General features: G+C 60.9%; 39 protein-coding genes and 2 pseudogenes (1 of these 41 only partly in view). 33 read left to right on the plus strand and 8 right to left on the minus strand.

Annotated features, from left to right (window positions below):
* The 7 genes from A3AC_RS0105230 to A3AC_RS0105260 all read left to right on the plus strand — a co-directional run.
* Window positions 1–34, plus strand: the 3' portion of a protein-coding gene (locus A3AC_RS0105230; RefSeq protein WP_025597754.1) for a nuclear transport factor 2 family protein. 539 nt of this gene lie to the left of the window's left edge; the window shows 34 of its 573 coding nt (coding positions 540–573); its start codon lies off the left edge, out of view; it ends in the stop codon at window positions 32–34.
* A 1-nt stretch (window position 35) separates the two neighbouring features.
* Entirely contained in the window at window positions 36–839 is an 804-nt protein-coding gene (locus A3AC_RS0105235; RefSeq protein ID WP_025597755.1) for an SDR family oxidoreductase, read from the plus strand.
* Window positions 840–888: 49 nt separating this feature from the next.
* The gene (locus tag A3AC_RS0105240) at window positions 889–1,827 is read left to right on the plus strand and encodes an alpha/beta hydrolase (RefSeq protein WP_025597756.1); all 939 of its coding nucleotides are present in this window, start codon (window positions 889–891) and stop codon (window positions 1,825–1,827) included.
* Window positions 1,828–1,952: 125 nt separating this feature from the next.
* Entirely contained in the window at window positions 1,953–2,825 is an 873-nt protein-coding gene (locus A3AC_RS0105245) for an IclR family transcriptional regulator (protein ID WP_025597757.1), read from the plus strand.
* A gap of 51 nt (window positions 2,826–2,876) precedes the next feature.
* Window positions 2,877–3,659, plus strand: a complete 783-nt coding sequence (locus tag A3AC_RS0105250; protein ID WP_025597758.1) for an IclR family transcriptional regulator — start codon at window positions 2,877–2,879, stop codon at window positions 3,657–3,659.
* 349 nt (window positions 3,660–4,008) lie between these two features.
* Entirely contained in the window at window positions 4,009–4,932 is a 924-nt protein-coding gene (locus A3AC_RS0105255) for an alpha/beta hydrolase (protein ID WP_025597759.1), read from the plus strand.
* A 55-nt stretch (window positions 4,933–4,987) separates the two neighbouring features.
* Window positions 4,988–5,893: an NAD(P)-dependent oxidoreductase gene (locus tag A3AC_RS0105260; protein WP_025597760.1), complete on the plus strand. Its 906-nt coding sequence runs from the start codon at window positions 4,988–4,990 to the stop codon at window positions 5,891–5,893.
* Window positions 5,894–5,986: 93 nt separating this feature from the next.
* Here the strand turns inward: A3AC_RS0105260 and A3AC_RS0105265 are convergent, their stop codons facing one another.
* Window positions 5,987–6,709, minus strand: coding sequence for a carboxymuconolactone decarboxylase family protein (locus tag A3AC_RS0105265; RefSeq protein ID WP_232231897.1), 723 nt, complete (start codon window positions 6,707–6,709; stop codon window positions 5,987–5,989).
* Window positions 6,710–8,925: 2,216 nt separating this feature from the next.
* On the opposite strand from A3AC_RS0105265, the gene A3AC_RS0105280 reads away from it, so the two are divergent.
* The 6 genes from A3AC_RS0105280 to A3AC_RS0105305 all read left to right on the plus strand — a co-directional run bounded on the left by A3AC_RS0105280 (window position 8,926) and on the right by A3AC_RS0105305 (window position 14,857).
* Window positions 8,926–10,218: an acetyl-CoA hydrolase/transferase family protein gene (locus tag A3AC_RS0105280; protein WP_025597764.1), complete on the plus strand. Its 1,293-nt coding sequence runs from the start codon at window positions 8,926–8,928 to the stop codon at window positions 10,216–10,218.
* A gap of 12 nt (window positions 10,219–10,230) precedes the next feature.
* Window positions 10,231–11,112, plus strand: a complete 882-nt coding sequence (locus tag A3AC_RS0105285) for a branched-chain amino acid ABC transporter permease (RefSeq protein ID WP_025597765.1) — start codon at window positions 10,231–10,233, stop codon at window positions 11,110–11,112.
* Between the two features lie 2 nt (window positions 11,113–11,114).
* Complete coding sequence (locus tag A3AC_RS0105290) at window positions 11,115–12,107, plus strand: branched-chain amino acid ABC transporter permease (protein ID WP_025597766.1); 993 nt, start codon at window positions 11,115–11,117, stop codon at window positions 12,105–12,107.
* A 74-nt stretch (window positions 12,108–12,181) separates the two neighbouring features.
* Window positions 12,182–12,862, plus strand: a complete 681-nt coding sequence (locus A3AC_RS0105295) for an ABC transporter ATP-binding protein (RefSeq protein WP_198017966.1) — start codon at window positions 12,182–12,184, stop codon at window positions 12,860–12,862.
* Window positions 12,816–13,556 (plus strand): ABC transporter ATP-binding protein, encoded by a 741-nt coding sequence (locus A3AC_RS0105300; protein ID WP_198017967.1) that lies wholly within the window; start codon window positions 12,816–12,818, stop codon window positions 13,554–13,556. Before A3AC_RS0105295 ends, A3AC_RS0105300 begins: the two co-directional genes overlap by 47 nt.
* An 89-nt stretch (window positions 13,557–13,645) precedes the next feature.
* Entirely contained in the window at window positions 13,646–14,857 is a 1,212-nt protein-coding gene (locus A3AC_RS0105305; protein ID WP_025597769.1) for an ABC transporter substrate-binding protein, read from the plus strand.
* A gap of 104 nt (window positions 14,858–14,961) precedes the next feature.
* Here the strand turns inward: A3AC_RS0105305 and A3AC_RS0105310 are convergent, their stop codons facing one another.
* A complete protein-coding gene (locus A3AC_RS0105310) occupies window positions 14,962–16,470 on the minus strand; it encodes an aldehyde dehydrogenase (RefSeq protein ID WP_025597770.1) in 1,509 nt (502 codons plus the stop codon).
* A 359-nt stretch (window positions 16,471–16,829) separates the two neighbouring features.
* Between A3AC_RS0105310 and A3AC_RS0105315 the strand changes: the two genes are divergently transcribed.
* From A3AC_RS0105315 to A3AC_RS0105380, 14 genes and pseudogenes are all read left to right on the plus strand, one after another.
* Window positions 16,830–17,984, plus strand: coding sequence for a CaiB/BaiF CoA transferase family protein (locus tag A3AC_RS0105315; RefSeq protein ID WP_025597771.1), 1,155 nt, complete (start codon window positions 16,830–16,832; stop codon window positions 17,982–17,984).
* A 334-nt stretch (window positions 17,985–18,318) separates the two neighbouring features.
* Window positions 18,319–19,461, plus strand: a complete 1,143-nt coding sequence (locus tag A3AC_RS0105320) for an acyl-CoA dehydrogenase family protein (RefSeq protein WP_025597772.1) — start codon at window positions 18,319–18,321, stop codon at window positions 19,459–19,461.
* A gap of 93 nt (window positions 19,462–19,554) precedes the next feature.
* Window positions 19,555–20,052, plus strand: a complete 498-nt coding sequence (locus A3AC_RS0105325) for a MaoC family dehydratase (protein ID WP_025597773.1) — start codon at window positions 19,555–19,557, stop codon at window positions 20,050–20,052.
* Window positions 20,053–20,063: 11 nt separating this feature from the next.
* Window positions 20,064–21,275, plus strand: coding sequence for a thiolase family protein (locus A3AC_RS0105330; protein WP_025597774.1), 1,212 nt, complete (start codon window positions 20,064–20,066; stop codon window positions 21,273–21,275).
* Between the two features lie 21 nt (window positions 21,276–21,296).
* Window positions 21,297–21,716: a Zn-ribbon domain-containing OB-fold protein gene (locus A3AC_RS0105335; RefSeq protein WP_025597775.1), complete on the plus strand. Its 420-nt coding sequence runs from the start codon at window positions 21,297–21,299 to the stop codon at window positions 21,714–21,716.
* Between the two features lie 97 nt (window positions 21,717–21,813).
* Window positions 21,814–23,034: a CaiB/BaiF CoA transferase family protein gene (locus A3AC_RS0105340; RefSeq protein WP_025597776.1), complete on the plus strand. Its 1,221-nt coding sequence runs from the start codon at window positions 21,814–21,816 to the stop codon at window positions 23,032–23,034.
* Window positions 23,035–23,056: 22 nt separating this feature from the next.
* A complete protein-coding gene (locus A3AC_RS0105345) occupies window positions 23,057–24,211 on the plus strand; it encodes a CaiB/BaiF CoA transferase family protein (protein ID WP_025597777.1) in 1,155 nt (384 codons plus the stop codon).
* A gap of 335 nt (window positions 24,212–24,546) precedes the next feature.
* Entirely contained in the window at window positions 24,547–25,968 is a 1,422-nt protein-coding gene (locus tag A3AC_RS0105350; RefSeq protein WP_025597778.1) for an MmgE/PrpD family protein, read from the plus strand.
* A complete protein-coding gene (locus A3AC_RS0105355; RefSeq protein WP_025597779.1) occupies window positions 25,965–26,543 on the plus strand; it encodes a DUF2889 domain-containing protein in 579 nt (192 codons plus the stop codon). Before A3AC_RS0105350 ends, A3AC_RS0105355 begins: the two co-directional genes overlap by 4 nt.
* Window positions 26,544–26,663: 120 nt before the next feature.
* On the plus strand, window positions 26,664–26,891 hold the full coding sequence (locus A3AC_RS0105360) for a cupin domain-containing protein (protein WP_025597780.1): 228 nt from the start codon (window positions 26,664–26,666) through the stop codon (window positions 26,889–26,891).
* Window positions 26,892–27,088: 197 nt separating this feature from the next.
* A complete protein-coding gene (locus tag A3AC_RS0105365; protein ID WP_025597781.1) occupies window positions 27,089–27,544 on the plus strand; it encodes a nuclear transport factor 2 family protein in 456 nt (151 codons plus the stop codon).
* 177 nt (window positions 27,545–27,721) lie between these two features.
* Window positions 27,722–28,315, plus strand: a complete 594-nt coding sequence (locus A3AC_RS29035) for an aromatic ring-hydroxylating oxygenase subunit alpha (RefSeq protein ID WP_051361566.1) — start codon at window positions 27,722–27,724, stop codon at window positions 28,313–28,315.
* A gap of 112 nt (window positions 28,316–28,427) precedes the next feature.
* Window positions 28,428–28,820: pseudogene (locus A3AC_RS29040) on the plus strand (flavin reductase family protein); the annotation flags it as partial.
* Between the two features lie 182 nt (window positions 28,821–29,002).
* Entirely contained in the window at window positions 29,003–29,932 is a 930-nt protein-coding gene (locus A3AC_RS0105380; protein ID WP_025597782.1) for a LysR family transcriptional regulator, read from the plus strand.
* Window positions 29,933–29,948: 16 nt separating this feature from the next.
* Here A3AC_RS0105380 and A3AC_RS0105385 read toward each other — a convergent pair whose 3' ends face one another.
* Both A3AC_RS0105385 and A3AC_RS0105390 read right to left on the minus strand, forming a co-directional pair.
* A complete protein-coding gene (locus A3AC_RS0105385) occupies window positions 29,949–31,175 on the minus strand; it encodes an ABC transporter substrate-binding protein (RefSeq protein ID WP_025597783.1) in 1,227 nt (408 codons plus the stop codon).
* 325 nt (window positions 31,176–31,500) lie between these two features.
* Complete coding sequence (locus A3AC_RS0105390; RefSeq protein ID WP_025597784.1) at window positions 31,501–32,418, minus strand: alpha/beta fold hydrolase; 918 nt, start codon at window positions 32,416–32,418, stop codon at window positions 31,501–31,503.
* A 466-nt stretch (window positions 32,419–32,884) separates the two neighbouring features.
* On the opposite strand from A3AC_RS0105390, the gene A3AC_RS0105395 reads away from it, so the two are divergent.
* Complete coding sequence (locus tag A3AC_RS0105395; protein WP_025597785.1) at window positions 32,885–33,826, plus strand: LysR family transcriptional regulator; 942 nt, start codon at window positions 32,885–32,887, stop codon at window positions 33,824–33,826.
* 95 nt (window positions 33,827–33,921) lie between these two features.
* Complete coding sequence (locus A3AC_RS0105400) at window positions 33,922–34,566, plus strand: TetR/AcrR family transcriptional regulator (RefSeq protein WP_156924575.1); 645 nt, start codon at window positions 33,922–33,924, stop codon at window positions 34,564–34,566.
* A 43-nt stretch (window positions 34,567–34,609) separates the two neighbouring features.
* Here the strand turns inward: A3AC_RS0105400 and A3AC_RS0105405 are convergent, their stop codons facing one another.
* The 4 genes and pseudogenes from A3AC_RS0105405 to A3AC_RS0105420 all read right to left on the minus strand — a co-directional run bounded on the left by A3AC_RS0105405 (window position 34,610) and on the right by A3AC_RS0105420 (window position 37,006).
* On the minus strand, window positions 34,610–34,789 hold the full coding sequence (locus tag A3AC_RS0105405) for a hypothetical protein (RefSeq protein ID WP_025597787.1): 180 nt from the start codon (window positions 34,787–34,789) through the stop codon (window positions 34,610–34,612).
* 133 nt (window positions 34,790–34,922) lie between these two features.
* Window positions 34,923–35,146, minus strand: a pseudogene (locus A3AC_RS30905) (MFS transporter); the annotation flags it as partial.
* Complete coding sequence (locus A3AC_RS29045) at window positions 35,143–35,496, minus strand: SDR family NAD(P)-dependent oxidoreductase (protein WP_051361567.1); 354 nt, start codon at window positions 35,494–35,496, stop codon at window positions 35,143–35,145. The gene A3AC_RS29045 and the pseudogene A3AC_RS30905, both read right to left, overlap by 4 nt.
* A 118-nt stretch (window positions 35,497–35,614) precedes the next feature.
* Complete coding sequence (locus A3AC_RS0105420; RefSeq protein ID WP_025597788.1) at window positions 35,615–37,006, minus strand: spinster family MFS transporter; 1,392 nt, start codon at window positions 37,004–37,006, stop codon at window positions 35,615–35,617.
* 790 nt (window positions 37,007–37,796) lie between these two features.
* Between A3AC_RS0105420 and A3AC_RS0105425 the strand changes: the two genes are divergently transcribed.
* From A3AC_RS0105425 to A3AC_RS0105440, 4 genes are all read left to right on the plus strand, one after another.
* Window positions 37,797–38,666, plus strand: coding sequence for an IclR family transcriptional regulator (locus tag A3AC_RS0105425; RefSeq protein ID WP_025597789.1), 870 nt, complete (start codon window positions 37,797–37,799; stop codon window positions 38,664–38,666).
* 6 nt (window positions 38,667–38,672) lie between these two features.
* Window positions 38,673–39,461: an IclR family transcriptional regulator gene (locus A3AC_RS0105430; RefSeq protein WP_025597790.1), complete on the plus strand. Its 789-nt coding sequence runs from the start codon at window positions 38,673–38,675 to the stop codon at window positions 39,459–39,461.
* A gap of 785 nt (window positions 39,462–40,246) precedes the next feature.
* Complete coding sequence (locus A3AC_RS0105435; protein WP_025597791.1) at window positions 40,247–41,095, plus strand: enoyl-CoA hydratase/isomerase family protein; 849 nt, start codon at window positions 40,247–40,249, stop codon at window positions 41,093–41,095.
* A 301-nt stretch (window positions 41,096–41,396) separates the two neighbouring features.
* Window positions 41,397–41,674, plus strand: a 278-nt coding sequence (locus tag A3AC_RS0105440; RefSeq protein WP_025597792.1) for an NAD(P)/FAD-dependent oxidoreductase, incomplete at its 3' end; no start/stop codon positions are given.

Raw genomic sequence — 41,674 nt, forward strand, 5'->3', positions numbered from 1 at the left:
CTTCCTTGTCCGTGCCGAGGCGGGGCTTCGCTAGCATGGAGCTTCCCACGAATCCACTGAAGAACGTGCTGGTAGTCGGCGGTGCCGGCGGGATCGGCGCAGCCTGCTGTGCGTCGCTCGCATCAGACTGGACGCCCATTGTGGCGGACCGCGACTGGCAAGGCGCCGAGCGCGTGGCGGCGAAAACCGGCGGCCGCGCATATCGCCTTGATCTCGCCGAGGCTGAGCAGATCGACCTCACCATTGACACGATCGAGCGCGAATGTGGCGACATCGACGGGATGCTCTTTGCTGCCGGCGTCATTCCGCCCGTTCAAGGGCCGCAGCAGACCGGGATGCAGATCTGGGACCGGACTTTCGAAGTCAACGCTCGTGGCGCATACGCTGTCAGCCGCGCTGTTGCATTACGCATGGCGTCACGCGGGCGCGGCAGCATCGTGCTCCTTTCGTCGTTAGCGGGCGTTACAGTGACGCCCCACCTGGCGTATGGCCCGTCGAAGGCGGCATTGATCAATCTCGCCGGCGCGTTGGCGGTCTATTTCGGTCGGCAAGGCGTGCGCGTGAACGTAGTGTCGCCGGGGCCTGTTCGCACTCCCGTGATCGAGGAGAGCTACGCACGCGGCCAACGCGACCCGGCCGTGATGGGGCGGCAAACCGCACTGGGCCGTGTCATCACGCCAGCCGAAGTGGCGGGACCGATCGCGTTCCTGCTATCCGACGCGGCATCCGCCGTCACGGGCACCAACATCGTGGTGGATGCAGGTGCGACGGCGTCGCTCGGCTGGAACCTGTTTGGCGGAGTGGAAGCGGTCCTTGACGGACTTTCGTCCGCGCCATAGCGCAGCGGTTCCCGCGCGTCCTGCACATGACCGACAAACCATTCATCTCATGAGTCTCGATCCCGAAACCCGCGCGTTCATGGACAAGCTTGCGGCTGCCGCGTCGAAGCCGCGCCACCTGATGTCGCCAGATGAAGCACGCGCCGCCTTTGCCCGGATTCGACCGATCCTGTCCAAGGGCGCTGACGTACGTGCGTGTGTTCCACTGACGATCCCCGTCAACAATGGCGAACTGCCCGCGCGTATGTATATCCCGTTCGAAAGCCCCCAGGCACTGCTCGTTTATTTCCACGGCGGCGGGTGGGTGGTGGGCGGAGTCGAGGAATTCGATCCGCTGTGCCGAGAGATAACGGCTGGGGCGGGCGTGGCGGTGATACTCGTCGAATATCGCAAAGCGCCCGAGCATCCGTTTCCGGGGCCGGTGCAAGATGCCCAACAAGCTGTACAGTGGCTCGCAGCCCGACAGCTTGAACTGCTTGATGCCGAGTTGCCGCTTTTCGTCGGCGGGGACAGCGCTGGCGCGAATCTCGCCATTGGGGTGACGCTGCTCGCCCGGGAGGAGCCACGCGTGTCGTTCGCCGGCCAATTGCTGATTTATCCCGTGACCGACTGTGCTTTCGAGCGTCCCTCCTACGTCGCACCCGAGAACCAGCTTTTGACCAACCGCGACGCGATGAAGTGGTACTGGTCGCATTACGCACCCGACGACGCAGCGAGGTACTCGAGCTTGGCGTCGCCCTTGCGGGAGCCCGATCTCAGCCGATTACCGGAGGCAATAGTCGTGACGGCGGAGCACGATGTGCTGCGCGACGAGGGCGAAGCGTACGTGCAGCGACTCTCGGAGGCTGGCGTGTCCGTACATCACCTTCGTGCGATGGGACAGATGCACGGTTTCCTGATGATGATCGGGGTCTTGCCAGGAGTTCGCGATGCGCTGGCCTTCGTATGCAGCCAGCTTCGAGCGCTTGCCGCTCGCTCGCGGGTGTGACGCAGTTCCACGTTGTTTGCAGGTAGATCTAACCGGATGCAGGCAGAGTAGAATCCGTAAAACATAGGCGCGATGGCGCGGGGCCGGAAACACGGTCCAGATAAAAGCATCAGACGGAGACGCTCATGCATTCGGACAGGTCCTCGCCCCTGCACGTCAACTCGAGATCACGCAATGGTCCGCACGGTGTCGATACGGCGTGGCCAAAGCCTCCCCAGGGCAAACGGGCGGAAAGCACCGCCATGGTCGAACCCTTGGCGCGTGGTCTGTCGATCCTGTCGGTGTTTGGCCGCGGAAGGCCGTGGCTCGGCAACAAGGAAATCTCGCAGTTGACCGGCATTCCCGAGCCGACGGTATTGCGACTGTTACGATCGTTGGTCGCGATGGCCTATTTGCATCACGACGTGGCAAGCCGGAAGTACGCGCTCGCACCTGCTGCGCTGGCGCTCGGCTACGCGGCGATTGCTGATCCGGACATCTTGCGGGTCGCGAGCGGCGAGATGCGCAAACTGGCCGATGCGACTGACACCTACCTGCTGCTCGGCACGCGGGACCGGCTCGACGTGATCGTTCTGGATACGGAAATCGGCAGTCGCACAGTGCTGGATCTCCAACTGCTGCCCGGCATGCGCATGCAGATTGCCTACTCGCTGATGGGATGGGCGCTGCTTGCAGCCATTCCAGAGGAGGAGCGCCGCTATTTACAGAGTCAGGTGGAGCGCAAGGCAGGCAGCGAGTGGCCAACGTCAATACGTCGTCGCATGAGCGAAAAGATCGCGCAGACTCACGAGTTGGGCTTTTGCATGCTCCATGGCGATTGGGAGCCGGAACTCGCCTGTGTCGCGGCACCGATTGCCCTACCTGATCGTCCGCCACTGGTGCTCGGCTGCGTCGGCCGCACCGTCCGCATGGCGCAAGCCCGGATGGAACTGGAGCTCGGGCCTCGCCTCATCGCCATTGCGAAGGTGCTCCAGCAGCGTGCGGTTCCTCCGGCCTGACCGTGCAATGGCTGCCCCCGTCGATCCTTACTGTCCATATCTGGAGTCGCGATGCCTCGTCCGCCGCAGGTGACCTTGACGCTCGAGCGAGGGCTGCAAATGTTGCGAGCGTTTCATGCCGATCGTGTGCCGCTGACGAATGGCGAGCTGGCGAGCAGGACGGGACTGTCGCGGTCCGCCGTCTCGCGCCTGACATCGACGCTTGTTCACGAAGGCTTCATCCGCCGCATTGCAGGTGGTCCACGATTCGAGCTGGCAACAGGCGTCTTTGGCATCGGGCAGGCGTACCTCGCGACCAATCCGGTTACGCGGCGAGCCGAGCCGCTCATGCAGAAGCTCGCAGACCAGCTCGACGTTGCCGTCGCCCTTGCTGTACCCGACGGTCTCGACATGCTGTATATCGCCCATCGCTGCAGTGTGCGAATCTCGGCGCTGCAATTGGGCGTCGGCTCCCTGTTGCCGATGGATGCGACGGCCGTCGGGTGGGCGTGGCTTTGGGGACTTCCTGACGTTGAACGCAGCCGCCTGGTCGCGCGACTGCTTGATGCGGCGGGTTCGCGTTCCAAGGAAGTCGGGACGGCTATAGAAACGGCTTTCGACGATCTGTATTCGAGCGGTGTCTGCATGGCGGTCGGGCAATATCGACGCAACGCCTATGGGATTGCATTGCCGGTGACGATCGGACGCCCGAAATTAGCGATGGCGCTGAGCTGCGGCGCGATCGATGTGAAGCCGGATATTGCTGCGATCAGAGGGCGCGTCGTACCGGAACTCAAGCGAGCAGCGACCGAATTGCAGTCGCTACTTGCCGATGTGGAGCTAAGGCCGGAGTAACCGGCACAATCATTTCAAGCGCAGCCGGTGCGTTCGGTCGCCGCCGGTATTCTGAGGCGAATACGACGCTATCTTTGACCCCGTCCAGCGCGAGTGGACAGTATTCCATTGCACGGAAAGAGTTGTTTGCCGGATTTGACCGTCCGCGAGCTTGATAGCATCGTACGCACAGCAAGTGTGTTCGGATCCGGGCACGGCGAGATCCCGGAACAATTACTACCGGGGCCATTTTGCACGGCGAGCGACGATAACACCGCAAGGGAGACAAACGGTGCGACTTATTCTTCAGATACGGGTAGAACGCGACGGCCGGATCGACGACCTCATCGGTATGTGGGAGTAAAAGACAATGCCGCTCGATCCCGAAGTTGCGGTTATTCTCAAGACTCTCGAGTCCGCGCCGCCGATGGAGAGCCTTTCCGTCGAGGCCTTGCGCGCAAGTCTCCTTTATCCGCCACTAGAGCGGAGAAGGCCCGTCGGCGAGGTTGCCGACATTTCGATGCCATTGCCGGGAAGGTCACTGCCCGCGCGTCTCTACCGACCCGTGGAGGCGCACAGCGACGGCGTCACTGTGTTTTTTCACGGTGGCGGCTTTGTGATAGGTAACCTCGACACCCACGACCACGTGTGCCGTGATCTGTGTGCCGAAAGCGGAGCAGCCGTGTTGGCGGTGGACTATCGGCTCGCGCCCGAACATCGGTTCCCTGCAGCAGTCGATGACAGCCTCGCAGCCGTGCGATGGACCGCGCAGAATGCGGCGGACTTCTCGCTCGACCCCTCGCGCATCGTCGTTGCCGGCGACAGCGCTGGGGCCAATCTGGCGGCAGTCACTGCGCTCCGTGTCAGAGACGAGGGTGGCCCGCAGCTGCGTGCGCAAGTGCTCGTCTACCCAGTGACGGACTACCACACGCCCGCAACTCGCTCTTATCTCGACAACCAGACCGGCTATTCGCTAACGCGCGCCGCGATGATCCGATTCTGGAGCGACTACCTGGTGGACCACGGCGATGCGACGCATCCTCATGCGTGTCCGTTGCGTGCCCCATCGCTGTCTGGTTTGCCGCCGGCGCTGGTTGTTACAGCGGAGTTCGATCCGTTGCGCGACGAAGGCGAAGCGTACGCGCAGCGTTTGCGCGACGCCGGAGTGCGGGTCACCCTGTGGCGCTACGATGGGTTGATCCACGGGTTCTTTCGCATGGGTCTCGCGTGCGCCAAAGCGCAGGAAGGAGTGCTCCGCACCGCAGCCTGGATCCGCGAAGCGATGAGCGGATGATGCGGCATGAGGATGCCGCGGGAGCGCACAAACAGTGAACGCAATCGAGGTTTGAATGAACTCTGCACAACATATCGGCTTCCTTGGGCTGGGCCAGATGGGTGGGCCTATGGCCGAGCGCTTGCTGGGGCAACAGTTTCAGTTGCACGTTTACGATCCGTCACCGGCCGCGCTGGAGCCGTTCATTGCGGGCGGTGCCGTTGTGCACGATTCGCCGCGCGCCGTAGCCAACGCCGCGAGCATTGTGTTTGCCTGCCTGCCGGGTAGGGAAGTGTCGCTTGCCGTCGCGCTCGGTCCCGATGGCGTTGTACATGGCTCAGCGATTCGCCTCTATGCGGAAATGTCGACGATCGGGCAGGACACGGTGGTGCGAATCGGCAAGGAACTCGCCCAACGGGGTATTGGGATTGTCGACGCGCCCATCTCCGGCGGAGCGCCTGCCGTGCGCGCCGGTACGCTTGCAATGCTCGTGTCCGGTTCACCGCCCCTCGTCGAGCAGGTCTCCCCGTTGCTCGCGCGAATTGGGAAAGAAGTGTTCGTGATGGGCGATCAACCCGGCATGGCGCAAGTCATGAAGATCGTGAATAACATCATCATGGCGACCAACATGGTCGTATGTTCGGAAGGGCTTGCGATGGGCGCCAAGGCAGGTCTCGACGCCGACATGATGATGCGCCTGCTCGATGCGGGAACTGGGCAGAGCTTCGCGTGTTCGAAGATGCTTGCACGGGCTGTTTCAGGGCAGTTCAACTATGGCGCGGCGTTGGCCATCATCGAGAAGGACATGACGCTCGGCCTCGATGAAGCGAGCTTGATGGAAGTCACGATGCCGACGATCGAACGCGCGCGCGATGTTTGGCATGCCGCTTATGAGGCGGGCGGTGGAAGAGAGGACTTCACTTCGATCCTGAAGTTCGTTGAGAAAGCCAACGGCACGCGCGTGCGCAGTCGGGCCGCCTGAGTAAAGGAGCGCAGGTCGCGTCCGGACTATACTCGAGGGATTCAGCGGCTCTCCGCGAGCCGCTTGTTCACGCAAAGCAGCGATGCGTGCCAGTCATGCCGAGCGGCCCTGCAAATGAGTGGCGCCCAGAAGAAAGCTTTGCATACCGAGGCAGCTAACGATTTGCATTACTTGCAGAATTTGTTCCGGCGTGGCGCCGTAGCGCAGTGCATTGCGTGTGTGAATGCGTACGCCTGGCTCGAACAGATGTGTCGTCGAGACATCGATAGCCACGTACAGCAGTTCCTTGACAACCGGCGCGAGTGTGCCTGATCGCCAGGGTGTCGATGAAAATGCAGTATAGCCTTCAAAGAACGCAGGAGAGCTGCGCACCATCGACTGCAATTGCTCGCTCCAGTAGCCCCGCTGTTGGGTGAATTGAGATTTCACGCGATCGAACTTATCGTCGAGCGGAAAGGCCTTATCCGGTGAAATCCCGGCGGCGACTAGTTCCTCCAGCAGCACAGGGACCCCAACCATGTAAGCATGGATTCCGAGCACGGACGAAATCTGGAGCACTTCGGCGATCTCTTCGCGCGTTGCGCCGTGGCTTATCGCCGCCTGGATGTGCAGTGCGACAGCTTCCGGATTCAGGTGGGTCACGCTTGCGTTTGCTGCGAGCATCACGAAGTCGCACAACTTCGGCTCGAGATGGCCGGACCCCAGCGCGACTTTTGCCATCACGAGATAGTCGCTGAAGAAAGTCATGTGTTCTTTTACGGCAAGATCGAGTGCATCGTTCCAGAAACCGTGGAGTCGTTCAAATTCGGTTTTCATGTCTACTGCGCCTGTCATCGGAGGTCTCCTTGGTGCGCCGGTGTCTAGCTGATGTTCACAAGTCGAAAGTTCAATTAGAGATGCGGTGCGCGCCCATGGCACAGCACGAGGTATTGCGCAATCGCTCGCACATCCATCATTACGCGTCTGCAGGCAAGCCTCGCGCAAGACAACAGTCGAATGAGTTCCGCGGATTGAAATGAGTGGCGACTATGAGCCGAACGTTTCAAAGTACGGAAACTTGCAATAGGACCTCATTGTCGTCCTGGCTGCATCACTCGAATCACCGGGAACAACGAACAAAGAGGCACCGTCGCTCGGCGGCCGCAGGGTTTGCTGGCTGCGCAGTGGAGATCGGGGCGGCGCTGCTTCCATCAATGACATGGCCTACCGGAGCCAATCGGCGCGGCGCCGATCCATATCATGGCGCGAATGGCCCGCAGCATGAGTGAGCTGCCGTCTCGCATCCGATCGTAGTCGCAACCGCTGCGGGCAAATTGCATCCCCGTCAATGCCATACGTTGCAAGACCGTGCGGAATGAGTCGTTCAAAGCAGGCAGCACGCACGACCCGGGGGCTATGAGTTGGATTCGGACCCGCGTTCAAGCCGTGCAGGTATGCGGCATCAGGATAAACCGGCAGTGCCTTTACCTCACGAAGGATCGCCATGACGTAGGTTCGACCGACGATCGTAGCCGCGGGAGGCAGCGGACGAGGCAGTCGTAGGCGTTGCTCTCGGTGCACGACTTTGGCCCGGTTGATGCCGATTTCGGGCTGCCTCCTCCATCGACCGAGAAAAGCTCAAGGGCGAAAAGGCATTCCGTACTTCGAAACACATTGGCTCTCATACTCGTGACAGGCGAGCGGCAATGCCCCACTTGAGGGGCTGATGCAACATTCAAAGTACGGGACGTATCAAGCAGCGCCGTTGACGCTCGAGCGGGTCAAGTCGCAGGATGAGGACAGGACTCGATCATTCAGAAAGACGGGAGCCGAGACTCACGATATCGAAGCGATGACCCTGCTACGAGACAATATCGCGCGCTTCGTACGTGACCGTTTGATCCGCAATGAACAACGCGTAGCCGACACCGACAAAATACCTCGTGACATCGTCGAGAACATGAGTGATGCGAGAGCTTAGGCGGTGAGGTAACCGTAGGGCGGCATGAATTTCAGGCAGGAGACGAAATGGAAACGATGCAAAAGTCTTTGCGCGACGCCGTGGAGCGGTGGTTGACGCCGAACGGGGCGATCCCGTTCCGTGTCCGTTCCCTTCGGCGCGCGGAGTGCAAGCGCTGCGTTAGGGTCGAGGCCAGGGTGCCTACCGGTGATGTGGCAATCTGTTTTTTTCAGCACGACGATGGAGCATGGCACGTTTTCCCGCCATTCCCGCGTCGCTTGACGATGCGCGCTGCGTAGGCACATGACAGCTACGGACGCGCAAAAAAGCACAGCGTTGAGCGTCGAGCGTCGAGCGTTTGGGGATTGACATCCAGCAGGGAAGTCGGGGCGGTCAGACAATGAATGGCGTTCGCGTGTTTCGTTCGTTGCTGTCTACCGACAAAAGCCCAATGAGAATTCGGCGTCCTGTGCTCCTGCGCGTTCCGCAGGATGTGAGCCGCGAGTCTGGCACGGTCGCAAGCGCTAAATCGATTAGAGCACGGCGCTAGAACCTGAATGCGTCTGAATTGCCTCGTCGTCCCCAGCATCGAATGTATGAGTTGTTTCATAAACTCTTGCGTCTGCGTTCCGTACTGTGAGCGGCACATAGGTCGTCTAATGGAAATCCATAGGTTGCGCGCGGAAACGATCCTCGTGCTCAGCGTCGCGACTTTGTAGCGGAGCATCCGTAGTTCAGGCCAGACTGCCTACGTTGACCGGAAGGCACGGACCGTACTTTCACCATTTCATCAAAGTACGGAACACTCGTGAGAGCTGCGTTGACGCTGGAACATGGCGATGATGCAATGGACTCGACGTTTATTCCGGATGCTTGACGGACATATGCCATACGTGAGCCGATGGCTGTTGCCGTAGGGCCAGGAAAATAATGATTCGCAGCGCCTCTCAGTTACATCTATTTAGGCATACATACTAAATTCGAGCGGCGATTTTTGCTCGTGAAGCGGTAACACAGATTGGTCAAATAATCATACCGGTCCAGCGGCCGGAGGAGACGAAATGAGGCGAGTCACATCTGTGCTCGGTCTGGCATGAACCACGGAGCGTGCACTTTTCCAGAAGGAGAGAACGCACCTGCCGCGCTCAGTGATTGTCCGGATCTCGCTAACCTGATCCGCCCGGGCGACACCGTCATGTGGGGCCAATCGCATGCCGAGCCCGTGACGCTGATGCGCGCGCTCGTCGCGCAACGCGAGCGGCTGCGGCGCATTCGCATCTTTCTCGGCATAGGCCTTGCCGATGTGCTGGCACCGGAGCACGCCGACGCATTCGACTTTCTCGCGTATTGCGGCAGCGGGTCTAACCGTAAGCTGGCGCGCGCGGGCGTACTCGACATCCTACCCGCCCATTATTCCCAGCTTCCGGGGCTGATCCGGAGCGGCGCGCTGCGCATCGACGTCGTGATGCTTCACGTATCGCCGCCGGACGGACAGGGCCGCTATAGCCTCGGGCTCGCGCGCGAATATCTGGTCGAGGCAGTCAGGAACGCTCGCACCATCATCGCTGAAGTTCATCCCGACGTGCCGTGGACGTATGGGGAGCCGTACCTGCGGGCGTCCGATATCGATCTGCTAGTGGAATCCAACATTTCGTTCCCAGACGCTCCTGCGCCCGTTCCTGGTCCGGTGGAACAAGCGATAGGACAACACGTGGCGGCCCTGGTGGTCGACGGCGCAACACTGCAAACAGGCATCGGCGCCATTCCCGACGCGGTGCTTGCCCAGCTCCGGGACAGGCGAGATCTGGGCATTCATTCCGGCAGCATTGGAGACGGTGTCGCGGCTCTTTGCGAAGCCGGTGTTATCACTAATGCGAGGAAGTCCATCGACAAAGGTATCACCGTCGGCGGCGTCATCATTGGGTCCGAACGCGTTCGACGCTTCGCGCACCGCAATCCCGCGCTCGTATTGCGTGGCACAGAGTACACGCACAGCCCGGACGTGCTGCGCAGTATCCACCGCTTCGTCGCCATCAACTCGGCCGTGGAGGTGGATCTGACAGGTCAGGTGAATGCCGAGGTAGCCGGCGGCACCTATGTCGGCGCGGTTGGGGGAATCGGTGACTTTCTTCGCGCAGCGCAGTTCAGTCCGGGCGGTGTGCCGATTATCGCGTTGCCGTCGACCGCGGGTCGGCACAGCCGGATCGTAATGCAGCTGTCGGGGCCGGTGACGATACCGCGAAGCGACGCGTGCGTGATCGTCACCGAATATGGCGCCGCCGACTTGCGCGGTCTTTCGCTTGCGCAACGTATTCCACGTTTGATCGCCGTTGCGCATCCTGATCACCGCGAGCGGCTCGAACGCGAAGCGCGACAGAACTATTGAGGAGCATTGCAAATGAACTGGCAACTACTTGGAGCACAGCTCCTCGCCGGCTTCGCGAATGGGGGCCTTTACTTTCTTGTCGCGTCTGGCTTGACCTTGTTGTGGGGCGCGATGGGTGTGGTCAATCTGGCGCACGGATCATTCTTCATGCTCGCCGCGTTTTGCGGCGCAACATGCATTCAGTCCTTTGGCCCCGAGCTTGGCTTCGTTGTCGCGATCTTCGCCGTGCCGGTCGTAATGGCGCTTTTCGCGTGCGTGCTCGAACTTGGGTTATTTCGCAGGGTGTACGCAACTGGGATGTGGGGCCAACTGCTCGTATCGTTCGGCCTCATGCTCTTGCTAAACAACCTCGCGCGCATCGTCTTCGGCACCCAATCCTTATCGATGTCCGCACCCAAACAGCTCTCAGGATTCGTCGAGCTTGCCGGATTCAGGCTCGCCACCTATCAGCTCGCAGTGCTAGCGGTGACGGCCGTCGTGGCCGTCTATTTGTGGGTGGTCATGACGAAGAGCAGAACCGGACGCCTGATTCGCGCCGCCGTGGACGATCCGCAGATGCTTGAAGCCGTGGGCATCGACGTGAAACGGCTACGAACCACGGTGATGGGCGTGGCCGCATTGCTGGCCGGGGTCGCGGGCGTCGTGGCGGTGCCGCGGGGTGCCATCAACACTGGACTGGACGTTCAGATCGTCGTCATTGCATTTGCGGTGATTGTCATTGGCGGACTGGGCGCCATTTGGGGAAGCCTGGCGGCCGCGCTCCTGATCGGAATCGCGGAATCGCTGTCGACTATGGTGCTCGACCACGGCAGTGAAATGGTTATCTTCGCGGTCATGGTGATCGTCCTCATATTCAGGCCAACCGGTCTGCGCACGATCGTAGGGAGAGAGTAGTCATGAAGCAGTTCACCGGAAAGACACTATTGATGTCGCTGCTGGTGGGTATCGTGCTATGCCTGCTGCCATACGCGATGTCCGAAGCTCATCTGCCCGAAATCACGCGAATGGTGATCTTCGCGGGCGCGGCGATGAGCTTGAATCTTCTCGTAGGTGCGACGGGTTTGCTCTCGCTGGGCCACGGACTGTTTATTGGCCTCGGCGCCTATGTCGTGGCAATCTCGACGATCAGATTCGGGATGTCGTACTGGGCCGGCGCGGGGCTGGCACTGGCGGTATCCGTGCCGGTGTCGTTGCTCACCGCCTTGATTTCGCTGCGTGCGCGGCATCTCTTCTTCGGCTTGCTGACGCTGGCCATCGGACAGATCGCATTCGTGTTCATAGTGTCGAACTACAACCTGACGGGCGGCGACGATGGCCTCGTCGGCGTGACGGTACCCACGTGGCTCGGCAACGGTGCCGCACAGTATCGTTTTGCAGTCGTGGTCACGATCGTCGTGTGCGTGGTTCTGCTGAAGCTCGTCGCATCACCGTTCGGCGCGTTGCTCGGCGCGGTCAGAGACAACGCCGACCGGGTCGCGTCGCTGGGTGGAAATCCTAAACGTTATGAGGTTGCTGTATTCGTAATGGCCGGCGCGCTCGGGTCGCTCTTCGGCGTCGTGCTGGCCGGCGTGGATGGGAGCGTGGATCCTCACCTGTTCTCATGGGTCACGAGCGCAATGCTGCTGATGATGATCGCACTGGGCGGCCGCTCTGCCTTTCTCGGCCCAGTACTCGGCACGCTCGTGCTGGAGGTTCCGCGCACCTATGTGCAGGCGCACTCATCCAACTCCGACCTCGTCGTCGGTACGCTGGTGATTCTGTGTGCGCTTCTGTTTCCGGAAGGCGTCGGTCCGAAAATCAAGGCGCTGCTGTCCCGATTGTTCGGCGCACAGCGCTTCATGGGCGAGGCGGTGCCGTCTTCGCAGAAAGAAGTGGAGGGGCAGCGATGAAACAGAACCTCGAGCCGGTGCTACAGGCATCGAATCTCATGAAGTCTTTCTCCGGCTTCACGGCCGTCAATGACGTGTCGTTTGCCGTGCGAGGTGGCGAGGCGGTCGGCATCATCGGGCCTAATGGCGCCGGCAAGAGTACGCTTTTCGACCTGCTGACCGGCCGCAAATTGCCGGACCGGGGAGAGGTGCGTGTGTTCGGCGAACGGGTGACGCGCCAGCCGCCGTGGCTGCGTGTCAAGCGAGGTGTGGGACGCTCGTTTCAAGTCAGCAGCGTGTTTCCCGGCTACACGGCACAGGAAAACGTACAGATAGGTCTCATGCTGGCCCAAGGACGTTCGTGGAATATGTTGAGTCCGGCTGTGCGAACGACGAACGACGACGCGGAAGCGCTGCTCGAAAAAGTCGGCCTTGCAAGCAAGCGGGCGGTACTTTCCGCTGAACTGTCGTACGGCGATCAACGCAAACTCGAGCTAGCGGTGGCGCTGTCCACCGGCCCGAAGCTGCTGCTGCTGGACGAACCGACTGCCGGTATGGGACGTGACGAATCGCGTGAATGTTTGAGTTTGATCCGGACGATCGCGACCAACGAAAAGATGCCGATTGTGTTCGTCGAGCACGACATGGACATCGTGTTTTCATTTGCGACCCGCGTGATCGTGCTGGTTGCCGGGACCGTGCTGGTCGACGGCGAACCGAACGTCGTGCGTGCCGATCACCGCGTTAAGGAGGCCTATTTTGGAGAAGAGATCTGAAGAGGCCCTACGGGTCGCGGAACTGGACGCGGGCTACGGTCGCGTCAAGGTAATTCGTGGCGGTGCAATCTCCGTCAATCATGGCGAGGTTGTCGGGCTGATTGGGCGCAACGGCGCCGGAAAGACGACGTTCATTGCGTCAGTTGCCGGACTCATTATGCAGACGGCAGGCAGCACCACACTCGACGGGGTGGAGCTCGCGAAACTTCCGGCGAACAAACGCGTGGCGGCCGGGCTCGCGATAGTGCCGAGCGGCGGCCGCTTGTTCAAATCGCTCACGGTGTCGGAAAACCTCACTATCGGCGTGAGAAGCCCCTCGCCCGGCCAGTTGGACGGAGTCTTCGATCTGTTCCCTGAATTGCACAAGCTGCGCCAGCGGTACGCCGGCAAGCTATCTGGGGGAGAACGCCAGATGGTCTCGATCGCGCGCGCTCTTCTGCTCAAGCCGCGTCTGCTGTTGCTCGACGAGCCGAGCGAGGGGCTCGCGCCGATCGTCGTGCTGCGGCTCGCGAAGGCGATCAATACGTTGCGCGAAAGCGGCATGGCCATGCTCATCGCCGAGCAGAACGTCAAGTTCACCGACCTGATATGCCAGCGGTGGTATTCAATCGACAAGGGCGCCATTGCGCCGCTCGGCCGGGATTTCTCCGTCGAGGCTGCCGTGCAGCCCCGCGTCGTTCCGATCCGCGAATGATATGCCGGTCCGGTCCGGTCCGGTCGCGTTCGCCGTGAACGGCTTGCGCTTGACCAGATAATTCCAATCGACATAGGTAAGGAGACAGGATGAAGACGATAACGCTGCCGGCGCTTCTGGGTATTGCGTCGGTATTGGGTAGCGCGCACGCAGGCACTCCAATAAAAATTGGCGGCTCCTTTGATCTGTCCGGGCCCGCGGCCGAGGTCGGCAAGGACAGCCTGCTCGGCGTGCAATACGCGGTCGACGTGCTGAATAAGCGCGGGGGCGTGCTCGGTCAGCCGGTCGTATTCGACTATCAGGACAACGGCACCAATCCGCAGCGCGCGAGCAACCAGGCTGCGGCGCTGGTGCAGGGGGGCGCGGTCATGCTGGTGGCGCCGCAGTCATCGTCGGGCACGCTCGCGGTCAGCAAAACGGTATCGGCCAGGCTCAAGGTGCCCATGTGCGTGTCGGCTTCGGGGTCCGAGGACATCACGATGAAGTCGTTCCAGCCGTATGTCTTTTCGATCGCGGTGAACGGCTATTTCCAGACGCGGGCGATGGCGACCCGATTGGCGAAGATGCCGTACAAGCGCTACGCCGTAGTGGCGGCCGACTATGCGGGCGCCCGTACCAACGCGATCCGCTTCATGGAACTCATGAAGGAGATGAATCCTAAGGTCGAGTTCGTGATTGAGGAGTATCCGAAGCTCGGTGCGATCGACTACACCGCGACCATCAACAAGGTTCTCGCGGCGAAGCCGGATTATGTGTTCACAAGCCTGTACGGAAGCGATCTGGTGACCTTCTCCAAGCAGGCCACAGCCGTTGGATTCTTCAAGCAGATCAACGACCGGTTCATTGCGCTGTATGACGAGAGCACGTTGAAGTCGTTAGGCCAATTCGCTCCTGTGGGCAGCGACGGAGGCCAGTTTGTGCCAGCGTCGTATCTGGCCACGGCCAGTCCGCAGTCGAAGGAATACGTTAATGAGTTCAAGGGGAAGTACGGCGTCGTGCCATCGGACTGGACCACGTCAGCGTACGAGTGCGTGATGATCTGGGCACAGGCAGCCACGACCGCGAAGACAACCGACGCGGACGCGGTGATGCGCGCGGTCGAATCGTCCGACTTCAAAGTGATACGCGGCACGCTGCATTTCGCGAAATACGACCATCAGGCGGATACGCCGATGTTCCTTGGTAGCGTCGAATACAGCAAGGAACTGAAGCAACCCGTCATGAAGGTTACCGATGTCATTCCCGGCGCGACGTTGCAGCCGTCGGAATCCGTGGTGATGAAGTCACGGCAGGCGCAGTAGCACGCAGTGCTTTCGTGTACACCGCCAGCCGCCCAACCGGGATGAAGTCCGGTTCGGCGGCCGGCGGCATGAACCATGCACGCCTTGCAGCGTGCCTGATGATCTCAGGTGAACAGGTTCGGGAACTGGCCCGTCGTGCTTATCACGGTCGTCCGCGTCTCGAGGTACGGATCGAGGGCATCGATACCGTTCTCGCGGCCCCAGCCGCTAGCCTTGAATCCTCCATAAGGCGTCGACCAACGAAGAAACGAGTACGTATTGACCCACACCATGCCGGCCTCGATGCGATTCGAGATGCGGTGCGCACGCCCGACGTCGCGCGTCCACAGGCCCGCGGTGAGGCCGTACGGAGAATCGTTCGCGATCGCGATCGCCTCTTCTTCGCCGTCGAACGGGATCAGCGACGCAACAGGGCCGAAAATTTCCTCGCGCGCGATTCGCATCTGGTTCGTGACGCCTGCAAACACGGTCGGTTCGACGAAGTAGCCGGGCGCGAGCTCGGGCGTCGCGATGCGGTGGCCACCGGCGATGAGTTCCGCACCCTCCTGCTTACCGATTTCGATGTACGAGAGCGTCTTGTTGAGCTGCTCTTCGTGCGACTGCGGACCCATGTGATTCGAATCGACCGACGGCAGGCCGACCCGCACGGATTGTGCGCGGGTTCGGAACGCATCGACAACGCGCTCGTAGATCGAACGTTCGACCACTACGCGGGAACCCAGCGCGCAGCTCTGGCCGGTCAGCCGCCACGCCGAGGCCGTTGCTGCATTGATCGCGTTGTCGAGGTCCGCGTCGGCGAAAATGATATGAGGGGCCTTGCCGCCGAGTTCGAACGTGAAGCGCTTCAGGTTATCGGCGCCGTCGTGCACCATGTGCTTCGCGGTCTGACTGGCACCGGTGAACGAAATCTTGTTCACGTCCGGGTGTTTGACGAGATGCGCGCCGGCTGTGCGTCCGTAGCCTGGCACCACGTTGAATACGCCTGGTGGAAAGCCGGCCTCATGGACGAGCCGCGCGAGTTCCAGCGCCGACACGGGCGTTTGCTCGGCGGGCTTGACAACGACCGTGCAGCCTGCCGCGAGCGCGGCACCCACCTTGAGGCACGTCGCGAGCAGCGGCGCGTTCCACGGAATGATGGCACCGACTACGCCGATTGGCACACGCGTCGTGAACGCATGCACGCTGTCGTCGATCGGGATCGTGGTGCCCTGCGCCTTGTCCGCCAGCGACGCGAACCATTGATACCACTGAACCTGTGCGGTCAGGCTGCCGCGGTGGTCCCGCACGAGATTGCCGTTGTCCCGCGACTCGATGACCGCGAGCTCGGGAATCGCTGCGCTGAACAGATCGGCGAGGCGGCGCAGCAATGCGGCCCGCTCGTGCCCGGGCGTGCGTCGCCACGGGCCATTGAATGCTTCCCGTGCTGCGGCCACCGCGCGGTCGATATCTTGCGGGCCCCCCATTGGCGCAATGGCCCACGGCTTGCCAGTTGCTGGATCGATGCTCTCGACGAGTTCGCCATCGACCGGCTTGACCCATTCGCCGTTGATGTACAGATGCTCGTAGCGCGGCAGCGGCGTGTCGCTCGCAGTGGCGGATGTTGGGTTCGACATTCGAGGCTCCAGGAAGGGTGCGGCTTCGTGCGGGAATGGTGGTCGCCCAGGCTCGAGCAGGTATGTGGCAGAGCGCGGAAGCGGCGTATTAATCAGGAATTGTTTGGTTGCAGCGAGAATCCCGCTGAAGTTTGGACACTATGACGTGCCGATGCCGGAGGTCCATGCAAGCCTGGAGATTGTTCCGGGTTTTAAAACGGGGGCACGCCGCGCGTGCTGGCGCAATGAACCGTGGTGGCCGCACCACAGGCATGTCGCCATACTTCGATCCTGTCGAAGTCCCGCTTCGATTTTCCGCGATTGGACTCTTTTGACACCGAGGGTAGGCTATTAAACCAATTCGTGAGGAGACCGCGACAATGCACAGTGCTCAAGGCCCGCTTTCGGGCATCAGAATCGTGGAGTTGGGCGGCGTCGGGCCGATCCCATTCTGCTGCATGCTGCTTTCGGATCTCGGTGCGGACATCATCCGCATCGACCGGCCGCCCGGCTACGACGGTGGCGTGCCCGGCGATCCGCGTTTCAACCTGCTTAATCGTGGGCGCCGCAGCGCAGCGCTTGACCTGAAGAAGAAAGAAGCGGCCGACGCGGTCCTGAAGCTCGTCAGTCAGGCAGACGCGCTTGTCGAAGGGTTCCGGCCTGGCGTCGCCGAAAAGCTGGGTCTTGGGCCTGACGCCTGCCTCGCGGTGAATCCAGCCTTGGTCTATGGTCGCATGACGGGCTGGGGCCAGGATGGGCCGCTTGCGCAGGCGCCGGGCCACGACATCAATTACATCTCGCTGACCGGCGTGCTCCATTCAGTCGGCGCCGCGGGCGGACCGCCGGCCATTCCGTTGAACCTCGCCGGCGATTTCGGCGGCGGATCGTTGTATCTCGCGCTCGGCGTCGTGTCAGCGATTCTCGAGAGCAAGCGGTCGGGCAACGGGCAGGTGGTGGATGCGGCGATGGTCGACGGCTCGGCATCGCTGATGACGCTTTTCTACGGCATGCTTGCCAGCGGGTACTGGAAGGACGAGCGCGGTGTCAATCGCCTGGACTCGGGTGCTCCCTGGTACAACGTCTACGAGACTAAGGACGGCCGCTGGATCAGCGTGGGTTCGAATGAGGCGCGTTTCTGGCGCAATACTTTGCAAGTACTAGGGTTGCGCGAAGAGGACATGCCGGAGCAGCATGATCGATCGCGCTGGCCGGAGGTTCACTCGATATTTGCCGACGCGTTCCGCACGCGCACGCGCGATGAATGGTGCGCGTTGGCCGAAGGCCGCGAAGTCTGTTTCGCGCCGGTGATGTCGCTGTCCGAGGCGCCACATCATCCGCATCTTCGGGCGAGGCAGACCTTTGTCGAGCGCGACGGAGTTGTTCAGCCGGCGCCTGCACCGCGTTTTAGCCGGACTCCCGGTGCCATCCAGCGCGCTCCCGCACGCCCCGGCGAGCATACCGACTCGGCACTCGGCGACTGGGGGTTCAGCGCCGAGGAACTGACTGTTCTGCGTGAAGCCGGCGCAATCGTGTAACGCGTAATGCCAGAAAGCGGCGGTTGCATGATCGCGCGTCGCCGCATTGCGGGCACCAAACTAGCCACTCCGCTTTCATTTCGACACCGCTCGCGTGCTGCAACAAACCGCGTGCGCGCGGCGTTCTCACGCGCGACCCCAGCAACGCAATGCGCGTGGTGCCGCTGCGCGGCATGACACGACACGATTCCCTGGCCAGGCACAACCTTCGATATTTTCGAATCGAGGCTTCACAAATGCTCAGTTGGATTGCGCAATGCCGGGCCTTAATCTGATTAACACGATGACTAAGGCAGATGCACAAGCAGAAGCCGAATAACTGGAGCGAAGACAAGTGACTAACTTCCTGGACGAATCCCAAACCATGTGGCTCGACACCGTGAACAAATTCATGGACAACGAGATCACCGTCGAATATGTGCGCAAGTGCGACATGAATCGCGATTACCCGTATGAAGCGTACGAGAAGATTGCGAAGCAGGGCTGGCTGGGCATTCTGATCCCGGAGGAGGAGGGCGGCTCTGGCGGCGATATCTTCGACTACTCGCTGATGGCGGAGGGCCTCGGCAAATTCGGCTTCGACTTTGCGTGCTCGGTGCTGGTGCCGACGTTCACGGCGATGAACATCATCAAGTTCGGCACCCCTGAGCAGAAGGCAAAATATGTGAAGCCGTTCATCGACGGCGAGATCCGCTTTTCGGTGTCCATTTCGGAGCCGGACGCGGGCTCGGACGCGTCGAACACCAAGACCCGCGCGCGCCGTGACACCAACGGCGACTGGATTGTGAGCGGTCAGAAGTTGTGGTGCAGCGGCGCGGCGGCGAAGAATACTGTGATCGCGATGCTCGTGCGCACCGACGCGGATGACAAGCATGGCGGTTTGTCAGTACTGCTGATTCCGAACGACACACCGGGAATGGTGATCAACAAGTTGCCGACATTGTCGCGCCACGCAACCGGTACGACGGAAATTTTCCTCGACGAAGTGCGCGTGCCGGCAGAAGCGCTGCTGGGAGAAGTGGGCCAAGGCTGGAAAATCATCACAGAACATCTCGAACTCGAGCGCTGCGCGGTGGCGGCGGCGTACACGGGTAATGCGCAACAGGCGGTGACCACTGCGACGCGCTACGCGCACGATCGCATCCAGTTCAACAAGCAGTTGTACGAATTTCAGGTGATTCGCCACATGCTGGCTGATTGCCAGACGAAGGTGGACGCAGCGCGGCTGCTTTGCTACCGCGCCGCGCAACTGGCCGCAAAACATGTGCCGTGCGCGCGCGAAGTATCGATGGCGAAGCTTTACGGCTCGGAAACGCTGAAGGAATGCGCGCTGGCCGGCATGCAGATTCTCGGCGGCTACGCGAACTTGCCTGAGGCGGACATGGAGCGCTATCTGCGCGAGAGCATCCAGTCGACAATCGGCGGCGGCACCTCGCAGATCCAGCGCACGATCATCGCGAAGTCGATGCGTCAGTAACGCGCGCGCGAGTTCATCAACATGATGCGGACGAGCGGGGCGCGCCGCACAGCGCGCCCGCCTCGTCGATCCAATTTCTCAGGAGACCTGGCAATGAGCGTCGTCAACAACAGCATCAACATTCCTCTGGACGAACTGGAGGTCGGTCACAAATTCCGTTCGCCGGGCCGCACCGTCACCGAAAGCGATGTGGTGATGTTCTGTATGTTCACCGGCAATTGGATCGAGATCCATTCGAACAGGGAATACGCGGAGAAGACCCGCTGGGGCGAGCGTATTGTCCAGGGCATGCTGACGTTTTCGCTGATCTCCGGCCTGCTGCAGTTTGGACCGGCGATTCAGGCGAATTACGGCGTCGACAAGATGCGCTTCCTGAGCCCGGTGAAGATTGGCGATACGGTTTACGCCAGCGCGGAAGTCATCGGCAAGAAGGAGAAGGACGATAAGTATGGCGTCGGTACGATGTTGATTCAGGCCTACAACCAGCACGGCGAAGCAGTCCAGCGCAGCGAGTGGAGCCTCTTGATGCTGCGTCGGCGCGCGGATCTGGAGGCGCTGATCGCCGAGGCTCAGCCTGAGTTCAAGGTCTGAGGAGCGCCAGCATGACGCCCAAACCAGTCGCGGCCATCATCGGCATGGGAGACGCCTACGCGTCCCGCGCCGACCGCAAGGACCCGCTGCAACTCGCCGCCGAAGCAACCCACGCCGCGCTCGCCGATGCGGGCATTACCAGGGAGCAGCTCGACGCGGTGTTCACGGGGCGCTCGCCCTGGGCTGACAAGCGCTCGCAATGGAGCAACATCTTCATCTCGCACATGCAGATGCCGGTGACGCTGACGAGCGAGGTGACGATGCATGGCGCAGGGCTAACCTCGACGCTCGCGATCGCGACGCAGATGATCGCGGCGGGTCAGGCCGACTACGTGCTATGCCTGCAAAGTGACGCGACAGAGTTGTTTGTCGACGCGGTGGCAATGGGCGCGGAAGCCGATGCCGATCCGCAGTTCGAGATTCCATACGGCCCGACGATTCCGGCGCTTTATGCGCAGGCGGCGCATCGCTATTTCCACGAGTTCGGCATCACGGAGACAGACCTGGCCGACGTGGCGATTGCGAATCAGCGTTGGGGCCGGCATCACCCGCATGCGGCGAAGGCGAAATTCGGCGAGATCGACCGCGCGAAGGTGCTGGAGTCACCCTACGTCGCAACACCGCTGCGTCGCTGGATGTGCTCGACCTGGGGTGGCGGCACGGGCGGCGCGTTGATTGTAACGTCGCCCGAGAAGGCGCGCGGTGCGCGCAATGCGGTGTACCTGCTCGGCTACGGATCGGCGACGACGCATGAGTATCTGACCGATCGCATGAACATGCGCAGCTGCAAGTTCCACAGTCTCGGCACGTTCCCTAACCTGACGACCACCGCGACGGCTGAGGCAGCCCGCCAGGCCTACGCGATGTCTGGCCTGAGTCCAGCGGACGTGGACATGACGCAGATCTCGGTGAACTTCGCGCACATGGGGCCGATCGTGATGGAGGACCTGGGTTTCGCGAAGAAGGGGCGCGGCATCGATCTGTACCGCGAGGGCCGCACCGGTGTCGATGGCGACCTTCCCACCGATACCAACGGCGGTTGGTTGTCGTTTGGTCAGCCGGGCATCTCGTGCAACATGGACAGCATGATAGAGGCGGTCCGTCAGTTACGCGGCGAGCCGCTGGGGCTCGCACCGTCGCGCCGCCCCAAGACCGTGCTGGTGCAAGGGGCGGGCGGAATGCTCGCGGCCGGCGCCGTGCTGCTGCTGTCGTCCGCGTCCTGATCCCTTGATTGAGAGCAAGCTATGACAGAGACTCATGCGTCAAATTCCTGGCCGCAGCCCTATCGTCTGCTCGACGCGCAACCGTATTGGGAAGCGCTGTCAGACGAAAAGGTGACCTTCCAGCGCTGCACTGATTGCACCCAGGCGGTGTGGCCGGCCCACTCGTTCTGCACGCATTGCGGCTCGAAATCGCTCACCTGGGAAGCGTCGAGCGGCCGCGGCGAGATTTACTCGCACAGCACGATCATGCGTGGGCCCACGCCGGTATGGACGGAGATCGCGCCTTACACCGTCGGCTTCATCAAGATGGACGAAGGTTACTACCTTTTCGCGCAGATCGACGCTGCGCCAGAAGCGGTGCACATCGGCCGGCGTGTCGCAGCAAGGTTCGTCCAGCGCGGCGAGCAGAAGCTGCCCGTGTTTGCGTTGTCGGATAAGTGAGAACCAACCGCTGTTCAATAAGTTGGAGGAGACGTTGTGAAGCTGCTCAATTTCAACTGCGCATACGAGACGATGCGGCCCGGCCCGGAGGTCCAGCATGGCGGGACCACTTGAAGGCGTGCGCATCCTCGATCTGACGTCCAATTTCATGGGCCCGTATGCGTCGCTGCTGCTTGGGGACATGGGTGCGGACGTCTGCAAGATCGAATCGCGCGAAGGAGACACGACGCGCAACATCGGCCCCTGCCGGCACCCAGGAATGGGTCCGATCTTTCTGCACCTTAATCGTAACAAGCGCAGCCTCGTCCTGGACCTGAAGCATCCCGATGGGATCGGCGCGCTGAAGCGGATGGTGGGAGTCGCCGACGTGCTGCTTTACAGCATGCGTCCGCATACGATGGCCAAACTCGGTATCGCCTACGAAGACGTTCGCAAGGTCAATCCGCGAATCATCTATTGCGGCGCGTTCGGGTTCGGCCAGAACGGACCGTATGCGTCGCGCCCCGCGTACGACGATCTTATCCAGGCGGCGGTGGGCATGCCGGTGCTGCAAAGCCGCAAGGAAGGGCCGCCCAGCTATGTCGCGACCGCGGTTGCCGATCGGGTTGTCGGCATGGCGACCAGCAACGCAGTGTCGATGGCGTTGTATAGACGAGAGAAGACAGGAGTCGGTCAACAGGTGTTTGTACCGATGCTGGAGACGTTTGCGCATTTCGTACTTGGTGATCACTTGTACGGCCATACGTTCGTGCCGCCGATAGGCGATTGGGGGTATGCACGCATGATGAATCCGGATCGTCGTCCATATCGCACGCTCGATGGCTATATCGGGGTCAACGTCTACGCGGATCATCACTGGAAACGCTTTTTTGTTCTGTCCGGTCATCCCGAGATGGCGGAGGATCCGCGCTTCAATAATATCGGCGGACGCACGGAAAACATTGCCTATCTATACGGCTTTCTCGCGCGCGTCTTCGAGACGAAGACGTCGGCAGAATGGGTCGAACAGTTGAGTGAGGCCGACATTCCGATTATCGAAATGAATACGCCTGAGACGCTGCTCGACGATGCGCATATGAAGGCAGTCGGATTCTTCGCCGAACAGGACCATCCGTCCGAAGGCCGGATCCGTACGTTGGGAATCGCGCAGCAATGGAGTGAAAGCGCGCCGCAATTGCGTTACCCGGCGCCGCGTCTTGGCGAACATTCTGTGCAACTGCTGTCGGAGTACGGCTTCAGCCGCGGTGAAATCGACAGCATGTTGAATTCCGGCGGCGCGCAAACGATCGAGACCGCCAACTTGCCTCAAGCAGAATGAGCGTTGCAAATGGAGAAGCGACATGTTACGAGATCTACCGCTTTCAGGCGTCGTGGTGGTGGAATTGGGCGACAGCGCATCGGCGCCGTTCAGCGGGAAAATTCTGGCAGCGCTTGGCGCTGAAGTGTGGAAAGTGGAGCGGCCTACAGGTGACTCCGCACGTGGCTGGGGGCCGAGCAAGTGGAAGGATAGCGGCGCGGCCTACCATGCGCTCAATCGCGGCAAGCGCAATATCTGTATCGACATCAAGGACAAGGATCAACTCGCAACGCTGCATCGGTTGATCGCCGAACGAGCTGACGTGTTCATTCACAATCTGCGTCCGGGCGCGAGCGCGAGCTACGGTCTCGACGCGGACAGCCTGCGCGTGACGAAGCCCGAGTTGATTCATTGCGAGGTTGGCGCATTCGGTCATGCCGGACCAATGAACACGCTGCCCGGCTACGATCCGCTGATGCAGGCATTCTCCGGCATCATGAGCATCACGGGCGAGGAGGGGCAGTCGCCGGTGCGGGCGGGCGTGTCCATCGTCGATTTCGGCACGGGCATGTGGGCCGTGATCGGCATCGTGTCTGCGCTGTATCGCCGGCAGAACCGCCACTGCGGCGCAACTGTGAATAGTTCGCTGCTGGAGACCGCGATTGCGTGGATGTCGGTGGGTGTGGCGAACTTCAATGCGGACGGTGAGCCAGGCGCACGCCACGGTTCGGGTGTGGCGTTCATCGTCCCGCACCGGGCGTACGCCGCTGCTGATGGTCACCTGATTGTGAGCTGTGCGAACGATGCGCTATTCGCAAGGCTGTGCGCAGTACTCGATCATCCCGAGTGGGCGACCGACGAGCGATTTGCGACGAATGCCGGACGCCTGAAGAATCGCGCCGAGATTGACCGCCTCATCGGCGAGCGGATGGCGCAGGAAACGCGCGCTTTCTGGACGGCGCGTTTGCAGGCCGCCGGGCTCCCGGTCGCACCCATCCAGACGACGCAGGAGATGCTTGCAAACGAGCAGACGCTGGCGCTCGGCATTATCGAAAAGCCGTCGGACGACGAGATCGGCATTGTCGGGTTGCCGCTTTCGTTCGACGGCAAGCGTCCGCCGCCGCTTCATTCGGCGCGCGATACCGGCGCAGACAACCATCTGCTCGAGTGGCAACTGGAGACGGGCCGGCGGCCGTAGTGGCGCGCGGAGCGGAGGGTGTTGTTCGAGCGCTGAAACCCGAACAACGAATGGAAATCGGAGGGGATGCCGCCGCCTCAGCGCAAGCGGGCGCCCCGGGATGCACCGCTCGCGATTCCAGAGTACGGAAGGTTTGTGCTTCGAGAATTGACTTGCTTAAGCACACGAATCACGCTGACTGAATGTGCCCAGCGTGTGCCCGTCGTGCCCGATAGCGCATGAAGTGTCCTGTTCGCCTCGTTCTTGAGCCATCGGCGGTTGCCGAGTCGCGCGAATTGGCGCGGATCCACTATAAGGAGACAACGATGCAGCTTCGCCGTGATTCCGGAGGCGGTGTGGCAGACGCCGCACCCGCGAACGCCACCGCGATGATCGCCGGACACGTCGCACGCGTCGCGAATAGCCGCCTCTACGAGAACGACACGGAAGCGCTCCGGCGGCTTTTCCTGGACAATTTCATCGTGTCGCTATGGGGCAGCACCCGGCCCTGGACGCGTCAGATCGCGCAATGGACGCGCCGTTTCGCCGGCACCGGTGCGAGCCCCGTGCTCGGCGGTGACTGGTCCGCTGACGCCAGCGTAGCCGCGCTGGTGCACGGCACCGCATCGCACAGCTTCGAGCTCGACGATACCCACAACGAAACGCTGAGCCATCCAGGGGCGGCGATCATTCCCGCGGCGCTGGCAGTAGCCGCCGTCACCGGTGCTTCGCGTGTAGAGCTGTTCCGTGCCGTGGCAGCCGGCTACGAGGCGATGGCAATGGTGGGTGCGGCCGCGGGCGGGCTGGAAACCGTGCACCGCGGCTTTCATCCCACCGCCATTTTCGGCACGTTCGGCGCGGCGGCGGCATGCGTGGCCCTGCATGCGTACGAGCGCCGCACCCTGGTAACACCCGAATGGCTGGTACGCGCGTGGGGACATGCGCTGTCGCAAGCCAGCGGGTCCATGCAGTTCTCGGCGGAAGCGTCTGGCGGAGAAGTCAAACGGGTTCACGCTGGGTTCGCGGCCCGCAACGGAGTGCTGGCCGCGGAATTCGCGCTGATGGATGCGGTCACGGCGCCGCAGCTTGCCATCGAAGGAAACTATGGACTGGCCGCGCTTTTTGGCGGACCGCTGCGCGCGGTTGTGCCGTCTGAAACGCTACGGATCCACGAGATCAGCCTTAAGCCGTATGCCTGCTGCCGCCTGTTCCATTCCACCATCGATGCACTCGCTGAATTGACCGACAACTTCAGCATGCCGACTGCCGCGATTCGCGAGATCGTTATTAGCGGTCCGCAGCTTATCGCGGATCAGCACATGCTGGCGAAGCCGACTTCGACGATGGCTGCGCAGTACAGTTGCCCCTATATCGTCGGCGCAACGCTGAGTTATGGACCTTATCGCTACGACGCTTACGACGAAGCGTTCCTGAACGATCCAGGGATCCGGCGCATCGCGCAAATGGTACGCTTCGAGTGCAGCGAGACGCTGACTCAGTATTATCCGGCGCGGTTTGCCACGGGTGCCAGAATCGACATGCAGGACGGATCGACGCGGTCTGGCATCGTGGTCGACAGTGTTGGAACGCCGGCCAAACCATTGACCGTCGAGCAGATTATCGCCAAGGGCGATGGTCTAGCCCGACAAGACCAGGCATCGCCGGCAGGAAAGAAACTGGCCGCGCTCATATGGGATGACGCCGAGAGTAGCCGTACGCTGGCGCAAGCGTTGGCCCTTGCATACACGCAACCGGCCCGGCAAGGAGCGGATTTATGACCACCGAGAAAACCGCCGCCCCGGCGGATGATGTTACCCGCGAGCCGCTGCATGTCCGGCACATAGAGTTCAACGGTTTCCGGCGCAGCGATGGCCTATTCGAAATCGAAGGCCATCTCACCGACCAGAAATCGCACGACTTCACCCCGCCAAGCGGTCTGCGGACAGTGCCGGCCCACGATCTTATCCATGACATCGGGCTGCGCGTCGTGTTCGATCTCGACATGATCGTACGCGCTGTCAGCACCTACCTTCGCGCGTATCCGTACCGTGAATGCCCGGGCGGCGGCGATTCGCTACAGGCGCTGGTGGGATTGCGAATCGGCGCGGGCTGGAGTGGCGAAGTGCGCAAACGCCTGCCGACGAGCGAGACCTGCACCCATTTGCGCGAGATTCTCATGCCGCTCGCGACCGCAGCCATTCAGTCCGTCAATCCCCTGCGCTCGCAGGTGCTGCTGGAGGCGACCGACGCCAGCGGCAAGCCGCTCAAGATCGACAGTTGCTACGCCTACGGCGCCTCGCGCGAGGTCGTCATGCAACGCTGGCCGGCGTTCCACCAGCCGGAGAAGACTTAGCTTCAGGCGCCGGGCGCTGAAGGTGTCACCTCGATCTTGCGCGACCAGAAGCCGCAACTTCGATCGTCGTGTCAGGCCGCAATATGCGACGGTCCTTAACGATGACAGGAAAAATCGCTCATGGACCCGCTTTCGGATGTTCTATCGCTCTTAAAGCCGCGCAGCCATTTCTATGCCGGGCTCGACGCCGCGGGCCCGTGGTCCTTTCTCTTTCCCGCCTATGCGGGCATCAAGTTCGCAGCCGTATTGCAGGGTGGATGCTGGGGAATCATTGACGGCGTCAACCGGCCAGTCCTTTTCGAAAAGGGGGTTCGCCGACGCAGTATCGTCGCCAGCCGGCAATGTTGACGACGAGTGAGTAAGAGAATCGAGCCGCGGCGATGCCGCGACGCAAGCGATGCCGACGCGAACCCGGGCTACGGCGGAAATCCGTACGATCTGGAAACAGAAGCGGACTTTCTCGAAATGCCTGTCCACCAGTCAAAAAATACCATCACGTTGTGGTCGATGCCCGATCCAAAAACAAATATCAGGAGACGCTTCAAATGGAGCATAAGAACCTCAGCCTCGAGGAAAAAGTCAGGCGGGTCATTGATAAAGAAGAAATCAGGACCCTGATGTCAAAGTACTGTCATGGCATCGACAAGAAAGACGAAGCGACCTTCATGAGCATCTGGGCCGATGGTGGTGTCTACGAGCTGCCGCGCGGGCAAACCGCAGGCATCGAGGGAATCCGGCAGCTCGTCCACAAAGTGTGGAGAGAAGTGCCGAAGTGCCACCATCACATCACCAATCCGCTGATCGAGATTGATGGCGACACAGCGACTGCCACGACCGACGTCATTTACTACAGGCAGACGAGTGACGGCATGCTGCAATTGCTCTCCGGAACGTATTCGTTCAGGTTCGCGAGCCTTTCCGGGAAATGGAAGACGACCTACCTGAAGTTCACAGGCTTTGACACCGTCAGCCCCATCTTCAAGGAAAACATCAGAGGTTGATCTTCTTAGCTCAAGAAAAGAAAGGTGATTATTGATTAGCCTTCTTCGAAATCAGTCACCCGTATAAATTCGGATTACATAATAAATATGAAAGTGACGACAGCCACCGCCGACATGAGTGCAACGCATTCGATGCCGTAAAACGAGACATATCAAGGAGGAGCACGATGACTAACCATGTATCGCGTGATTCGAAAACGCTTCGTGTGCCGTTACCACAGTTGGGGATACGATAATTCGGGCGAACTGGCGCACGTGCCGGATGAATCTGGGTTCTTCGGTCTGGACAAGAAAAAATGTGGCTTGACGCCGGTCACGCTGGAGGTCTGGGAAGGCTGGATCTTCATCAACATGGCGCCGGTTCCAGAAGTTAGTCTGCAGGAATTTCTGGGACCGATGGCCGACGCGATGGCCGGCACCGAGTACCAGAATCCCGATCATCCAATCGTTCTGCGCGGTGAATTCAAGGCGAACTGGAAGGCCGTTGCTGAGAACTTTAGCGAGGCGTACCCCATCGCGTCGATCCATCCAAAGACGCTCGGGCCGCTCTACACCGGACAGCCGAATCCATTCAGCAGGCCAATCAGCGCGAGTCTTTACGGCGCCCATCGTTCGCTGTCGCTGTGGCTCAATCCGCTCGCCCAGCCATTCGCCAAATCAAAATTTGCTCAATGGTTATTCCCGGCAAATCACTCTGTCACCGGGCACCCGTCAGGGAACGCAGACCAACTCGGTTGTCGAGCACAAAGGCGTGAACCCGACGAAGCATGAGCACTGGTCGAGCGACGTCAACTGGTTCTTTCCGAACTGGCATCTCCAGATCTCAGCGAACCAGTTCTGGACTCACTAGTTCTGGCCGACTTCGGCCGCGACGACTGTCACTCACCTGTACGTGTGTGGGCCGCAAGGCTTCATGGATGCGATATTGAACGCCGCGCGTGCGGCGGGCTGGCCAGAGACGCAGCTTCACTATGAATTTTTCACGGTCGAGGCACGCGAGACGGCAGACGATGGCCGTTTCGAAGTCCAGATCGCAAGCTCATGCGAGGTGATTGTCGTCGAGAAAGACGAGTCGGTCGTGCAGGCGCTTGCGAAGGCCGGCATCCAGGTCGAGACGTCATGCGAGCAGAGCGTGTGCGGTACTTGCGCGACACGGGTGCTAGTAGGCGAGCCCGAGCACTTCGACGTTTTTCTTACGCCCGATCAGCGCGCGGCGAACGACCAGTTTTTGCCCTGTTGTTCGCGCTCCAGATCAGCGAGGCTGGTACTCGACCTCCAGGTGCGCAACATTGCCAAACAAGAAGACGTGTCATGTCCACGCGTTCCCCAAGGTGGTCGGCCATTCTGATCGCCCTGGCTTGCGCAGGCTCGCCCACACATTGGCAGGGCCGTAGTAAGCAACCGAAGACCAGTGTACGATTCAATACAACGATTAGGAAGACGTACACAAGAGGAGACATGAGCACCTTCAACCGGCTGCATCTGATTCGTCAGGTGGATTTGTTCACACTAAAACTGTTTGTTTCGGCGGTCGAGGAACAACAGATCGGCCTCGCCGCGATGCGCGAGAACATTGCCGCTTCAACTGCCACCAAGCGCATTCAGGACCTGGAAGATATCGCAGGCGTCAAACTGCTCGAGCGCGGGCCGAAAGGCGTCGTTCCAAGCCCGGCAGGCGCCGTGTTGCTTCGCTATATCCGCAAGATCTTTGACGACCTCGACGACATGCGCGCCGAGATTGCATCGTTTACCGACGGAATGCGAGGAGAACTCACGATCGCGTCGGCGCGTTCGATCATTGTTCCGTTTCTAGCCCGCGAACTGGGCGACTTCAGTCGGGAGTATCCGCTCGTGGACCTCGTGGTGCGCGAACAGGAGAACGCAGACATCGTGCAAACCGTCGCGCGCGGCGAGGCGGATATCGGGGTGTTCGCGGCCGCACACGAACTCGACCTCGGTGGTGTCGACGTAACTCCATACAGGCGAGATCGCATGGTCGCCGTCGTACCGCAGGGGCACCGTCTGAGCGCGCAACCCAGCGTATCGTTCAAGGAGCTCCTCCCGGAGAATCTCATCACGGTGAGCGCGATGCTGGGCGCGTTCCGGGTGGCGGCGAAACGCCTCGGCGTCGAATTTGAGCCTCGTTACACCGTGAGAAGCGCAGGAGTGGCCGTCAGCCTGGTAGAGGCCGGGTTGGGGGTGACCGTTCAGCCAGAATGTCTTGTCAGCCACGAACTGTTCGGTCGAGTGGCCATGCTTGAACTGGCAGAACCCTGGGCGGGGCGGCGGATTCATATCGCGACCGCGCGCGGTCGCGAGCTGAATCCGATTGCGCGTGCGTTGATCAAGCAGTTGCTCGATCGGCCCCGCGACGAGCCTGCTTCATAATTTCGCGCCTGATTCGTTATTTACGCGCCTCTTCGACGACTGGCTTTGGCGGACGCGTGACGCTGGCGGGAACTACCTCGTCGATGTCGAGCACGGCGCGACCGTACTGGTCGCCTTTGACTACCTTGCCGAAGTAGACAGGGACTTCCGCCTCGTGGTCATATTGGCCGAAGCGCACCTTTCCTCGTAGCGTGTCGAAGGTGCCCGTTTCGATCGCTCGCATGACGGCGTCCGGCCTTGTCGATTTTGCCGCATTGACTGCCTGGGCCCACGTCATCACGCAGTCGTAGGCGACGCTTGCCCAATCGGACGGATAGTCACCGGTGCTGAACTTGAACTGCAAGACGAACTGCTGCGCCTGCGGCGTTTTCCCGAGATAGTTGAACGGCGCGTATTGATAGCCTTCTGTCCCGATGGGTGCATTCTCGCCGAGCATTTTTAGCGTATCGCCATCGACCACCGTCATGAAGTGATTATTGATCTGCTTGAAGAAGCCGACAGCGTTGGCCTGCTTCGAGAACGTCACGAGGTCCGCGCCGAAGACCTGCGCCCAAACGTAGTCTGGCTTGACCGCGAGAATCTTGTTGATGCTTGCGGTGTAGTCGAGTGCACCAAGCTTCGGATATTCCTCCACGACGATCTGCGCTTGCGGGTTCATCTCCTTGAGGAACGCCTTGAATCTCGCGGCGGCCGAACGTCCGCCTGCGTAGTCCGGCACGAGCAGCGCGTAGCGCCGGTAGGGCTGCTTTGCGAGCCGCGCGGTTAGGGCGCGCATCAGCATGTAGGTCGTCGGCGCCATCGAGAAGACGTAGGGCTGATAGTCCTTCATCGTGATCTCTTCAGCGGCCGACACCGCAACGCACATCGGCACCTTAAGTCTCGCTGAAACCATTTTGCTCACGGCGATGGTGCTGCCCGACGAGATCGGCGAGAGGAGCAGGGAGGCCCCAGCTTCAACCAGCGCGTTAGCCTGACTGATCGCGCGTTGCGGATTGGTGCCATTGTCCTGTTTGTCGAACGTGACCCGTTGTCCGAGTACTCCGCCACGCTGATTCAGGCTGTCGATCGCGAACTGAACCCCGGCAAGCGACTGTTGGCCGAGCACGGAAGCGGGGCCGCTCAGATCGAGCGAGCCGACGATTTTTACTGGTGCGGGGCCCTCCGCACTGGCGATCGTGCCCGACAAGGCGAGCAGCACGCCGGCCAGCAATGCGCCGGCACGCGTCAACGAAATTCGCTCCATTGAGATGTCTCCTCGTTGTGATGTATTGGCATGTTGTATGTCCATTTGCACCCTGAGAACAATCTCGGAGAACGAATCGTTCCGCGCCTCGAAACTTACTCGGGGCGAATCTGCAACGTTGAAAGCGGGACGGCGCTCAATGTGGGCGAGGCCTGCGGTTTGTTGACTTGCCTCGGGCACGCTCATCGCAGTTCGAGGCGACGCACGGGCGGGCAAGCAAGGCCTCTCAGTTGCCTGTCCGAAGAACGGGGCAAGCCGGGGCGCAGTGCTGTAACCGCGCAACCCGCTCCCGAGGGGCCGCGATCTGACTTGGAGGCTGATCGACCTATGCCCGCAATGTGCGACCGTGAGTGGCGTAGTCCGCGTGCAAGGCAACCGGAGCATTGCGCGAGAGGAACTGAACGGCCGCCTTTCCGAACACGTCGTTGCGGTCCCCTGCCACCATGTGTCCGGCTTCGACAACGTTCACATATTCCGAATGCGGACAGAGTTCCAGAAATTCGCGAACGCCAGCTTCGCTGACGACGTCGGAACTCCCGCCACGCACCAGCAGGGTGGGTGGCGTGAGTTGGCGCGCGCAAGCCGCGAAGCGTGCATGACGCGTGCGCAAATCGATGGGACCCGCAATGAACAGAGGATCCCAGTGCCACCGGTAGCGCCCGTCGTCGCAGAGGCGGACGTTCTTGGACAGACCGTCAAGATTGCGCGGGCGCGATTGAGTCGGACGGTATTGGCTGATTGCATCGGCGACTTCCTCGAGCGAGCCGAATCCGTCGGGGTTTTGCTGCATAAAGGTATGAATTCGTGCGACGCCGGCGGGCTCAGTGTACGGCACGATATCGACGAGGATCAGCGCGAGGGTGTCAATGTGGTGCTCCCCCGTTGCAACGAGGCTGGTGCCTCCGCCAAGCGAGGCGCCGATGAGCGCCGGACGCGCTCCGCCAAGCGCTTCAACGACACACTTGAGGTCCCGAACCAAGGCGTCCTGGCTGTAATCCCCGTTGGGGCTCCAGTCCGAGTCACCGTGTCCACGGGCATCGTAGGCGACCGCGAAATAACCCATGCTGCCGAGCAATGCGCCGATTCCGCCCCACGCGTGACGGGTCTGACCGCCACCGTGCAACAACACCACGAGCGGGCCGTCGGGGCGGCCCCACGTGTCGCCCGCGAGCCGGATGCCATCGGAACCTTTCCATAGGTGCATTGGCTCGGGGGTGCCCGGAAGGCGGGTTCCTGCTTTCATTTCGATCCTCATGATTGGATGGAGCAGAGTATGGTTCGCGTGCGGCGACCGGGCTTGTGGCAGGCCTCGCGCGGATCGACCAGGTTGCGTCCGACAGGGATACCCGGACGGCAACGCTTCGCGTGTCCTCCCCAAAACTTCGCCGTTGGTACAGGCCATGTCAACGGTGGGGTTTAGCACGTTCCGTACTTTGATAGATCGGCCGCCGTTCCGAGTGTGGTCGAGCGTAGCTGGTTCCGGCACCCGGCAGTCGGGAAGCAGTTTGCAAGAGCCGCCCGCTGGACACCGACGGCGCGCTCAGGTAGTGTCTCGCGCACTTCGTACCGTCCTGTTGGACGTTGGCGTGCTTTATGGCAAAGCAGTCGTCGTGGTTCGCGGGCGCGCGGCGAAAACACCTCAACGGGTCTTGCTCAAAACCGGGCCAAGCAACGGGGTATTGAAGAGAACTTATGGCAGGGAAGGGTAAATGGACACACTACAAATGATGCGAATATTCGTTCGCATTGCAGAGGAAGGAAGCTTTACGGCTGCAGCTCAGCGCCTGAACATCACAAACGCCAATGCGTCGCGATCCATCGCGCAACTTGAGGCGCATCTGCGCACGCGGCTGCTAAACCGCAGCACGCGCCGCGTCGTGCTTACCGAGGCTGGGCAGCGCTATCTGGAGCGATGCGAGCGAATTCTCGCTTATGTCGAGGAGGCCGAGGCAGAAGCCGCGGATGCGCAGGCGCGGCCGTCCGGAAAATTGCATGTGCACGCCACCGCCAGTTTCGGTCAAATGTATGTGTTACCTGCGGTTTTGCGCTATCGGGAACGCAATCCGTCGGTTTCCGTGGATCTGACGCTCTCCCAGCATGTACCCGATCTCCTCGATGAAGGCTATGACGTCTCACTGCAATTGAGCATGTCGGACCTTCCCGATTCTGGCCTCGTATCGCACCGACTCGGGGAAGTGTATAGCGTGCTATGCGCCGCACCGGCCTATCTCCGGGAACATGGCACGCCGCGCACCGTGGAGGAGCTTCGCGGACACGCGTGTCTTCAGATTGTCTCGTCCGTGTTCCCGCGCGATCGCTGGCATCTGGACGGACCCAATGGCCACGAAACGTTCGAATTTTCGCCGGCGGACTTTCAGGTGAACGTTGCCGACGCGCTGGCGGTTGCACTGCGGGAGGGCGCCGGCATCGGCGCGCTTCCCATGGGGAGCGCATTGCCCGCGCTGCGCAGCGGGGCGCTGACCCGCGTGCTCCCGGACCATCATTTGCAGACGCTCACCGCCTATGTGCTCTACGCGTCGCGGCAATATCTCGATGCGAAGATCAGAACATTCGTCGAATTCCTTCGGGACTTCGTACCGGAGGCGTTGGTGGCAGAAAAATCGGCATTGTGCCTGTCGGGTCTGCCCTGATCCGGCGTGGCGCTTGCCCTCGGCGACCATGCTAACTAGCCTGCAAAGCAAAAGTACGATAACCTTTCAAACATTAGATTGTTTTGGCAAACAACGTGCGAAAGCGAAATGTAAATCCGAGTGTTGATACTCGAGAAAACCTCCTGCGTCTGGCGGCGCGGTCCTTCGCCACTCAAGGATACGCGGCGACCACGATGCGCGCGATCGCGGATCAGGCGGGCATCGAGGCGGCGAGTATCTACTATCACTTTTCGTCGAAGGAAGAACTGGTCGACGTCGTGATGGAGCACGGCGCGGACAGCATCGTGCAACACATCAAGGAACATTTCGATGCATTGCCGCCTGAGGCAACAGCCGAAGATCGCTTCAAGGCGGCACTCATCGGGCAAATGAGCGCGCTAGTCAAGTTCGGCGACTATGCACTGGCGCACAGCCGGCTGCTGACCCAACTCCCGGACAGCGTTAAGGAGCGTCAGATCAAGCGGCGGGAGCGGCATCAGCGGCTCTGGAGCACAGTGTTCGAGGATTTGCGCGCCGAGGGGCTGCTGCGCGAGGACGTCGACATCGCACTGTGCCGCGTGTTCGTCTTGGGGTGCATCAATTCCGTCCAGACATGGTTCAACCCGAAGAAGGGCTCACTGGAGAAAGTCGCGGATCAGCTTTGCACCATGTTCTTTGAGGGTGTCAGACCCGGCGCCAGAACACGGCGCGGTGGTCGGAAGCTGGAAGCAACTACCTGATGGCGATGCGTACCGCCTGACGCGGGAGGCCTGACGGCGGGGGTCACCTTATCTGCTGCTGGACAAGCCCGATCGCGCTGCCAAACAGCGCAAGGGCGATCATCATGTGAAAACCGTCCAGTACGCTCAAGAAGTTCGCCTGATGGGCTGCGATGCGGGCGAGTTCCGCCAGCGCGAGGTTGTGCGCGTCACCGGTGCCGTTCCCCTGCGCCCCCCAGCGCACGATTCATCGTGCCGAGCGCGTTCTGGAAGATCGGGTTGGACGGACTCGCGAACTCGCTCAGACGCGTATGGTGGAGCGCCATTCGATGTTGTTCCAAAATGATTACGCAAGCGGTCGAAAGCGAATACGAGAGCTGCTTGACGATTCCGAGCACGGATGCCGTCGCGTACGCGGTGGACGACCAGACCAATTCGTCGGGGATGCGTTAATGCCGCCGGCAATGTAGCTCGTGAAGAAGGAGAAGATCGTGTTGTCAAAATAGTCGATGCCGACGGCAAGTGCGATCGCCCATGGCAACAGATGTTTGCGCAAATTCCTTAGCGTGAAGAGGCGGGTGCGGGAAGCTGTAAGCCTCATGATCTGGAGTCGTTGGAATTAAAAACCTTCTGCCAGGTTTCGTCGGACAGCTCGAAGAAGTCGGCCGTCTCATAGATGGCGGCGTTGTTCACCAGGATGTCGCAGGCGGGGGCGTACTCCACTAGCTCGCGGCAGCCTGCTGCCGACGACAGGTCGGCCACGGCGCCGCGCACCTTTGCTCCAGGGATTGCAGCTTCGAGTGCTGCGATTGCCGTCGTAAGGCGTTGCGCGTCAAGGTCGTTCACCACGACTTCGGCGCCCGCCTCCGCAAGCCGCTTGGCGATGGCCCAGCCGATGCCCTGTGCGGCGCCGGTCACGACGGCGACTTTGTCGTTCAACGTAATCTGCATGATGGCTCCTTATCGTCTCGGTCACTTCGCGCATGCTATGCGCTTTGTGACGATCTGCCCTTGCCGGAGCGTTCGGTTTTCTTGCTCGATCGTACGGGCGACGTCCGAACACGAGGTGTCAGTCGACTTCCGCTGCGCGTTCCTCCGCGAGCAGGTGCCGGTAGTGGGGCAGCGCGGTGAGAAGCAGCCACGCGGCAAGAGCTGACGCGATGGTGCAGACGATGGCGATCGAATAGCCAACCATCTTCGGGTTATGAAATACGTGATCCGTGAGCAGAGCGATCAGTGTCGGACCTGCGCCGAATCCGATCAACTGAGCGACGAATGAGTACAGCGCGCCAACGGCGCCGCGCATGCGGCTGGGTGCAACAAGCTGGAGTGCGGCAGCCATGCAGCCCGTCGGCAGACTGAAGAAAAACACCGTGCCCGCTGCCGCGGCCAGCACGCCGGTGGCGCTAGCCGCGAACGGGATGCATGCGCAGCAGAGCAGCATTGGAACCATTGAAAGCGCAGCGGTCCGCAAAGGGGCATCTTCGTAACCGCGCCGTTCGAGTTGCTGCGCGATCCATGGTCCGATCAATGCACCCGCTATTCCGAAGCTGACAACCAGCATGCCGAAACGGAACCCGACTAGCGCGGCGGGCATTCCATGGGCGCGAATCAGAAATGTCGGCAGCCATGCAGGCATGCCCAGCACGACGATCGCGAGCATGCCTACACCGAGCAGAATGCGTGCATAGAAGGCACGCCGTATCCAAAGGAATGCCGCCGCATCGCGAGTGGTGAATTGACGATCGTCCTCGCCACCACTGAGGACTTTGCTGCGCAAGGGTTCGCGTACAGTCAGTAGGACCACCAGCGCGAACAATATTCCAGGCAGTCCGATGATCACGAACGCAAGTTGCCAGGGCAGGAACTGCGCGAACATCGGAAACTGCTGTTGGACCTCTCGGGCAAACTTGATCACGAGACCACTTGCGACGAGCGACAGTCCGCCGCCGAGCATTGGTCCGAGAATGAAAATGCTCATAGCGCGCGGCATCCGCCTGGCGGAAAAGCAATCTGCAATCATGGAAAGCGCGATGGGGAACACGCATGCTTCGCTGGCGCCAACGCCGAAGCGGGCGAGGAACAGTCCCTGGAACGTGCTCGCATTGCCGCAAAGCGCAGTGAACGTGCACCACAGACAGATGCCGACCAGCAAGATGTTGCGCCGGTTCTTGACGTCGACGAGCCGTCCGAGCACCGGTGACGCAATCAGATACGCAGAAATAAATGCGATGCCTTGAACGAGGCTTAGCTGTGTGTCGGAGATGAAAAGCGAGCGCTTGATCGGATCGACCAGCAGGTTCAGGAGCTGGCGATCGATATAGGCGAGCGAGTACGCGAACGTCAGAATGCACAGGATGTACCAGGAGCGCGAACTGTCGAGAGCGATTCGAGCGGAGGTTGACCGGGACGGCGATGCTGCACTGCGAGCTCGCGGTGCGGTGTCTACAACGTTCTTCATGTCTGCTCCAATTGGCGTTCCGGTTCTATGCAAGGGCCACCGCGTGCATCGAAAATGCGCATGACATCGGCGCTCCGAGCGGTGCATCAGCAACCGGAATTCATTGTCTTAATCGAACAAGTGTTAGTTAGTTTGGTGGAGGCAAAAGCCATATGCAATGGGTGTTATCCATTAACGTTAGATCTGGCGCGTGGAAGTGTTGACAGCGTGGTAGCGAGCTGATGTGTGACATGCCGATAGGTTATTTCGCTTTCCGGAACATTGTTGCGCTGTTACTTGCCAATGCTTTTTGGCGGTTCTATCACCGCAACCGCCGAGCCGAAAATTTTTGTCCATGCGGATGACGCCGACGAATAGCTGGCTCCGGGTTGACTGCAAGGCGCTATCCGAAGCGGGTGCGCAAGTCCATGGCAAAAGACGGGACGATCCGTGGACAGAGGGGCGTCTCGAGCGAGGGGAGACCGGAGGCGACGAACCCCGTGTCAACGGGGAAAGCGGCTCGGTGTTCCGTACTATGAGTGGAGAACCTTGGCGTGTTGTCCCCGGGAAAGGCATTGAGAATTGCGGCATTTTCGTCGTGGGCGCGCGGCAAGCGGCTCGCTGATTCTTTCAAAGTACGGAACACATCTCCACGATCGTTTGACGGGTTTCCGCCTGGCGCCTTTAATTCCCGGTAGCAGACGCCTTCGTGCGGCATGCTGGCACAGATGCACGATGCGCGGCTGTGAAGAAAGCGTCAGTGCAGTCCATGACCGTTTCCAGAGCCAGATCGAGACGAACGGAGTGATCGATGTCATCGTATGAGAACCAGGACACGCAGTCTCTCACGCGGCGGGACGACGCAAGTTGGGATGCGGCATTGATGGACGGCGGCGACAATCGGGAGCGCGCAAATGCTGCCGGCGCCATGGTCGTTCCGCTCGCACGCAGCCTGGCGATACTGACCGCGTTCTCACCGCATGAGCCATGGCTTGGCAACCAGGAACTCGTGCTCGAAACAGGGATTCCCGCGCCCACGATCTCGCGGATGGTGCGCTCGCTCGTCGCGCTGGGCTATCTTCACTACTCCCCACAACGCCGCAAATATCGGCTGGCAGCGCCGGTGCTGTCGCTCGGCTACGCGGCAATCGCGCATTCCAATGTTCAACTGCTCGCGCGGCTTGAAATGCAGGCGTTTGCCAACGCGAGCGACACTTATGTGATGCTCGGTACGCGTGACCGTCTCGATGTCATCGTGCTGGAAACCTACTCGAGCAAGATGGCATCCGTCGATCTGAAGCTGGGCGCAGGCACACGCCTGCGCATCGCGTCGTCGCCGATGGGTTGGGCTTTGCTCGCGGCGCTGCCTGAACTCGAGCGCTTTTATTTACTAGGCAATATCGAACGCAAGACGGGGCGCGACTGGCCTCATCTGCGGCGGCGCATCAGCGAAGGTATTTCTCAAGTGCACAACGTCGGCTATTGCATGTCGCTCGGTGAGTGGGAACCGGATCTGACGATTCTCGCGGTTCCGCTGATGATCCAGGATCACACGCCGCTTGTGCTGGCCTGTGTCGGCCGCAGCGCACGGCTCGGGCGGGCGCGCGTAGAACGCGAACTTGGGCCGCGACTGGTTGCAGCCGCGCAACATCTGCAGGAGCAGGCGGTCGTTACTGACTGAGGCGAAATGAACAGAGCCGATACGCAAAAGGGTGTGACGCTGACCGTCGAACGAGGACTCGCAGTGCTGGGGGCATTTCGTGCGGCGCGAGCGTCGTTGTCGAACGCGGAGTTGGTCCGGCGTACTGGTCTCCCGAAGTCGACGGTGTCCCGCTTGACGACGACGCTCATCTCGGTCGGATATCTGCGCAGGGTTGGGGGTGGGCGTCAGTTCGAACTCAGTGCCGGCGCGCTGAGCATCGGTCACGCGTATCTGGAGGCGAATCATTTCACGCGCCTCGCTAATCCGGTAATGCAAAAGCTGGCTGACAAGCTGGATTTGTCGGTCGCGCTCGCCGTGCCGCATCACCTCGACATGCTATATGTCGCTTGGCGCGCGGGCGCCAGGATTGCGACGCTGCGCCTCGGCGTCGGGTCCCTGTTGCCGATGCAATCGACCGCGGTAGGGCGCGCGTATCTTTATGCGCTGCCTGAACAGCAGCGCGAGCAGTTGATCGCTGCGTTACTCGAAGCGGCCGGCGACGACGCCGACAAGATCCGCAGGAATCTCCAGGTTGCGTTCGCAGATCTGGAGCAGTCAGGTGTGTGTGTGTCGGTGGGCGAGTATCAGCGCAATGCGTATGGCATTGCGTTACCGATCGTGGTCGGCCGCTCCTCTACGCTGATGGCGTTGAACTGTGGAGCAGTGGAGCTCGAGGCGGACATGCCGGCGATTCGCCGGCGCGTGGTTCCTGAATTGAAGGCCGCAGCCGACACGCTGACTTCCATTCTGGCGGATGTCGACTGCGCGGCCTGACGTGCCGCGGGTTCGGGGGCGCGCAATGAGGGGGCGCCCCGCAGCAGCGGACGCCCGACAGGCTGAGAGGTCGTTTAGCTACTGTATCCAAACCAGTCCAGCCGTACGTATCGTGATGACTTTGATCAAATCGGCCGATTGCTCCTTCTGATGGCATCGCCCACGTAAATGGGACGCCCGAACGTATCCGCCCGATCCCTGATGTCGCTGATCTGCGCGACCTCGAACTGCGAGGCAATCCGCGTGGAGCTTGCTGTTGACGCATCGGATCCCTCTTAGGGGCGTCCCTGCACGTAACCGTCGGCAGCACCTACGTTGCTAATCAACGGTCTGACTCCAGTAGCCGGGACGTTAATGCCGCATGGTCAATAGTTCCGTGCTTTGGAATTAAGCGGATAGTAGCCAATCCTGCTACGCGCGCCATGTGGCGCGGTTCCGCTAAAGAGGCGCACCGCAGTTATTCCGAAGTATGGAACGATGCCCGCAAGCACATTGACGCGACAACGCGCGGCGCACACGATTGGCGCAGATCTGGAGCGCAGCTAAATGCGGCTTCTCCCGCCTTCGGAAGACAGCTACCGGCGTCCGGCTGGCAAACGACGATCCGTGGTTGCGGCCATGGCGCTCTGCAAGGTATCACCGTGGTGAGCGCGACAGCCTAACGGCTGCAGCTAGGCGTGCGTGCGGTCCAAAGGTTCAGGGCGACAGGGAGGAGATTGTATTGACCTTGCGGCATCACGCCGGCATCGCGCCGCTCGATTAGTCAACCATAAGGAAGGGGAATCATGTCTGAAAAGTGCCAGGAGACGTCGGTATATAGCGCCTACTCACGGCTTGCATTTGATCGTCCGGCGAAGGGCGTCATGCGTATCACGCTCAACCGCCCCGAACGGCTCAACGCACTCGATGCGCGCGGCCACGACGAGCTGGCCCGCATATGGCGTGACGTCGACGAGGATGCGAGCGTCGCCGCCGTGATCCTGTGCGGAGCAGGAAAAGCGTTCTCCGCCGGCGGCGACTTTGACATGGTCGAGGAGATGATCGATTCGTTCGATGCACGCGTGCGCGTGTGGCGCGAATCGAAAGACCTCGTCTATAACATCATCAATTGCTCCAAGCCGATTGTTTCCGCGATTCATGGCTCCGCGGTCGGTGCCGGCCTTGTTGCCGCACTGCTCGCGGACATCTCCGTCGCCGGCCGCTCGGCGCGCCTGGTGGACGGACATACGCGGCTGGGCGTGGCAGCAGGCGATCACGCGGCGATCATCTGGCCGCTGCTTTGCGGAATGGCGAAGGCCAAGTATCACCTCATGTTGTGTGAACCTGTGACGGGCGAAAAGGCGGAGCAGATCGGCCTCGTGTCGGTTGCGGTGGACGACGCGGACGTGCAGCAGACGGCGTTGTCGATCGCCACGCGGCTCGTGAACGGTGCGGCGTCAGCGACACGCTGGACCAAGTACGCGCTAAACAACTGGTTGCGCCAAGCCGGTCCGACTTTCGACGCGTCACTGGCGCTGGAAATGCTTGGCTTCGGCGGCGCGGAGGTTCGCGAAGGCGTGAAGTCGTTCCGCGAGAAGCGCACACCCGAATTCCCGATTGATACTCCGGTGTCCCCGACGCGATGGCATGAATAGGCTACAGCCGATTCAGAGATCGGCGCGTTTCGCGAACTGGAGAGTAGTTTAAGTTCGCAGGCAGACGGGGAACGTCTACCACTTCGGCGCCGCCCCTGATGCCGCTCATCACCGGCGCGCACAGCGCCTGCTTGCGTTTACCGCGAAGAGAGCAGGCGCGACTAGTCGCGGATGTTAGACACGGACTGTACAGCGCAGACAGGCTGCGATTGATTGAACGAAGGTCGGCCGATCGCCATGGCACGTCCCGGTCCTCTCGCGCGACGGCACACCGTCGCATCAACACTAATCCAATCATCACATGACACATACCAGTCTCATCGAGCAGTATGGCCCGCGCGAGTCGATGGAATACGACGTCGTGATCGTCGGCGGCGGCCCGGCAGGACTTGCTGCCGCGATCCGCCTGAAGCAGCTGGCGGCCGACAAGGGGGGCGAACTTGGCGTCTGCGTGCTTGAAAAAGGCTCGGAAATCGGGGCGCATATCCTCTCCGGCGCGGTCATGGACCCGCGCGCCTTGAATGAACTGATTCCCGACTGGAAGGAAAAAGGCGCGCCTCTGGACGTCGAAGTGACCGA

The sequence above is a fragment of the Burkholderia sp. WSM2230 genome (genome assembly GCF_000472445.1).
GTDB lineage: Bacteria > Pseudomonadota > Gammaproteobacteria > Burkholderiales > Burkholderiaceae > Paraburkholderia.

Coding starts and splice junctions, on each gene's coding strand:
- A3AC_RS0105235 (WP_025597755.1), top strand. CDS start 36: ATGGAGCTTCCCACGAATCCACTGAAGAACGTGCTGGTAGTCGGCGGT.
- A3AC_RS0105390 (WP_025597784.1), bottom strand. CDS start 32,418: ATGAAAGCAGGAACCCGCCTTCCGGGCACCCCCGAGCCAATGCACCTA.
- A3AC_RS0105330 (WP_025597774.1), top strand. CDS start 20,064: ATGACGCCCAAACCAGTCGCGGCCATCATCGGCATGGGAGACGCCTAC.
- A3AC_RS0105305 (WP_025597769.1), top strand. CDS start 13,646: ATGAAGACGATAACGCTGCCGGCGCTTCTGGGTATTGCGTCGGTATTG.
- A3AC_RS0105250 (WP_025597758.1), top strand. CDS start 2,877: ATGCCTCGTCCGCCGCAGGTGACCTTGACGCTCGAGCGAGGGCTGCAA.
- A3AC_RS29035 (WP_051361566.1), top strand. CDS start 27,722: ATGTATCGCGTGATTCGAAAACGCTTCGTGTGCCGTTACCACAGTTGG.
- A3AC_RS0105385 (WP_025597783.1), bottom strand. CDS start 31,175: ATGGAGCGAATTTCGTTGACGCGTGCCGGCGCATTGCTGGCCGGCGTG.
- A3AC_RS0105340 (WP_025597776.1), top strand. CDS start 21,814: ATGGCGGGACCACTTGAAGGCGTGCGCATCCTCGATCTGACGTCCAAT.
- A3AC_RS0105365 (WP_025597781.1), top strand. CDS start 27,089: ATGGAGCATAAGAACCTCAGCCTCGAGGAAAAAGTCAGGCGGGTCATT.
- A3AC_RS0105380 (WP_025597782.1), top strand. CDS start 29,003: ATGAGCACCTTCAACCGGCTGCATCTGATTCGTCAGGTGGATTTGTTC.
- A3AC_RS0105255 (WP_025597759.1), top strand. CDS start 4,009: ATGCCGCTCGATCCCGAAGTTGCGGTTATTCTCAAGACTCTCGAGTCC.
- A3AC_RS29045 (WP_051361567.1), bottom strand. CDS start 35,496: ATGCAGATTACGTTGAACGACAAAGTCGCCGTCGTGACCGGCGCCGCA.
- A3AC_RS0105245 (WP_025597757.1), top strand. CDS start 1,953: ATGCATTCGGACAGGTCCTCGCCCCTGCACGTCAACTCGAGATCACGC.
- A3AC_RS0105285 (WP_025597765.1), top strand. CDS start 10,231: ATGAACTGGCAACTACTTGGAGCACAGCTCCTCGCCGGCTTCGCGAAT.
- A3AC_RS0105345 (WP_025597777.1), top strand. CDS start 23,057: ATGTTACGAGATCTACCGCTTTCAGGCGTCGTGGTGGTGGAATTGGGC.
- A3AC_RS0105290 (WP_025597766.1), top strand. CDS start 11,115: ATGAAGCAGTTCACCGGAAAGACACTATTGATGTCGCTGCTGGTGGGT.
- A3AC_RS0105310 (WP_025597770.1), bottom strand. CDS start 16,470: ATGTCGAACCCAACATCCGCCACTGCGAGCGACACGCCGCTGCCGCGC.
- A3AC_RS0105335 (WP_025597775.1), top strand. CDS start 21,297: ATGACAGAGACTCATGCGTCAAATTCCTGGCCGCAGCCCTATCGTCTG.
- A3AC_RS0105260 (WP_025597760.1), top strand. CDS start 4,988: ATGAACTCTGCACAACATATCGGCTTCCTTGGGCTGGGCCAGATGGGT.
- A3AC_RS0105360 (WP_025597780.1), top strand. CDS start 26,664: ATGGACCCGCTTTCGGATGTTCTATCGCTCTTAAAGCCGCGCAGCCAT.
- A3AC_RS0105280 (WP_025597764.1), top strand. CDS start 8,926: ATGAACCACGGAGCGTGCACTTTTCCAGAAGGAGAGAACGCACCTGCC.
- A3AC_RS0105315 (WP_025597771.1), top strand. CDS start 16,830: ATGCACAGTGCTCAAGGCCCGCTTTCGGGCATCAGAATCGTGGAGTTG.
- A3AC_RS0105240 (WP_025597756.1), top strand. CDS start 889: ATGAGTCTCGATCCCGAAACCCGCGCGTTCATGGACAAGCTTGCGGCT.
- A3AC_RS0105430 (WP_025597790.1), top strand. CDS start 38,673: ATGAACAGAGCCGATACGCAAAAGGGTGTGACGCTGACCGTCGAACGA.
- A3AC_RS0105395 (WP_025597785.1), top strand. CDS start 32,885: ATGGACACACTACAAATGATGCGAATATTCGTTCGCATTGCAGAGGAA.
- A3AC_RS0105420 (WP_025597788.1), bottom strand. CDS start 37,006: ATGAAGAACGTTGTAGACACCGCACCGCGAGCTCGCAGTGCAGCATCG.
- A3AC_RS0105355 (WP_025597779.1), top strand. CDS start 25,965: ATGACCACCGAGAAAACCGCCGCCCCGGCGGATGATGTTACCCGCGAG.
- A3AC_RS0105265 (WP_232231897.1), bottom strand. CDS start 6,709: ATGAAAACCGAATTTGAACGACTCCACGGTTTCTGGAACGATGCACTC.
- A3AC_RS0105425 (WP_025597789.1), top strand. CDS start 37,797: ATGTCATCGTATGAGAACCAGGACACGCAGTCTCTCACGCGGCGGGAC.
- A3AC_RS0105435 (WP_025597791.1), top strand. CDS start 40,247: ATGTCTGAAAAGTGCCAGGAGACGTCGGTATATAGCGCCTACTCACGG.
- A3AC_RS0105325 (WP_025597773.1), top strand. CDS start 19,555: ATGAGCGTCGTCAACAACAGCATCAACATTCCTCTGGACGAACTGGAG.